General features: G+C 51.9%; 56 protein-coding genes and 3 tRNA genes (2 of these 59 cut by a window edge). 26 read left to right on the top strand and 33 right to left on the bottom strand.

Features of this window, described 5'->3' with window-relative positions:
- On the bottom strand, positions 1–299 hold the 5' end (the start) of the coding sequence (gene gpmB, locus AC791_RS17945) for a 2,3-diphosphoglycerate-dependent phosphoglycerate mutase GpmB (RefSeq protein WP_049841837.1). 349 nt of this gene lie to the left of the window's left edge; 299 of the gene's 648 nt are visible here — the first part of the coding sequence; it begins with the start codon at positions 297–299; its stop codon lies beyond the left edge, outside the window.
- A gap of 51 nt (positions 300–350) precedes the next feature.
- Here gpmB and yjjX point away from each other — a divergent pair, with 51 nt between their 5' ends.
- Positions 351–866: an inosine/xanthosine triphosphatase gene (gene yjjX, locus AC791_RS17940; protein WP_049842041.1), complete on the top strand. Its 516-nt coding sequence runs from the start codon at positions 351–353 to the stop codon at positions 864–866.
- A gap of 3 nt (positions 867–869) precedes the next feature.
- Here the strand turns inward: yjjX and trpR are convergent, their stop codons facing one another.
- Positions 870–1,199, bottom strand: a complete 330-nt coding sequence (trpR, locus tag AC791_RS17935; protein WP_049841836.1) for a trp operon repressor — start codon at positions 1,197–1,199, stop codon at positions 870–872.
- A 98-nt stretch (positions 1,200–1,297) separates the two neighbouring features.
- Positions 1,298–3,274: a murein transglycosylase gene (sltY, locus tag AC791_RS17930; RefSeq protein WP_416202312.1), complete on the bottom strand. Its 1,977-nt coding sequence runs from the start codon at positions 3,272–3,274 to the stop codon at positions 1,298–1,300.
- Between the two features lie 158 nt (positions 3,275–3,432).
- On the opposite strand from sltY, the gene ettA reads away from it, so the two are divergent.
- A complete protein-coding gene (gene ettA, locus AC791_RS17925; RefSeq protein ID WP_049841835.1) occupies positions 3,433–5,100 on the top strand; it encodes an energy-dependent translational throttle protein EttA in 1,668 nt (555 codons plus the stop codon).
- A gap of 97 nt (positions 5,101–5,197) precedes the next feature.
- Here ettA and nadR read toward each other — a convergent pair whose 3' ends face one another.
- The 3 genes from nadR to serB all read right to left on the bottom strand — a co-directional run bounded on the left by nadR (position 5,198) and on the right by serB (position 8,939).
- Positions 5,198–6,427 (bottom strand): multifunctional transcriptional regulator/nicotinamide-nucleotide adenylyltransferase/ribosylnicotinamide kinase NadR, encoded by a 1,230-nt coding sequence (nadR, locus tag AC791_RS17920; protein WP_049841834.1) that lies wholly within the window; start codon positions 6,425–6,427, stop codon positions 5,198–5,200.
- A 151-nt stretch (positions 6,428–6,578) separates the two neighbouring features.
- Positions 6,579–7,961: a DNA repair protein RadA gene (radA, locus tag AC791_RS17915; protein ID WP_049841833.1), complete on the bottom strand. Its 1,383-nt coding sequence runs from the start codon at positions 7,959–7,961 to the stop codon at positions 6,579–6,581.
- A 9-nt stretch (positions 7,962–7,970) separates the two neighbouring features.
- Positions 7,971–8,939, bottom strand: a complete 969-nt coding sequence (gene serB / locus AC791_RS17910; RefSeq protein ID WP_049841832.1) for a phosphoserine phosphatase — start codon at positions 8,937–8,939, stop codon at positions 7,971–7,973.
- Between the two features lie 136 nt (positions 8,940–9,075).
- On the opposite strand from serB, the gene lplA reads away from it, so the two are divergent.
- Complete coding sequence (gene lplA / locus AC791_RS17905) at positions 9,076–10,092, top strand: lipoate--protein ligase LplA (RefSeq protein WP_049841831.1); 1,017 nt, start codon at positions 9,076–9,078, stop codon at positions 10,090–10,092.
- A gap of 2 nt (positions 10,093–10,094) precedes the next feature.
- Here lplA and yjjJ read toward each other — a convergent pair whose 3' ends face one another.
- From yjjJ to deoC, 5 genes are all read right to left on the bottom strand, one after another.
- A complete protein-coding gene (gene yjjJ, locus AC791_RS17900) occupies positions 10,095–11,426 on the bottom strand; it encodes a type II toxin-antitoxin system HipA family toxin YjjJ (RefSeq protein ID WP_049841830.1) in 1,332 nt (443 codons plus the stop codon).
- A 143-nt stretch (positions 11,427–11,569) separates the two neighbouring features.
- Positions 11,570–12,289: a purine-nucleoside phosphorylase gene (deoD, locus tag AC791_RS17895; protein WP_049841829.1), complete on the bottom strand. Its 720-nt coding sequence runs from the start codon at positions 12,287–12,289 to the stop codon at positions 11,570–11,572.
- Between the two features lie 62 nt (positions 12,290–12,351).
- The gene (deoB, locus tag AC791_RS17890) at positions 12,352–13,575 is read right to left on the bottom strand and encodes a phosphopentomutase (RefSeq protein ID WP_049841828.1); all 1,224 of its coding nucleotides are present in this window, start codon (positions 13,573–13,575) and stop codon (positions 12,352–12,354) included.
- 120 nt (positions 13,576–13,695) lie between these two features.
- Positions 13,696–15,018 (bottom strand): thymidine phosphorylase, encoded by a 1,323-nt coding sequence (gene deoA, locus AC791_RS17885; RefSeq protein ID WP_049841827.1) that lies wholly within the window; start codon positions 15,016–15,018, stop codon positions 13,696–13,698.
- Positions 15,019–15,081: 63 nt separating this feature from the next.
- Complete coding sequence (gene deoC / locus AC791_RS17880) at positions 15,082–15,861, bottom strand: deoxyribose-phosphate aldolase (protein ID WP_049841826.1); 780 nt, start codon at positions 15,859–15,861, stop codon at positions 15,082–15,084.
- Between the two features lie 252 nt (positions 15,862–16,113).
- Here deoC and AC791_RS17875 point away from each other — a divergent pair, with 252 nt between their 5' ends.
- Positions 16,114–17,664, top strand: coding sequence for a YjjI family glycine radical enzyme (locus AC791_RS17875; protein ID WP_049841825.1), 1,551 nt, complete (start codon positions 16,114–16,116; stop codon positions 17,662–17,664).
- Positions 17,636–18,499: a YjjW family glycine radical enzyme activase gene (locus AC791_RS17870; protein WP_049841824.1), complete on the top strand. Its 864-nt coding sequence runs from the start codon at positions 17,636–17,638 to the stop codon at positions 18,497–18,499. Before AC791_RS17875 ends, AC791_RS17870 begins: the two co-directional genes overlap by 29 nt.
- Before the next feature lie 41 nt (positions 18,500–18,540).
- On the opposite strand, the gene AC791_RS17865 is transcribed toward AC791_RS17870, so the two are convergent.
- The 8 genes from AC791_RS17865 to AC791_RS17835 form a co-directional block, all read right to left on the bottom strand.
- The gene (locus AC791_RS17865) at positions 18,541–19,323 is read right to left on the bottom strand and encodes a TatD family hydrolase (RefSeq protein ID WP_049841823.1); all 783 of its coding nucleotides are present in this window, start codon (positions 19,321–19,323) and stop codon (positions 18,541–18,543) included.
- A complete protein-coding gene (locus tag AC791_RS17860) occupies positions 19,320–20,393 on the bottom strand; it encodes a patatin-like phospholipase family protein (protein ID WP_049841822.1) in 1,074 nt (357 codons plus the stop codon). Before AC791_RS17860 ends, AC791_RS17865 begins: the two co-directional genes overlap by 4 nt.
- Positions 20,394–20,514: 121 nt before the next feature.
- Complete coding sequence (locus AC791_RS20060) at positions 20,515–20,676, bottom strand: DUF1328 domain-containing protein (RefSeq protein ID WP_007373037.1); 162 nt, start codon at positions 20,674–20,676, stop codon at positions 20,515–20,517.
- A 124-nt stretch (positions 20,677–20,800) separates the two neighbouring features.
- Positions 20,801–21,418, bottom strand: coding sequence for a molecular chaperone OsmY (gene osmY / locus AC791_RS17855; RefSeq protein WP_049841821.1), 618 nt, complete (start codon positions 21,416–21,418; stop codon positions 20,801–20,803).
- A 405-nt stretch (positions 21,419–21,823) separates the two neighbouring features.
- Positions 21,824–23,413 (bottom strand): peptide chain release factor 3, encoded by a 1,590-nt coding sequence (prfC, locus tag AC791_RS17850; RefSeq protein WP_049841820.1) that lies wholly within the window; start codon positions 23,411–23,413, stop codon positions 21,824–21,826.
- Positions 23,414–23,506: 93 nt separating this feature from the next.
- The gene (yjjG, locus tag AC791_RS17845) at positions 23,507–24,184 is read right to left on the bottom strand and encodes a pyrimidine 5'-nucleotidase (protein WP_049842039.1); all 678 of its coding nucleotides are present in this window, start codon (positions 24,182–24,184) and stop codon (positions 23,507–23,509) included.
- 14 nt (positions 24,185–24,198) lie between these two features.
- Positions 24,199–24,645, bottom strand: a complete 447-nt coding sequence (gene rimI / locus AC791_RS17840; RefSeq protein WP_049841819.1) for a ribosomal protein S18-alanine N-acetyltransferase — start codon at positions 24,643–24,645, stop codon at positions 24,199–24,201.
- Positions 24,590–25,027: a DNA polymerase III subunit psi gene (locus AC791_RS17835; RefSeq protein WP_049841818.1), complete on the bottom strand. Its 438-nt coding sequence runs from the start codon at positions 25,025–25,027 to the stop codon at positions 24,590–24,592. The genes rimI and AC791_RS17835 overlap by 56 nt, the downstream gene beginning before the upstream one ends.
- Before the next feature lie 102 nt (positions 25,028–25,129).
- On the opposite strand from AC791_RS17835, the gene rsmC reads away from it, so the two are divergent.
- From rsmC to AC791_RS17815, 4 genes are all read left to right on the top strand, one after another.
- Entirely contained in the window at positions 25,130–26,158 is a 1,029-nt protein-coding gene (gene rsmC, locus AC791_RS17830; protein WP_049841817.1) for a 16S rRNA (guanine(1207)-N(2))-methyltransferase RsmC, read from the top strand.
- 153 nt (positions 26,159–26,311) lie between these two features.
- Positions 26,312–26,397 (top strand) — tRNA-Leu (locus AC791_RS17825).
- 28 nt (positions 26,398–26,425) lie between these two features.
- Positions 26,426–26,511 (top strand) — tRNA-Leu (locus AC791_RS17820).
- 38 nt (positions 26,512–26,549) lie between these two features.
- Positions 26,550–26,635: transfer RNA gene (locus tag AC791_RS17815), tRNA-Leu, on the top strand.
- Between the two features lie 36 nt (positions 26,636–26,671).
- Here the strand turns inward: AC791_RS17815 and AC791_RS17810 are convergent.
- Entirely contained in the window at positions 26,672–26,950 is a 279-nt protein-coding gene (locus tag AC791_RS17810) for a DUF1435 domain-containing protein (protein ID WP_077264667.1), read from the bottom strand.
- A gap of 211 nt (positions 26,951–27,161) precedes the next feature.
- On the opposite strand from AC791_RS17810, the gene AC791_RS17805 reads away from it, so the two are divergent.
- Together AC791_RS17805 and fhuF are read left to right on the top strand one after the other, a co-directional pair.
- Positions 27,162–28,226, top strand: a complete 1,065-nt coding sequence (locus tag AC791_RS17805) for a GGDEF domain-containing protein (protein WP_049841815.1) — start codon at positions 27,162–27,164, stop codon at positions 28,224–28,226.
- A gap of 94 nt (positions 28,227–28,320) precedes the next feature.
- Positions 28,321–29,112 (top strand): siderophore-iron reductase FhuF, encoded by a 792-nt coding sequence (fhuF, locus tag AC791_RS17800; protein WP_049842038.1) that lies wholly within the window; start codon positions 28,321–28,323, stop codon positions 29,110–29,112.
- Positions 29,113–29,158: 46 nt separating this feature from the next.
- Here fhuF and AC791_RS17795 read toward each other — a convergent pair whose 3' ends face one another.
- On the bottom strand, positions 29,159–30,496 hold the full coding sequence (locus AC791_RS17795) for a PTS sugar transporter subunit IIC (protein WP_049841814.1): 1,338 nt from the start codon (positions 30,494–30,496) through the stop codon (positions 29,159–29,161).
- 336 nt (positions 30,497–30,832) lie between these two features.
- Between AC791_RS17795 and AC791_RS17790 the strand changes: the two genes are divergently transcribed.
- Entirely contained in the window at positions 30,833–31,291 is a 459-nt protein-coding gene (locus AC791_RS17790; protein ID WP_049841813.1) for a YbaK/EbsC family protein, read from the top strand.
- 46 nt (positions 31,292–31,337) lie between these two features.
- Here the strand turns inward: AC791_RS17790 and bglJ are convergent, their stop codons facing one another.
- Positions 31,338–31,976, bottom strand: a complete 639-nt coding sequence (bglJ, locus tag AC791_RS17785; RefSeq protein WP_049841812.1) for a DNA-binding transcriptional activator BglJ — start codon at positions 31,974–31,976, stop codon at positions 31,338–31,340.
- 11 nt (positions 31,977–31,987) lie between these two features.
- Positions 31,988–32,710: a helix-turn-helix transcriptional regulator gene (locus tag AC791_RS17780; RefSeq protein WP_049841811.1), complete on the bottom strand. Its 723-nt coding sequence runs from the start codon at positions 32,708–32,710 to the stop codon at positions 31,988–31,990.
- Positions 32,711–33,210: 500 nt separating this feature from the next.
- Here AC791_RS17780 and AC791_RS17775 point away from each other — a divergent pair, with 500 nt between their 5' ends.
- From AC791_RS17775 to opgB, 8 genes are all read left to right on the top strand, one after another.
- Positions 33,211–33,987 carry a threonine/serine ThrE exporter family protein gene (locus tag AC791_RS17775; protein ID WP_049841810.1) on the top strand — a complete coding sequence of 259 codons (777 nt, stop codon included), beginning with the start codon at positions 33,211–33,213 and terminating at the stop codon, positions 33,985–33,987.
- Complete coding sequence (locus tag AC791_RS17770; protein ID WP_049841809.1) at positions 33,978–34,451, top strand: threonine/serine exporter; 474 nt, start codon at positions 33,978–33,980, stop codon at positions 34,449–34,451. Before AC791_RS17775 ends, AC791_RS17770 begins: the two co-directional genes overlap by 10 nt.
- A 62-nt stretch (positions 34,452–34,513) precedes the next feature.
- A complete protein-coding gene (locus AC791_RS17765; protein ID WP_049842037.1) occupies positions 34,514–34,969 on the top strand; it encodes a MarR family winged helix-turn-helix transcriptional regulator in 456 nt (151 codons plus the stop codon).
- Between the two features lie 74 nt (positions 34,970–35,043).
- On the top strand, positions 35,044–35,472 hold the full coding sequence (locus AC791_RS17760; protein ID WP_049841808.1) for an organic hydroperoxide resistance protein: 429 nt from the start codon (positions 35,044–35,046) through the stop codon (positions 35,470–35,472).
- A gap of 138 nt (positions 35,473–35,610) precedes the next feature.
- The gene (gene dnaT / locus AC791_RS17755; protein ID WP_049841807.1) at positions 35,611–36,150 is read left to right on the top strand and encodes a primosomal protein DnaT; all 540 of its coding nucleotides are present in this window, start codon (positions 35,611–35,613) and stop codon (positions 36,148–36,150) included.
- Between the two features lie 2 nt (positions 36,151–36,152).
- Positions 36,153–36,890, top strand: a complete 738-nt coding sequence (dnaC, locus tag AC791_RS17750; RefSeq protein WP_049841806.1) for a DNA replication protein DnaC — start codon at positions 36,153–36,155, stop codon at positions 36,888–36,890.
- Between the two features lie 66 nt (positions 36,891–36,956).
- Complete coding sequence (locus AC791_RS17745) at positions 36,957–37,430, top strand: DUF2501 domain-containing protein (RefSeq protein ID WP_049842036.1); 474 nt, start codon at positions 36,957–36,959, stop codon at positions 37,428–37,430.
- Between the two features lie 210 nt (positions 37,431–37,640).
- On the top strand, positions 37,641–39,932 hold the full coding sequence (opgB, locus tag AC791_RS17740) for a phosphatidylglycerol--membrane-oligosaccharide glycerophosphotransferase (RefSeq protein ID WP_049841805.1): 2,292 nt from the start codon (positions 37,641–37,643) through the stop codon (positions 39,930–39,932).
- Positions 39,933–40,002: 70 nt separating this feature from the next.
- On the opposite strand, the gene tsr is transcribed toward opgB, so the two are convergent.
- Positions 40,003–41,667 carry a methyl-accepting chemotaxis protein gene (gene tsr, locus AC791_RS17735; protein ID WP_049842035.1) on the bottom strand — a complete coding sequence of 555 codons (1,665 nt, stop codon included), beginning with the start codon at positions 41,665–41,667 and terminating at the stop codon, positions 40,003–40,005.
- Positions 41,668–42,029: 362 nt separating this feature from the next.
- Between tsr and AC791_RS17730 the strand changes: the two genes are divergently transcribed.
- The 3 genes from AC791_RS17730 to yjiA are packed head-to-tail and all read left to right on the top strand — an operon-like array spanning position 42,030 to position 45,403.
- Positions 42,030–44,180, top strand: a complete 2,151-nt coding sequence (locus AC791_RS17730) for a carbon starvation CstA family protein (protein ID WP_049841804.1) — start codon at positions 42,030–42,032, stop codon at positions 44,178–44,180.
- Between the two features lie 58 nt (positions 44,181–44,238).
- Complete coding sequence (locus tag AC791_RS17725) at positions 44,239–44,433, top strand: YbdD/YjiX family protein (RefSeq protein ID WP_049841803.1); 195 nt, start codon at positions 44,239–44,241, stop codon at positions 44,431–44,433.
- A gap of 13 nt (positions 44,434–44,446) precedes the next feature.
- Positions 44,447–45,403, top strand: coding sequence for a GTPase (yjiA, locus tag AC791_RS17720; protein WP_049841802.1), 957 nt, complete (start codon positions 44,447–44,449; stop codon positions 45,401–45,403).
- Positions 45,404–45,455: 52 nt separating this feature from the next.
- Here the strand turns inward: yjiA and AC791_RS20055 are convergent, their stop codons facing one another.
- Positions 45,456–45,620: a DUF1127 domain-containing protein gene (locus AC791_RS20055; protein WP_072094405.1), complete on the bottom strand. Its 165-nt coding sequence runs from the start codon at positions 45,618–45,620 to the stop codon at positions 45,456–45,458.
- 177 nt (positions 45,621–45,797) lie between these two features.
- On the opposite strand from AC791_RS20055, the gene AC791_RS17715 reads away from it, so the two are divergent.
- Entirely contained in the window at positions 45,798–47,210 is a 1,413-nt protein-coding gene (locus AC791_RS17715; protein ID WP_049841801.1) for a PLP-dependent aminotransferase family protein, read from the top strand.
- A 48-nt stretch (positions 47,211–47,258) separates the two neighbouring features.
- Here AC791_RS17715 and AC791_RS17710 read toward each other — a convergent pair whose 3' ends face one another.
- From AC791_RS17710 to AC791_RS17700, 3 genes are all read right to left on the bottom strand, one after another.
- Positions 47,259–47,714, bottom strand: a complete 456-nt coding sequence (locus AC791_RS17710) for an RICIN domain-containing protein (RefSeq protein ID WP_049841800.1) — start codon at positions 47,712–47,714, stop codon at positions 47,259–47,261.
- 251 nt (positions 47,715–47,965) lie between these two features.
- Entirely contained in the window at positions 47,966–49,339 is a 1,374-nt protein-coding gene (locus AC791_RS17705; protein ID WP_049841799.1) for an NAD-dependent succinate-semialdehyde dehydrogenase, read from the bottom strand.
- Positions 49,340–49,510: 171 nt separating this feature from the next.
- Positions 49,511–50,497 (bottom strand): Rpn family recombination-promoting nuclease/putative transposase, encoded by a 987-nt coding sequence (locus AC791_RS17700; protein ID WP_049841798.1) that lies wholly within the window; start codon positions 50,495–50,497, stop codon positions 49,511–49,513.
- A 213-nt stretch (positions 50,498–50,710) separates the two neighbouring features.
- On the opposite strand from AC791_RS17700, the gene AC791_RS17695 reads away from it, so the two are divergent.
- Together AC791_RS17695 and AC791_RS17690 are read left to right on the top strand one after the other, a co-directional pair.
- Positions 50,711–51,991, top strand: coding sequence for a DUF445 domain-containing protein (locus AC791_RS17695; RefSeq protein WP_049842034.1), 1,281 nt, complete (start codon positions 50,711–50,713; stop codon positions 51,989–51,991).
- A 108-nt stretch (positions 51,992–52,099) separates the two neighbouring features.
- Positions 52,100–52,969: an SdiA-regulated domain-containing protein gene (locus AC791_RS17690; RefSeq protein ID WP_228136919.1), complete on the top strand. Its 870-nt coding sequence runs from the start codon at positions 52,100–52,102 to the stop codon at positions 52,967–52,969.
- Here the strand turns inward: AC791_RS17690 and AC791_RS17685 are convergent.
- The 5 genes from AC791_RS17685 to AC791_RS17665 form a co-directional block, all read right to left on the bottom strand.
- Entirely contained in the window at positions 52,966–54,030 is a 1,065-nt protein-coding gene (locus tag AC791_RS17685) for a DUF2955 domain-containing protein (protein ID WP_049841797.1), read from the bottom strand. The two genes, AC791_RS17690 and AC791_RS17685, sit on opposite strands and share 4 nt — an antisense overlap.
- Positions 54,020–55,087: an HlyD family secretion protein gene (locus AC791_RS17680; protein WP_049841796.1), complete on the bottom strand. Its 1,068-nt coding sequence runs from the start codon at positions 55,085–55,087 to the stop codon at positions 54,020–54,022. The genes AC791_RS17685 and AC791_RS17680 overlap by 11 nt, the downstream gene beginning before the upstream one ends.
- 2 nt (positions 55,088–55,089) lie before the next feature.
- A complete protein-coding gene (locus tag AC791_RS17675; RefSeq protein WP_049841795.1) occupies positions 55,090–55,560 on the bottom strand; it encodes a MarR family winged helix-turn-helix transcriptional regulator in 471 nt (156 codons plus the stop codon).
- Between the two features lie 260 nt (positions 55,561–55,820).
- Positions 55,821–57,041, bottom strand: a complete 1,221-nt coding sequence (locus AC791_RS17670; protein WP_049841794.1) for a TerD family protein — start codon at positions 57,039–57,041, stop codon at positions 55,821–55,823.
- Between the two features lie 88 nt (positions 57,042–57,129).
- A protein-coding gene (locus tag AC791_RS17665) for a RecQ family ATP-dependent DNA helicase (RefSeq protein WP_049841793.1) crosses the window boundary here: on the bottom strand, positions 57,130–57,671 show its 3' end. It continues 4,645 nt past the right edge of the window; only the last 542 of its 5,187 coding nucleotides appear in the window; its start codon lies beyond the right edge, outside the window — the gene reads right to left on this strand; it ends in the stop codon at positions 57,130–57,132.

Below are 57,671 nucleotides of genomic sequence, written 5' to 3'. Positions count from 1 at the left end.
TCATCGCCGGTCAGAGAATCAATATGCCGCTCTTCCAGTACGCCCATATCCAGCTCGCGCAACCGGGAGTCCAGCATAACATCACACCCACAGGCTTCAGCGATGATGCCTGCGGTCTGACGCGTGCGGCCCAGATCGCTGGCAATAATATGGGTGATCCCCAGCGCTTTCGCGCGTTCCCCGACCTGCCATGCCTGCTGCTCGCCTTTTTCGGTAAGCGGACTGTCAGACTGGCCCTGAATACGTCGCTCGGCGTTCCACTGCGTCTCACCGTGGCGAACAAGGTATACCTGTAACATATTATTTATCCGTTATACTGCGATGAAATTTGTTAAGAGTTAAAGATGATTATGCACAATGTTGTCGTTGCTACCACTAATCCAGCCAAAATTCAGGCGATTCTCCAGGCATTTAACGAGATCTTCGGTGAAAATACCTGTCAGCTTACGTCGAGGGCCGTTGACAGCGGCGTCCCGGAGCAACCGGTTGGAAGCGACGAAACCCGCAGCGGGGCACGAAACCGCGTCGCTCATGCCCGACAATTACACCCTACCGCCGATTTCTGGGTCGCGATTGAAGCCGGGATCGACGAAGACAGTACCTTTAGCTGGGTGGTTATCGAAAGCCCCGATCGGCGCGGTGAGGCGCGTTCCGCTACTCTGCCACTGCCTGCGGCAATACTGGAAAGGGTCAGAGCGGGTGAGGCGTTAGGACCGGTCATGTCACAGTTTACCGGCATCGACGACATTGGGCGCAAAGCAGGAGCGATTGGGATTTTTACCGCCGGAAAACTAACCCGCAGCAGCGTGTATCATCAGGCGGTGATCCTGGCATTAAGCCCGTTCCACAATTCTGTATACCAATAACGGTTATTTGGCACTTTTAAGCAGCACCGTCTCCAGCCACTGGCGTAATTCCACCGGCGCAGATTTAAGGCTGTTTGACCCGCGCGTGATCGTGGCGATCCCCGCGCCCAGTTCATTTTTTAGCTCGCGCTGACTCATTTCGCCGCGCAACAGCTCTTCAATAATGCGTACGCGGGTCCCCAGCGCTTCCCGCTCGTCGGGCGTAAGCATTAATTGCAAAAGTGGAATGTGCAAATCTTCTGCGCAGGCCTGCTGAAGCAACGCGACAAAACGAAGCCACTCCTGATTGCGCTGCTCGGCCAGGGCCGAAGAATAAGGTGATTGCTGAGTCATAATGCGCCGCCTTTTTAGGGCAGCGGATACGCTGAACGCAGGTATCCGCTGTCTGGTGTACTCTTACACGAGTACAAGCATATCATAACTCCTCGCAATCAGTAACGCCGTTCCCACTCGGCATCACTCAGGATGACAGGCTTCTGCCCCATAAAGTAGCGGTAGTAGGCATCATAGGCGAGAACGTTCTTCACGTAGCCGCGCGTTTCAGAAAAAGGAATGCTTTCGACAAACGCGATGGGATCGATACGCCCGGCACTGTTTCTAAGCCAGGTACGCGCGCGTCCCGGTCCGGCGTTGTAGGCTGCCGAAGCCAGGATACGGTTGTTATCAAACTGCTGATAAACATACTGAAGATAATAAGTACCAATCATAATATTGGTTTCAGGATCCAGCAGTTGCCCCTGGCTGGTATAGCCTGGGATAGAGAACATCTTCACCGTATGCGTTGCCGTTGCCGGCATAATTTGCATCAGGCCGGAAGCTCCCACCGGTGAGCGTACTTTCGGGTTCCAGGCGCTTTCCTGACGGGCGATTGCCATGGCATAGCTTTGCGGGATGTCCTTGTCGCGAATGTTACGGGCGAAAACATCATTCCACGCCAGCGGGAAGCGTTCCTCCAGTTGATCCCACATTTTTCCGGCAATGGTCGCCTGTACGCTGAGATCCCACCACTGTCTGTCGAAGGCATAGCGTGCCAGCTGCGCCTGCTCCGTTTTCGTCCGGCTGCTGATCAGATTCGCCCACTCGCTGCGCGCGGTATTATCAAGCCCCCAGTACATCAACTCACGGACCCTGGCCATTTCCGCGCCCTGAACCAGAACAGGATCGGCATTGCCCGGCGCTTTATCGATTTTAAGCTGATATTCTTCACCCAGGCGGCGAGCGGCCACCATCGGATAAAAACCGCGTTCTTTCATCAGCGCGTGCAGGATCTCGTTGGCTTCCCCATCACGTCCACGCTCCAGCAGCAGGTCGGCCTGCCAGTAACGCCATTCATCTTTCTCTTTTGCGTCCATTGGCAAGCGGGCAAGCCAGGTATTAAGGCCTTTACGATCGCCACTTCCAAGCGCCATTCGCACCCGGCGTTCCAGCAGAGAAACGGACTGCGAACGCATAATGGCATCATCGCGCCAGCGCGCCTGCTCTTCGGTAATATCATTGCCCATCAGCCGCCAGGCAACAATGTCGCGCAGCTCCTGGGTTTGATCTTCATTCAGATCCTGTGCCTGGACCAGCGAGGGGATCATCAGGCGGGCATTTTCGGCATCCTGGCGCGCGACGCTGGCAAAGGCTATCGCCGCCATCTGGCGCGTGAAATCGGTTGCACCGGTCATCCGGGCGAAGGTCAGGACGCTATCCGGTGCATTCGACAGAGATATAATAGCGGTAGAAATGGTCTGATAATCCGGTGGCATTTGCCCTGCCAGTACGTTCACCAGCCCGGTATTTCCGGCTTTCATTGCCAGACGGATACGCTCCAGGTACGCCAGTGGATCCTGAGTTCCCGAGGCTCGCCAGGCGCCGAACAGCTTATCACAGGCGTTCGGCTGACTTTTCCCGGTTAACCACAGGTCCTTTGCCCCGTTCCACGCTTCTTGCGCCTGCCCAGTATTCCACTTTGCGAAGTAGTAGTTACATTGTGCTTCGGTGATGCCGGGTTTGTCCGGGCTAAACGCCAGCAGCCCGCGCCAGTCTTCACGGCGTGCCAGTTCATTGACGAAACGCGATTTTAGCGCGCGGGCAGGCGGGAGGGTTGGGTTAGCCTGGACGAAATTGCTGACGGCGATGGCCGTCTGATTTTGCAGATCGTCAGTGATTTGACGGTACTCAAGGTAAGGATAAAGCGGATAGCTCTGCAATGTGGGCATCAGCTGATCAACCATCTCCATCTGATGATTATCCCACGCCTGTTTCACCTGCGCATAACGGTTACGCTGCTCTTCCAGAGAGTCAGCACAGGCATGATAGCTAACGCTCATCAGGCAGGCGCTGACCGCCAGAAGACGCCACGCCGCATAGTTAGCTTTCTTCACAAGCTCTTCCTCTTTTTTAATAAATGATTCAGGCAGCATCGTGCCGCGTACAGTTATGCTAATCAGACATTGCGCATCGCGCCACGTTCCGGACATATTTTTACTTTCGTCGCGCTGTCCGGTCCGCTGGGATTCGGTCGGGAAAACGGCTACACTTCGCCTCTGAACTCATTATCATAAAAGAGGCGAAGTCCAACGTGGCTCAATTCGTTTATACCATGCATCGTGTCGGCAAAGTGGTTCCGCCGAAACGTCATATTTTGAAAAACATCTCTCTGAGTTTCTTCCCTGGCGCAAAAATTGGTGTACTGGGCCTGAACGGCGCCGGTAAATCGACGCTGCTGCGCATCATGGCGGGTATTGATACCGACATTGAAGGTGAAGCCCGCCCGCAGCCTGGCCTGAAAATTGGCTATCTGCCGCAGGAGCCGAAGCTAAACCCGGAACACACGGTTCGCGAATCGATTGAAGAAGCGGTCGCCGAGGTGGTTAACGCCCTGAAAGGCCTGGATGAAGTGTACGCAAAGTATGCTGAACCCGATGCTGACTTCGATAAACTCGCCGCGCAGCAGGGCAAGTTTGAAGAGATTATTCAGGCGCATGACGGCCATAATCTGAATGTGCAGCTGGAGCGCGCGGCTGATGCCCTGCGTCTGCCAGACTGGGATGCAAAAGTCGAGAAGCTGTCCGGTGGTGAACGCCGCCGCGTCGCGCTGTGCCGCCTGCTGCTCGAAAAACCAGACATGCTGCTGCTTGATGAGCCGACTAACCACCTGGATGCCGAATCCGTTGCGTGGCTGGAACGCTTCCTGCACGACTTCGAGGGAACGGTAGTGGCCATTACCCACGACCGTTACTTCCTGGATAACGTTGCCGGCTGGATCCTGGAGCTGGACCGCGGTGAAGGTATTCCGTGGGAAGGTAACTACTCCTCGTGGCTGGAGCAGAAAGATCAGCGTCTGGCGCAGGAAGCTTCTCAGGAAGCGGCTCGCCGTAAATCGATTGAGAAAGAGCTGGAGTGGGTACGTCAGGGCGCGAAGGGCCGTCAGTCGAAGGGTAAAGCCCGTCTGGCACGCTTTGAGGAACTGAATAATACCGATTATCAGAAACGTAACGAAACCAACGAACTGTTTATCCCACCGGGACCACGTCTGGGCGATAAAGTCGTTGAGGTCAGCAACCTGCGTAAATCCTACGGCGATCGCCTGCTGATTGACGATTTAAGCTTCTCAGTACCGAAAGGTGCGATTGTCGGGATTATCGGACCGAACGGCGCGGGTAAATCGACCCTGTTCCGCATGATGTCCGGTCAGGAACAGCCTGACAGCGGCGAGATCGTGCTCGGTGAAACCGTGAAGCTGGCGTCGGTAGATCAGTTCCGCGACGCGATGGATAACAGCAAAACCGTGTGGGAAGAAGTGTCCGGCGGGCTGGATATCATGAAAATCGGCAACACTGAAATGCCAAGCCGCGCCTACGTGGGCCGCTTTAACTTTAAAGGTGTCGATCAGGGCAAACGCGTGGGCGAGCTGTCCGGCGGTGAACGTGGCCGTCTGCACCTGGCGAAACTGCTCCAGGTTGGCGGCAATATGCTGCTGCTTGACGAACCGACTAACGACCTGGATATCGAAACCCTGCGTGCGCTGGAAAACGCCCTGCTGGAGTTCCCGGGCTGTGCAATGGTTATCTCGCACGACCGCTGGTTCCTCGACCGTATCGCCACCCACATTCTGGATTATCAGGATGAAGGTAAAGTGGAATTCTTCGAAGGTAACTTTACCGAATACGAAGAGTATAAGAAACGCACGCTGGGCGCAGACGCGCTGGAGCCGAAGCGTATCAAGTACAAGCGTATTGCTAAGTAATCTGTACAGGCCCGGAGGTATAACGCTTACCGGGCTTACAGAGGGACGCAGGTATTCACTGGCCGGAACAGATAAAGCGCCGGCCGGTGAATACGTTCTACTTCTGCTCGCCCATCAACTCTTTGACCAGCTCCACGCAGCGTAAAAAACGCGAGTCGTAGTCTGACTCTTCCACGTGGACAAAATCAATATTGTTGGCTTCCAGCATCTCTACCAGCAAATGCTGAAACTCTTTACGATCCACCGAACTGCCCAGGCTGCGCAACCCATCGGCCACCCACGGCGTGTTATTTTCCAGCAGGATCACCAGGTCAAAGCGATACTCATCGATAAGCGCCTGAACAAACGGATGTTCACGCCCTTCATACTTTTTACAGAACGCCTGAGTGGTCACAAAATCGGTATCAACAAACGCAACTTTGTTGGCATATTTTACTGCGAAATCAATATACTGTGCCTGACCAAGCGCGATTTTGTCATAATCAGAGTACTGGAGCGCCATCTCATCCCCACCGAGGTGAGAAAAAACGTAGTCCCGCCCATACTCCCAGGCGCTGGTGGTATTAAAAATATTCGCCAGCTTATTCACCAGCGTCGATTTGCCGCTGGATTCACCACCCAGTACTGCAATGGTGCGCACGAAGAACGGTTTCACTTCTGTCGGGATATATTCCCAGTAGCGGAAGGGATTCGCGCGGATCTGTCCGCCGCTAATATTCATAAAGGTACGTTGAGGATCGATAAGTACCGCCTCAATGCCAAGATGCTGCGGATACTGCGCGGCATCGGCCTCCTCAGAGGTATAAATCCAGTTGGGCTGAATGCCCTTCTCTTCCATAAATGCGCTGATGCCGTGACTCCAGACGTCCCAGCCGTGCGGATATGGCTCCATGCCTTCTTCGTTGAAAGCATGAATGCGAATGTTTTTTTGATATTTAAAGGTCTGCAGCAGCCAGCGCAGGCGATCCGGAACGGTAGGCTGCTGCGACATCGCGCTGGCCTCAAACAGCTGACGGTCGCGCGTTTCATCATAACCCATGATGATATGCAGTTCGTCGACCTGACTACAGGCGCGCTGGATCAGATAAATATGCCCGGTATGCAGCGGGTAAAATTTACCGAACACCACGCCAACGCTTTTTCGCTTACGCGGAAACTCAAGTCCCAGAAAGCGATGTAATGCTTCCAGCTTTCTGGCGCTGGGGCTTTTAATCTTGGCATTCAGAAGCTGGCTCAAATAGCCTTTGGTCATGCCGCTGGCATCGGCCACCTGCTGGAGGGTACAGCCTTTTTGTTTAATCGCAGTTTTCAGGTAATCAAATGACACAACAGCCTCCTGCTAAATTCGGGTAATGGCATCCTGCGAGAGTAAAAATGCGCCTGGAGTGAATACCTTCCGGCGCTATTATCACCCGCAGCCTGACGGCGCTTCGCGTATCAGGCTGATGAGACAGCCGCCGGAAAGACGATAATATGTATTATAAGTCGTCAAATACGCTAAGCGCGTCAGAAAGTTTTTTAACGCCAAAAACCTGCATCCCTTCTGGCGGTTTTTTAGGCACGTTGGCCGCCGGAACAATCGCCCGACGGAAACCGTGCTTCGCCGCCTCGGAGATACGTTCTTGTCCGCTCGGTACCGGGCGGATCTCGCCTGCCAGACCGACTTCGCCGAAAACCACCAGATCGTGCGGCAGCGGCCGGTCGCGCAGGCTGGAAACCATCGCCAGCAACAGCGCCAGATCGGCACTGGTTTCCGTCACTTTGACTCCGCCGACGACGTTCACAAAAACGTCCTGATCGGACATTTGTAATCCGCCGTGACGATGCAACACCGCCAGCAGGATCGCCAGACGGTTTTGCTCCAGCCCTACCGCGACGCGCCGTGGATTCCCCATCATCGAGTGATCGACCAGCGCCTGAATTTCAACCAGCAGCGGGCGCGTGCCTTCCCAGACCACCATTACTGAACTGCCGGACGTCACTTCATCGCCACGGCTCAGGAAGATGGCGGACGGATTGCTGACTTCACGCAGCCCCTGCTCGGTCATGGCAAACACACCCAGCTCATTAACCGCGCCAAAGCGGTTTTTATGACTGCGCAGCGTACGGAAACGAGAATCGGCATCGCCATCAAGCAGCACTGAACAGTCGATACAGTGCTCCAGCACTTTAGGCCCGGCCAGCGAGCCATCTTTGGTCACATGGCCTACCATGACAATGGCCACGCCGCGCGTTTTCGCGAAGCGGGTTAAATAGGCGGCGGTTTCACGTACCTGCGCCACGCTGCCGGGCGATGACTGAATATCGGCCATGTGCATCACCTGAATGGAGTCGATGACCATCAGCTTCGGCTGCTCTTCATCGGCAATAGTACAGATCTGCTCAATACTGGTTTCCGATAACATATTAAGGCCCGCGGTCGGTAGCCCCAGGCGATGCGCACGCATCGCCACCTGCTGGAGCGACTCCTCGCCGGTAACGTACAGCGTTTTCATCTGCTCTGCCAGACGGCACAGCGTTTGTAACAGCAGAGTGGACTTACCGGCACCCGGGTTCCCACCAATCAGGATCGCACTGCCCGGCACCACGCCGCCGCCGAGCACCCGATCAAATTCTTTAAAACCGGTGGAAAAGCGCGGCAGCGCCTCAAGGCTGATATCAGACAGCTTTTGAATTCTCGAGACGCCCGCACTTCCCGCATAACCACTGAGTTTTTCATTTCGCGCAACGGTGGGCGATGCCGCAATACGCACTTCGGTAATGGTATTCCAGGCATGACAGGCGCTGCACTGCCCCTGCCAGCGCGGGTAATCCGCACCACATTCATTACAGACAAATGCGCGTTTTGGAGCTTTCGCCACGTTGACCTCTTACTTTTGATTGAGGCTGCCGGACAGGATGCAAAATACACCCATCAGATCAGCATGACGGATAGTAACTTCCGTCTTCTCATTAACTTTCGGTTTCGCATGATAGGCAATGCCTAATCCGGCGGTTTTGATCATCGGTAAATCATTTGCGCCATCACCGATTGCCACGGTTTGCGCAGACGGAATGCCGTACTCTTCAGCCAGGCGCACCAGCGTTTTAGCTTTATATTGCGCATCCACGATGTCGCCCACCACGTTACCGGTGAACTTGCCGTCCATCATTTCCAGTTCGTTGGCAACCACTGCCGACAGACGCAGCTTATCACGCAGGTATTCTGCAAAAAATGTGAAACCGCCTGACGCGATAGCCACTTTCCAGCCCAGCGATTCAAGTTTCAGGACCAGCTGGGTTAATCCTGGCATCAGGGGTAAACCGTCGCGAACCTGATGCAGAATATTGGCATCGGCTCCTTTTAGCGTGGCTACGCGGCTGCGCAGGCTGGCGGTAAAATCCAGCTCGCCACGCATCGCCCGCTCGGTCACTTCGGCGACCATTTCGCCGGTACCTGCCAGTTTGGCTATCTCATCAATGCACTCGATTTGGATCGCCGTGGAGTCCATATCCATGACCAGCAGGCCCGGCGTGCGCAGGTGAGGGATTTTACCCAGCGGAGCGACATCCAGACCGGCGTCATGCGCCAGGCGCGTCGCACGGGTCGTCAGCGAACCGGCCAGGCGAATGACCTGATACTCTTCCACACACCACGCCGTGACGATGACCATGGCGGCACCCAGTTTACGCTGATACTGCGTTAAGCGCTGTTTATCAAGATTACGGCCATACAGCAGCCAGCCGCTACGGCCTGCGTGGTAATCCAGCGGCATCACCTCATCGCCACTCAGTGAGAGAGGCAAACCAGGCCATAAAGACACATCCTCGGGCAGATCGCACCAGGTAATGTTTGGCATTACAACTCCTGTATATCCGGGCTAAAACGACGCATGAGGCTACCCTGACAATAGCGCTTCTGGCAATATAGAAAAGACAATTTTTCCGCAATCCGGTGCTTATTTGCCGCAATGCGACAGAGAAAAGGATCTTTTGATGCCGACATTACGCCTGCTTATTTCTGACTCATACGATCCCTGGTTTAACCTGGCGGTTGAAGAAACGATTTTCCGCCAGATGCCTGCCACGCAGCGGGTGCTGTTTTTGTGGCGAAATGCCGATACGGTAGTTATTGGACGGGCGCAAAATCCGTGGAAAGAGTGTAACACTCGCCGGATGGAGGAAGACAACGTGCGTCTGGCCCGGCGCAGCAGCGGTGGCGGCGCGGTCTTCCACGACCTCGGCAATACCTGTTTTACATTTATGGCTGGTAAACCGGAATATGATAAAACGGTGTCTACCTCGATTGTGCTTAATGCGTTAAACGCGCTTGGCGTTTCGGCAGAGGCATCCGGGCGTAACGATCTGGTGGTCAAAACCCCCGATGGCGATCGTAAAGTTTCAGGCTCAGCCTATCGTGAAACCAACGATCGCGGTTTTCATCACGGTACGCTGCTGCTGAATGCCGACCTCAGTCGACTGGCTAATTATCTGAATCCGGATAAGAAGAAGCTGGCGGCGAAAGGCATTACCTCGGTGCGCGGCCGCGTTGCGAATCTGACAGAGCTGCTGGCCGGGATCACGCATCAACAGGTCTGCGATGCCGTCACTGACGCCTTTTTTACCTACTATGGCGAGCGTGTTAACGCTGAAATTATTTCGCCGGAAAACATGCCGGATCTGCCAAATTTTGCCGAAACTTTCGCCCGGCAGAGCAGCTGGGAATGGAACTTTGGTCAGGCGCCGGCATTCTCGCACCTGCTCGACGAGCGCTTTAGCTGGGGCGGCGTGGAGCTGCATTTTGATGTCGAAAAAGGGCATATCACCCGTGCACAGGTGTATACCGACAGCCTGAATCCGGCACCGCTGGAAGCGCTGGCGACTCGCCTGCAAAATTGCCAGTACCGCGCCGACAGGATTGAGCAGGAATGCGCTGCGCTGCGCGACGACTTTCCGGATCAGGAGAAGGAACTACAGCAGCTTTCAGCGTGGCTGGTGCAGGCGATAAAGTGACGTTATGCTCCTGCCCGCGTAACCTTATCGCTGAATAATTTAATCTTGCCGCACATGTCTGATGCAATAGTACGAAAATTTGCGCTGATCCGTTTGTCAGCGACGAGCATTTTCCAAAACGTTAGCGCAAGCGGAAGCGCAAATAGCCAGGCGTTTTTACTGACGTAGATGTCAAATTTTGGTTCAAACGCCTCATCACGCATAATGCCGGCGCTGTTAGGGGCAAATGCCATTGGCAGCATATCGTAAACCGGGCTCATTACAAACGGTGACTTTGAAAGATAAAAAGATAAATTCCCGGCATGCATATCACTGTTGGCAATTAACCGGCCAAACGCCCAAATTTTTTCACACTCGATGAGGGTCTCATGCGTGACAAGTCCCTCCTTTAGCAAGCGACGCATTACGTCCGGCCACGCCCCTGGCGAAGATAAATACTCGCTTTGCAAAGCCTCAAGTGAAACAATAGATTTTCGTCCGTTAGCACCTGTGCAGTCAAAACGTATGGCTTCAAGGTAAGTCTGCCCGTCAGGAGAAAAAAAGGCCCTTGATTCGCTGGCAGCAATCCCCGCTTCACGCAGTAATGATAAGGCTACAGATTCGGCGACCAGTAAATCGCTCCAGCGACGGGTCATTATTGTCTGCGGCAGGACGGTGAATTTGACGATAACATGTGCATCGCCCTGCTGTGTCTGCGCATAGCAGGTAAATTTTGGCTGTTCCCCTCCAGCGGAGGAGCCGACAATTTCTCCTGCCAGCGCCTGATGACTTAGCTGAACATAACGCGCTATTTTCTCGCTTTCACCAATAGCCTGAGGTGTCTTTTCCTCAATCCATCGACGGTAGTTATTCTCTCCAACTAACCAACCGCCCGTGTAGTCCCCATCGAAAACCGTTAGCGCATACAGGATTTCATCCTCCTGCCACAGACGGATATCTTCCGGCAGGCCGAGACATGCCGCGAGTTTACGTCCCCAGGCGCGCCCCAAAAATCCTTGTGGACGAAGATCGGTCAGAAACCAGGGCAGACCGTCAAACCATTGGCTCTCACCCGTACAGGATATGACCACACAGCTGCCCTGCGGCCAACAGGGATAGACCGTAGCAAATTTATGTGCCTTTCCTGTCTCGTCTACGCGCCACAGTGGAATATTATTACTACCGCGGATGGGACGCTTTAAGGCATAGCGTGTAGAACGCGCCTTACCAAATTGAATAACCCGCTCGTCTTTGACAATAAGGCGCGAAAAGCTTGCCTGGCTTATAGACAGGTGTTGACGCAGTTCAGTAGCTGAACGCGGTCCCTGTAGCAAAAGATCGGTTATCTGCGTCATAAATGAATTGATGAGTGAATAGATACTTGAATAGATTTAATATCACATCTTCTTGAGTTGCAATGTAAAAGAAGAATTACTGGATGAGTAAATGAATAGATTTCTGAAACGAAGAGGGCCATGAAGGCCCCCTTTTAAAGACGTTACGCTTTGTCGCCCAGCAGAACAGATTCCAGCGCGATTTTGATCATATCGTTAAAGGTCGTCTGACGTTCAGCAGCCGTGGTTTGCTCATGGGTGCGAATATGGTCAGAGACGGTGCAGATGGTCAGCGCTTTGGCACCAAATTCTGCGGCAACGCCGTAGATACCTGCGGCTTCCATTTCTACGCCCAGAATACCGTATTTTTCCATGACGTCGAACATGCTCGGGTCCGGAGTGTAAAACAGGTCGGCGGAGAAAATGTTGCCTACGCGAGCGTCAACACCCAGCGCTTTTGCTGCGTCAACGGCATCACGTACCATACCGAAATCAGCAATGGCAGCGAAGTCATGGTCTTTAAAGCGCAGACGGTTCACTTTAGAGTCGGTACAGGCGCCCATACCGATCACCACGTCACGCAGTTTCACATCAGCACGCACTGCACCGCAGGAGCCTACGCGAATGATTTTTTTGACGCCGAAATCAGTGATCAGCTCTTTGGTATAGATTGAGCAGGACGGAATACCCATCCCATGACCCATAACAGAGATTTTACGGCCTTTATAGGTTCCGGTGAAACCTAACATCCCGCGCACGTTGTTAACTTCACGCACGTCTTCAAGGAATGTTTCAGCGATATGCTTTGCGCGCAGCGGGTCGCCCGGCATCAATACGACGTCAGCGAAATCACCCATTTCTGCATTAATGTGGGGAGTAGCCATTATTTTATCCTTATCGAGATTATCAGTGCCGGATGGCGGCGTAGCGCCATCCGGCAGTTACATCACAGCATGCTTTTGCCGTAGTCCATATCAGACGTACCGAAATATTTCGCCAGCGTCTGACCGATATCCGCGAAGGTTTCACGGTGGCCCAGCGAGCCAGGTTTGACTTTCGGTCCGTATATCAGCACTGGGATGTGCTCACGGGTATGATCGGTTCCGGTCCAGCTTGGATCACAGCCGTGGTCGGCGGTCAGGATCAGAATATCGTCTTCACCCACCAGCTCCATCAGTTCCGGCAAACGACGGTCGAACAGTTCCAGACCGGCCGCATAGCCCGCGATATCGCGACGGTGGCCCCAGGAAGAGTCAAAATCAACGAAGTTGGTGAAAACGATAGTTTCGTCGCCCGCTTCTTTCATCTCTTTGACGGTGGCGTCAAACAGCGCATCCAGACCCGTGGCTTTCACTTTCTTCGTGATCCCGCAGTTGGCATAGATGTCGGCAATTTTCCCGACAGACACCACCTGACCGTTTTTCTCGTCGACCAGTTTTTGCAGGACAGTCGGCGCAGGTGGCTCGACCGCCAGATCGTGACGGTTGCCGGTACGCTGGAAATTACCGGCTTTGTCGCCGACAAATGGACGGGCGATAACACGACCAATGTTGTACCCGCCTTCGGTCAGCTCTTCGCGCGCAATTTCACACAGCTCATACAGCTTATCCAGCCCGTAGGTTTCTTCATGACAGGCAATCTGGAACACGGAATCTGCGGAGGTATAGAAAATCGGCTTACCGGTTTTCATATGTTCTTCGCCAAGCTTATCGAGGATCACGGTGCCGGAAGAGTGGCAGTTCCCCAGGTAACCCGGAAGACCTGCGCGTTCAACCAGCTTGTCCAGCAGTTCTTGTGGAAAGCTGTTGTCATGGTCACTGAAATAGCCCCAGTCAAACAGAACCGGCACGCCGGCGATTTCCCAGTGGCCTGACGGGGTATCTTTACCGGAAGAAAGCTCGTGCGCCCATGCGTACGCGCCAATGACTTCCGCATTACCGTCCATTCCGGCAGCAATTTTACCGGTGGAACCTTCGTGTGCTTTGACCAGCCCAAGGCGGGTCAAGTTGGGTAAATTCAGAGGGCCTTTACGACCATGGTCAGCTTCACCGTTGGCACAGGCTTCTGCGATATGGCCCATGGTGTCAGCGCCGACGTCACCAAAGTGATCTGCATCTTCAGTCGCGCCAATGCCGAATGAATCCAGCACCATAATAAATGCACGTTTCATAGTCTTCTCCGTACGTAGTGCTCATAAAAAAGCGATCAGATCAGTATACCCTAATTCATTCTCATTTTGGCAGATACGACGATATCGACGTATCTGCCCAGGAAAGAGCAGGATCTGCCGTTACTCAGTAATACGACGATAAACCGTTGGCGTGGTCTGCGGAGCGGTATCATCCAGTTTGATAGCCGCTTTCACAGCTTTCGCCGCGTCCTGCCAGCTGGCTTCATCTTTTGCGTGGATAACGGCCAGCGGACGTTGTCCGTCAACGCTGTCGCCGAGACGCGCCATATCGGTAAAGCCGACGCTGTAATCGATAGTATCGGATGCCTGACGACGTCCACCGCCCATTGACACTACCGCCATACCGAGCGCACGCGTATCCATCGCGCTGACAAAACCTTCGGTATCGGCATAGACTGCTTTACTGAGCATCGCGTTCGGCAGGTATCTGGCATAGTTTTCCACGAAATCAGTCGGCCCTTTCTGGGCTGCCACCATACGACCAAAAATTTCCGCTGCCTTACCGTTATCCAGCACCGCCTGCAATTTTGCACGCGCATCAGCATCGTCTTTCGCCAGCCGACCGGAGATCAGCATCTCAACGCACAGCGCCATCGTCACATCAAACAGACGCGGATTGCGGTACTCGCCGGTCAGGAACTGTACGGCTTCGCGGACTTCTACCGCGTTCCCGGCGCTGGACGCCAGCACCTGATTCATGTCGGTCAGCAGGGCGGTTGTCCGCACGCCTGCGCCATTTGCCACGCCAACAATAGCCTCAGCCAGCGCTTCTGACAGTTCGTAAGTCGGCATAAACGCGCCGCTACCAACTTTGACGTCCATTACCAGTGCATCGAGACCTTCCGCCAGCTTTTTAGCGAGAATGGAACCGGTGATAAGCGGGATAGAATCCACCGTCGCGGTGATGTCGCGGGTGGCATAAAAGCGTTTATCCGCCGGTGCAAGCGAGCTGGTCTGGCCGATAATCGCCACACCGACGTCTTTAATAATTTCGCGGAAGCGATTGTCATCAGGGAAGATATCAAACCCCGGGATCGCTTCCAGTTTGTCGAGCGTACCGCCCGTATGACCCAGACCGCGCCCGGAGATCATCGGGATATAGCCGCCACAGGCTGCAACCATCGGGCCAAGCATCAGCGAGGTAACGTCACCCACGCCGCCGGTGGAGTGTTTATCGACAATCGGGCCGTTGAGATCCAGGCTTTTCCAGTCCAGAACGGTTCCTGAATCGCGCATGGCCATGGTCAGCGAAACGCGTTCCGGCATGGTCATATCGTGGAAGAAAATGGTCATCGCCAGGGCGGCAATCTGCCCTTCAGAAACGGTATTATCACGAATGCCGTTGATAAAGAAACGAATTTCGTCGTCGCTCAGTGTGTGACCATCACGTTTTTTACGAATAATTTCTTGTGCGAGAAACACGGGAACCCCCCAGAGAAAAGAGTGAATGGCCGGATCGTCAGGCGGACGATCCGGCAAAACAATTTAGTAGCTGCTTGCGCTCTTACCGTCGCCGTGTCCCAGCGCTTTCAGCAGGCTGGCTAACAGGCTGGATGCGCCGAAACGGTAATGACGGGAATCGGCCCAGTCCGCGCCGAACAGTTCATCTGCGATAGCGAGGAATTGCTGCGCATCTTCTGCACTACGCACGCCGCCCGCCGGTTTAAATCCGACGGTTTTGGCCACGTTCATATCGCGGATCACTTCCAGCATGATGCGTGCACTTTCCGGCGTCGCGTTCACCGGCACTTTACCGGTAGAGGTTTTGATAAAATCCGCACCGGCGTTGATAGCGATTTCAGACGCCTTACGGATCAACGCCTCTTCTTTCAGCTCGCCCGTTTCGATAATGACTTTAAGCAGCACATTGGCCGCTGCGCAGGCTTCTTTACAGGCTTTAACCAGATCGAAACCGATCTGCTCATTACCGGCGATCAGCGCACGATACGGGAATACCACGTCAACTTCATCGGCACCGTAAGCAATCGCAGCGCGGGTTTCAGCCACCGCAACGTCGAGATCGTCATTACCGTGCGGGAAGTTGGTGACCGTCGCAATGCGGATATCCGGGGTACCCTGCGCATTCAGCGTTTTGCGGGCAATGGGAATAAAACGCGGATAGATGCAGATGGCTGCGGTATTGCCGACCGGGGTTTTTGCCTGATGACACAGGGCGATCACTTTTTCATTGGTGTCGTCGTCATTCAGCGTGGTCAGATCCATCAGTTTCAGGGCACGCAGGCTGTTTGCTTTTAAATCAGTCATAACACTCTCCAGGCTCATGGCCAGTTAATTTTTAACCTTGCGAGTCTGTTAGTATTCTAACATTCACTCGCCATAACATATCGACTTACATCACAGTTAATGAAAACTTCATACAAATTTGCATTACTGTAACGAGATCGCCATCACCTATTGTCCACATCTTTATGACGGCGACGGTATCAGGATCAAAAGTCCTCCAACGTTCTTTTCTTACAATGTAGAGCATCATTCCGGCCTGATAAGGATGCGACGATGCCCGATTTATGTGAGAACGCGCTACAACAACGTTGCCAGCAAATTGTGACCAGCCCGACGCTTAGCCCCGAACAGAAGCGCCATTTTCTCGCGCTGGAGGCAGAAAACGCCCTGCCTGCGCCACGGCTACCTGCAGATGCCGAAACGGCGCTGGCAGAGGGCGCGATCTGCGATATGTTTGAGGGCCACGCCCCGTTTAAGCCGCGCTACGTTTTGCCGGATTACGCTAAGTTTCTTGCCCACGGCTCCGAATGGCTGGAGCTTGAGGGCGCGCAGGATCTGGATGATGCACTTTCACTGCTGACCATTCTCTATCATCATGTGCCCTCTGTGACGTCCATGCCCGTGTATCTGGGACACCTTGACACGCTGCTACAACCTTTTGTTAGAATTCTAACACAAGAAGAGGTCGATATTCGAATCAAACGTTTCTGGCGTTATCTCGACCGAACGCTGCCCGATGCTTTTATCCATGTGAACATCGGTCCGCAGGATAATGCTATCACCCGGGCTATTCTTCGCGCTGATGCAGAGCTGAAGCAGGTTTCCCCTAACCTCACTTTTATTTACGATCCGCAAATCACGCCGGACGACTTATTATTGCAGGTAGCAAAAAACATAGCCGGGTGCAGCAAGCCGCACATTGCTAACGGACCAGTAAATGATAAAATTTTCACAAAAGGTCAGTATGGCGTGGTGAGTTGTTACAACTCGCTGCCGCTGGCCGGCGGCGGTAGTACGCTGGTAAGGCTGAACCTGAAAAGGGTTGCAGAGCGCAGTACGTCTGTAGAGGACTTCTTTTCACGCACCCTGCCGCACTACTGTAAACAGCAAATCGCGATCATTAATGCGCGATGTGAATTTCTTTACCGGCAGTCACATTTTTTTGAAAGCAGCTTTCTGGTTAAAGAAGGATTAATCGATCCTCAGCGCTTCGTGCCGATGTTTGGTATGTACGGACTGGCAGAAGCCGTTAATGTGCTGTGTGAGCGCGACGGACTGGATATGCGCTACGGTAAAGATGCCGGAGCCAATGCGCTGGGCTATCGTATCAGTGCCCGACTTGCTGATTTTGTGGAAAATACGCCGGTAAAATATGGCTGGAAAAACCGGGCAATGCTTCATGCCCAGTCGGGGATCAGTTCTGATGCTGGCACCATGCCAGGTGCACGTTTACCTTACGGCGATGAACCCGATCCTATCACTCATCTGCAAACCGTTGCGCCGCATCACGCCTATTATCAGGCCGGTATTAGCGACATTCTGACCCTTGATGCAACCATCAAAAACAATCCTCAGGCGCTGGTTCAACTATGTCTTGGGGCGTTTAAAGCCGGAATGCGTGAGTTCAGCGCCAATATCAGCGGCAACGATCTGGTGCGCGTCACCGGCTATATGGTCCGGCTATCGGATCTGGAAAAGTATCGCGCAGAGGGATCGCGGATTAATACCACCTGGCTGGGTGAAGAAGCCGCGCGCAATACGCGTATTTTGCAACGTCAACCGCGTGTAATAAGCCATGAACAGCAGATGCGCTTTAGTCAGTAAGCTTATTCCCTTTTCCTGCGTAGACGGGCCGGGCAGTCGCCTGGCTCTGTTTTTACAGGGCTGTAATCTGCGCTGTAAAAACTGCCATAACCCGTGGACTATGGGATGTTGTAACTATTGTGGCGACTGTGTGTCGCAGTGCCCGCATCAGGCGCTATCTCTTACCCGCCAACGCGTACTCTGGGATGACTCCGCGTGTCAGCAGTGCGATGCCTGCTTACATATGTGCCCGCAGCAGGCAACACCAATGGCGCAGACGATGCACATTGATGAGGTGCTGGACCGGCTACGTAAGGCGCTGTTTTTTATAGAGGGGATCACCGTCAGCGGCGGAGAAGCCACTATCCAGCTGCCCTTTTTACGGACGTTATTTGGCGCAATCAAAACCGATCCTCAGCTACAGCACTTAAGCTGTCTGGTCGACAGCAACGGGCTGCTCAGCGAAACAGGCTGGCAGAAATTGTTGCCGGTATGCGATGGCGCAATGATCGATCTGAAAGCCTGGAGCAGCGAATGCCACAGGGCGCTTACCGGAAGGGATAACGCGCAGATTAAGCGCAGTATCCGGCTGCTGGCGGAAGAGGGAAAATTGACGGAGCTACGATTACTGGTTATTCCCGGTCAGGTGGATTACCAGCAACAGATAGACCCGCTGGCTGAGTTTATATGCCAGCTGGGAGACGTTCCGGTACGGCTTAACGCTTTCCATGCTCACGGTGTATACGGTGAAGCGAAAACCTGGCCGGGTGCAACACGAGATGATGTAGAACAACTTGCTTTAGCACTGTGCGAGCGCGGCGTAACCCGGCTTATTTTTCCGGCACTGTATTTGTGAGGGCGACCGCGCCTTTTTTGGCTCGTACGCTCGCAGGCCTGTTACGGCGTAAACGTAAACAGCGCCATGGTGTTACGCCAGATGGCATTGGCAATAACATCCGCAGGTTCTGGTCGCAATTCGCATAATGTGGCAAATACCCGGGCGACCTGCTCTGGTCGGTTCGGCTGCCCCTGAAAGCCGTTAAGCGGCATATCCGGCGCGTCGGTTTCCAGCAGCAGTGCGTCCAGCGGCAGCTGCGCCACGACATTGCGGGTTTTACTGGCGCGTGGATAAGTAATAGTGCCGCCGACGCCGATTTTGTATCCCAGCTGAATAAAACGCTCTGCCTGTACCCAACTTCCGGCAAAACCGTGGATCACACCGGTACGCGGCAAGTTTTGTCGTTTAAGGTGTGGCACCAGCTTATCGTGCGTGCGCCGTGAATGCAGGATCACCGGCAGATCGTAACGCTTTGCCAGCATCAACTGCGCGGTAAGCAGGCTTTCCTGGCGTTCGAACTGCGGATCGTCGCGCCACAGATCCAACCCGATCTCGCCGATCGCCACCAGCTTCTGCGGGCGTGCAGAAAGATAATTCTCCAGTTGCTCAAGGCTGGCATCAGTATGCTTTTCTATCACGATGGGATGCAGACCGAGCGCCATATACAGGGCATCGTGCTGCTGCGCCAGCGCGCTGACGCGGGCGAAGTTATTAGCTTCGGTAGCGGGGAGAATGATTTTTTCGACGCCTGCCTGCGCCGCCTGATGCAGGCTGGGACGCTCATTATCGGTAAAGGGCGGAAAATCGAAATGGCAATGTGTATCGATAAAGCGTGTCGTCATGCCAGCTCCTCATGATCGAAGCTGCCATCGTTAGCCTGCGGCACATCAACAAGCGGGCTCTGCAACGTATCATTGGCAACCGGTGCAGGCGGAACCACCACGGTTGCCGGCACCGGGATACGCGGCGCGTGGCGCAACAACGGCGGAATTTCGGCCAGCAGCTTGCCGATTGTCGCGAGAAAATAACGTCCACAGAGCCGACCCGTTTTATAATCTTCGCGCAGGGCTGGCAACGCGCTACCCAGCGCCATACTTTTCAGCGGCTTAGGCGGATAGATTTCAATGATGCGTAAATTATCCGGCGGTTGTTCAATAAACTGCTGGGTGGCGCGGTAGCTGGCTTCATGGTGCTGGACAACATTCATCAGCGGCATCAGGCTGCTTTCACCCAGCCAGCGTTCCATGCGCTTAAACCATTGGGGCGTATAGTACATTTGCGACGGCACAGTGCGGATCACGACAATGGTTGTCGCGCCACGCCGGGCGGCTTCCTGAACCGGGATCGCATCACTCACTCCGCCATCAAGATAATTAATCCCATCCAGCAGTACACCGCTACGGTAAAAGCCCGGAATAGCACTGGAGGCACGGATCAGATCCAGCCAGTTTTTATCATCAGGGGCGAAATAGCCGGGCGTATAGTCATCCTGGCGGCAGGCGCACATATAGAACGCTTTGCCCCGCTCAAACTGTCCGGCAGCGTAATCCATTGCCAGCGGCATGTTACTGGCGGTTGATTCCACCAGCCAGTCGAGATCGATAAGATTACCACCCCGTACAAAACGCAACGGATTGAAAAAATCCCGGGTAGTGGTATAGCGCATAATGACTTTACGGGCATAGCCAGGCTGGTTACACAGGTAGGCAGAAAGATTTTGTGCGCCGGCTGAGGTGCCGAAAAAGAGATCGAACGGATTAAATTGCACGCGCATAAATTCATCCAGCACCCCGGCGGTGAAAATGCCTCGTTGCCCGCCACCCTCACAGACCAGTGCCAGTCGTTCGGCGCGGAAGGGCTCAATTGATAACGGCGCGATATTGCCCAGCGTCACGGGAATGCGTTGTCCCACCCTGCTTTCCTTGTCGTTATTCTTAGCTATACGACTAACGTAGCGCAATTTACCGGGGACTGAAACTGCAAAAGCCAGTCCGAAGACTGGCCTTTACATTTTTACCACGCCCAACGCGTCGCTATGGACGTCGACGACCCATGAACAGGCTGACGAGGAACAGAATAATACCGACGATAAAGACGATTTTTGCTGCACCCGCTGCCGTACCTGCCAGACCACCAAAACCCAGAGCGGCGGCAATTAACGCGATAACCAGAAATATAATGCCCCAACGAAACATACGTTTCTCCTTTACCATAGTCATTGTCGACCGCTAAACATGAGCGCTCACGCTGCTCACTGCAATGTCGTACTTTTTAATTTACACGGCCCCCGGTGATGTACCGGGATTCGTATTCTGCAATTTATTTTACTTTAAGGTCGTTCTTAACGCTTTTCACACCGTCAACCGCTTTGGCGACGCTTTCAGCACGATCAATTTGTGCCTGGGAATCTACAGTCCCGGAAAGTTGAACAACACCGTCGGTGGTTTCAACTTTCACTTTACGTGCCGGGACAATGTCATCGGCCAGCAGTTTGGCTTTGATCTCACTGGTGGTTGCCGTATCGCCTGCGTAACCTTTCACGCCTTCTGACTTAGCGTCACGGACGTGAAGTTTGTCGCTGACAGACGCTACGCCTTCAACTTGTTTGGTCACTTTCACCGCTTCTTCAGCCTGTGCCTGACTTTCAACAAAACCGCTCAACGTAACCACTTTCTTCTCGGTTTTTACAGAGATATCAGTGCTCTTAATCGTTTCGTGATCAACCAGCGCCGCTTTAACTTTAGCTGTAATCGCGCTGTCGTCCATGAAATTGCCGACTTTATTCATAGAGCTATCGATTTTTTGCCCTGCGCTGTCAGAGGCTGCTTCTGCTTTGTTCGCCGTCGCGCTTTCTGCCAGAGCAGAGCCGCTTACCAGTGCAGTACCTAACATCACAGCCAGCAGAGATTTAGAAATCTTCAGTCTTTTCATATTCATCGAACTCATCCTGTAGGTTTGTCCATTACTGGACGTTTGCGACCACAACGCCGCTTTGCTGTAATGGTGAAAACTCACCTAATAGCCGTCAGCACATCGTCTCAAACTGAGCTGCGCTCAGTGGTAAGAAGTGGCCGGTGACCGCCGTTCCTCAGTTATTAATATCGTGATTAACAAATTAACTGGCGAATAAGGCTACTATTTACGCATTGAACAGAGCATTCAGCCAGTCAGTTTGTCATCACTTTGTTAAATATAGATCACAATAGTAATTCCGCTTGCGCAGATGATTAAAAAAAGAACAATCGAAGCGAAAAAGCGCTGAATTAAGATATTTCCGCAAGGGATTAATAAGGCAGGAAAAGTAACGGACGCGGCAGGTGCCGCGCCCGGGAGAGGAGATGATTAGTGTTCGCGGGTTTTACGGAACTGCACGTCAGGATAACGTTCCTGAGTAATGTTCAGGTTAACCATGGTTGGCGCGATATACGTCAGGTTATCGCCGCCATCAAGCGCAAGATGAAGTTCGTTCTTACGTTTAAACTCTTCGAATTTCTTCACGTCAGCGCTTTCAACCCAGCGGGCCGTTGCAACGTTAACGGATTCATAGATAGCTTCAACGTTGTATTCGCTTTTCAGGCGCGCAACCACCACGTCGAACTGCAGAACCCCTACCGCGCCGACAATCAGATCGTTATTGGCTATCGGGCGGAATACCTGCACCGCTCCCTCTTCTGAAAGCTGTACCAGACCTTTAAGCAGCTGTTTCTGCTTGAGCGGATCTCTCAGACGAATACGGCGGAACAGTTCCGGTGCGAAGTTCGGGATGCCGGTGAACTTCATCATTTCACCCTGAGTAAAGGTGTCGCCGATCTGGATGGTACCGTGGTTATGCAGGCCAATGATGTCGCCCGGATATCCCTCTTCAACGGGCGAGCGGCCCCCCGCCATAAACGTCAGGGCATCAGAAATCACCACGTCTTTTCCAATACGCACCTGGCGCAGCTTCATCCCTTTTTCATACTGGCCGGACACTACACGCATAAACGCCACGCGGTCACGGTGTTTCGGGTCCATGTTGGCCTGGATTTTAAAGACGAAACCGGTAAATTTCTCTTCTTCCGCCGTAACTTCACGGGTATCGGTTTTACGCGGCATCGGTGCAGGTGCCCATTCCACCAGACCGTCAAGCATATGGTCAACGCCGAAGTTACCAAGCGCGGTGCCAAAGAACACCGGCGTAATTTCTCCGGCCAGGAACAGTTCTTGATCGAATTCGTTCGACGCACCCTGTACCAGCTCCAGTTCATCACGCAACTGCTGCGCTAAATCGTCACCGACCGCAGCATCCAGATCCGGATTATTCAGGCCTTTAACAATACGGACTTCCTGAATGGTATGGCCTTTACCGGTCTGGTAAAGATAAGTTTCATCTTTATAAAGGTGGTAAACGCCTTTGAACAACTTGCCACAGCCGATTGGCCATGTGATTGGCGCGCAGCCAATCTTCAGCTCACTCTCAACTTCATCGAGCAGCTCCATCGGATCGCGAATGTCACGGTCGAGCTTATTCATAAAGGTCAAAATTGGCGTATCGCGCAGACGGGTGACCTCCATCAGCTTACGGGTCCGGTCTTCTACGCCTTTTGCGGCATCAATGACCATCAGGCAGCAGTCTACCGCCGTCAGCGTACGGTAAGTATCTTCCGAGAAGTCTTCGTGCCCCGGAGTATCCAGCAGGTTGACGAGGCTGTCGTGATACGGAAATTGCATAACGGAGGTGGTAATTGAGATCCCACGCTGCTTTTCCATTTCCATCCAGTCTGATTTCGCATGCTGGCTGGAGCCACGGCCTTTAACCGTACCGGCGGTCTGGATCGCCTGTCCGAACAACAATACTTTTTCAGTGATCGTCGTTTTACCGGCATCCGGGTGAGAGATAATGGCAAAAGTACGGCGCTTCGCCACCTCTTGCAAATAAGGAGACAACGTCATAGTTAACATCTTCTGTGTAAGTGCGCGGCAGCAGGCCACGCAGCGTAAATTACGAAATTGCGGCTATTGTACTCAAGAGCAACGGTCAGACAATCAATGTTTACACAGGAGCTGCTCCAGTTCAGATAATGACGTCACGGTCCAGGTCGGATGAAGGTCTTCAGGCAGCACGTGATGATGCGCATTCAGCCAGCAGGTTGACAGTCCGGCGTTAATGCCACCGCGAATATCCGACTCGGCGGTATCGCCGACCATCAGCACCCGCGAGCGATCGGGATTGCCCGCCTGCGCCAGCGCATAGTCAAAGATCCGCGCATCGGGTTTCGCCACTCCAACCTGTTCAGAGATGATCAGCAGATCAAAGTAATCCCGCAACCCGGTGCGTTCGAGGCGAATTTGCTGGAGCGCGGTAAAGCCGTTGGTAATAATACCGAGCTTTGCTTTACCACGCACGGCGTTAAGCAGCGATACTGCCCCCGGCAATGGGGCGCAAATTTCAGCCATGGCATTCATAAACGCGGCGTTAAGATCGCCCGGCGGAATGCTAAGACGTTCTGACCAGCTCTGAAAACGGCGATGCTGTAGCTGAAGTGAGGTGATCGCTCCGTTCTGGTAATCCACCCAGAGCGGTTTATTGACCGACTGATAGTCCTGAAAATCGTCCGCGGTGAATGTCACGCTGTAGTCAAGAAACATCCGCTGTAGGCCACCAAATGAGTCAAAGGTAAACAGCGTTTCATCAGCGTCAAAAAATATCCAGTCCCACTTCATCATTTCACCTTCTGTTACATGCTTATTGGCAGCGCCATTATTATTGCGTCTTCCCGCCCGTCGGCGGTGGGGTAGTAGTTACGACGTATGGTCGCCTCGTTAAAGCCTAACTGTTCATACAGCGCAATGGCGGCCAGGTTAGAGGCTCGCACCTCCAGCCATAATGTCACGACACCGCGCTTTTCCAGCTCATCAATCAAATGTTCGAGCAGCTCACGGCCGAGTCCCCGGCGCTGAAATGCAGGATCAACGGCAATGTTGAACAGGGTGGCTTCATCCAGCACGATTTGCGTGATGGCAAACGCCGCCATTTTTCCCTCAGCCATGAGCTGATAGTTAAGGTAACGTTCGCCCTGATTGCTGGCAAAGGTGTTCTCGCTCCACGGGAAAGCATGGGCGCGTTTTTCAATTTCCCAGGCCTGGGAGAGATCGGTCGTGCTGAGGAAAGAAATCGTGTTCATAAGTGCAAATTTGTTGCCATAGCGCGGCGCGGGCCGCCGGGTTTGAACGCAAATCGGCCCACGCCGGGGTCGCCATTTGTGCACCGATGAGCGTAATCGGCTCATCGATACCCAGTCGCCAGCTGTTACAGTGACTGCCTTCCGGCAACATCGCAACACGATCCGGCGTCAGTTGCAGGACCTGATCGGGAGTAAGCATTAATGCGCGTAAAATATCACTAATGAAAGGATGAGTAAGCGCGGGTAAATTATTACCGGCCATCACCAGACGCACGTGCGCTGGCAGAGTAATCGCAATTTCACCCCGGAGCGCTCCAGGACGGCGTAGCGACCACCGGGTGATCCCCAGCTGCTGTAATTGCCACTCTCGTCGGGTTGTCATAGTGGAACGCTCCTGTCTGTCAGGGGCGCAAATATAGCAAATTCGTCGAAACCGCGCCAATAAACCTCTATAATCGCAGCCAGGATCAATAGAGGAACCTTTATGTCTGCTTTTACCCCGGCAAGTGAAGTCTTGCTGCGCCACAGTGATGATTTCGAACAGAGCCGTATAATTTTTGCCGGTGATTTGCAGGACGACCTGCCCGCTCGCCTGGAGACGGCTGCCAGCCGCGCCCATACGCAACAATTTCATCACTGGCAGGTGCTGGAACGCCAGATGGGTGAAAACGTGCGCTTTAGCCTTGTTGCTGAAGCTGCGGATGTCGCCGACTGCGATACGCTGGTTTATTACTGGCCAAAAAATAAGCCGGAAGCCCAGTTTCAGCTGCTGAACCTGCTTTCACTGCTCCCCATTGGCACTGACATTTTTGTGGTAGGCGAAAACCGCAGCGGTGTGCGCAGCGCCGAACAGATGCTCGCCGACCTGGCCCCGCTGAACAAAATTGACAGCGCACGTCGCTGTGGCCTGTACCACGGTCGTCTGGAAAAGCAGCCGACTTTTGATGCTGAACAATACTGGAATGAGTACGATCTCGACGGTCTCACGATTAAAACGCTGCCCGGCGTCTTTAGCCGCGACGGGCTGGATACCGGCAGTCAACTGCTGCTCTCTACGCTCAAGCCGCATACGAAAGGCAAAGTGCTGGATGTTGGCTGCGGTGCCGGCGTGCTGGCCACCGTTCTTGCCAGTCATTCGCCAAAAGTTCGTCTGACACTGTGCGATGTGAGTGCGCCAGCCGTTGACGCAAGCCGGGCAACGCTTGCGGCTAACGCACTGGAAGGTGAAGTCTTTGCCAGCAACGTCTTTTCAGAGGTGACGGGACGTTTTGATATGATTATTTCTAACCCGCCGTTCCATGACGGGATGCAGACCAGCTTTGAAGCGGCGCAAACGCTGATCCGCGGCGCGGTACGCCACCTGAACAGCGGTGGGGAATTACGCATTGTCGCTAACGCCTTTCTGCCCTACCCGCAGGCGCTGGATGAAACCTTTGGCTTCCACGAAGTGCTCGCCCAGACCGGACGTTTCAAAGTCTACCGCGCCATCATGACGCGTCAGGCGAAGAAGTAATCCCTGTCAGGCCGGATAGCGTCTTATCCGGCCAATTATTAAGGCCATTTTTGCAGCATTCAGCCCACGCGCAGTAATTAACTATTGACGAAAGGTTGAAAACATCTAGAATGCGCCTCCGTGGTAACGATACTTTTTGAGTATCGATGGTATGCGAAGGTGGCGGAATTGGTAGACGCGCTAGCTTCAGGTGTTAGTGTCCTTTGGATGTGGGGGTTCGAGTCCCCCCCCTCGCACCATAATCCACGTTGATATTGCTCGCACTGGGCGAAGGTGGCGGAATTGGTAGACGCGCTAGCTTCAGGTGTTAGTGTCCTTAGGATGTGGGGGTTCGAGTCCCCCCCCTCGCACCAACGAGGCGATATCAAATTCAAAAAAGTAAGATGACTGTGCGAAGGTGGCGGAATTGGTAGACGCGCTAGCTTCAGGTGTTAGTGTCCTTAGGATGTGGGGGTTCGAGTCCCCCCCCTCGCACCAGATATCTTATCTCTCTTCCGGTACATCACGTCAGATTCAGCCAGCCAGCTTTAAATTCATTATCACCAGCATCATCCCGCCGATTAATGCAATGCCTGATGGCAACAGCACGAAATGACGCAGTCGTTTATGCCAAATCATACCGGACGTCAGCAATAACCCCAGAACGATTAATCCACGCCATGCATCAATCGACAGATCGGCAAAGGCCAGACCTGCCATGATAAATCCCGGGATCAATACTGCCCAGCCACTTCCCAGCGTTCGCTGCAACATGCTTTCGCCTCTCACAGTGATAATGATAACCAATATCATATGGCATATTTTCTCATTTGTCAGCGGTAATTAAAAAAAGCAGCAGTACATTTACTTTTGCAGTAATGACAGACATTCCTTAAGGTGATAAATTGTGCGCCCTAAAAACGAGACCGATGGACACCTTATATTTGCGCCTGTTTTCAAGCGCGTTATTTTTCATTTTGGCGATACACACTTTTAACCCCAAGTAAAATAACGAATTACTGATATGACAGCACACACATGGCGTTCCCTGAAGGACAAGAAATATCAGCTTTCCTTGCGGCTGTTTTTGTTCCTCAATTTAGTCTCGACGATTTTTATCATCATCAGCCCGCTGTATAACGCTCGCATGCTGACGCTGCCCATCGTTGTTATTTCCCTGGTAAGCTCAGGGCTACTGGTGTGGCATTACCGATTTCCGCATAAGAAAATAAATATAAACGTCATCTCGGCTGTATCGGGTTGTCTGTGGGCATGGCATGTTGCCGTTAAATATTCACAAATCGATCCTACTGATTTTAGCTATCTGATCATTTCCTTATTAAGCGTGTTATTTATCGGCACTATCTCTTTCCCCAATAACATTAGTGCTTTTACGCTGCACTCCCTGCCGATATTTCTAATCTGCCTGTGGCTTAATGACGGAGAATTGTGGCCGCGCATGGTGTATTGCTTCGCCCTGCCAATGGTGGGTATTACTATTCAGCACGTGATTCAAAAGCGTAATGACCACTTCGCGCAAAGCCTGATGTATAAATTGCTGGAGGAGCGGGAAACGCTGAACGATCTCAGTATGCTCGATCCCCTTACCGGACTATATAACCGGCGTGGCCTGAAAAACCGCCTTGATACGCTTCTGTCAATCGATTCGGGGCAACATTATGTTCTGCTGATCGACATCGACCATTTCAAAGCTTATAACGATCATTATGGCCATATGATGGGCGATCAGGCGCTGATCCGCGTTTCAGCGGCAATACGTGATGCCGTGCGTTCGCGCGATATCGTGACGCGTTTTGGCGGGGAAGAATTTATGGTGCTGGTGACCAACAGTGACGCAGGCCGGGCGCGTGAAACCGCCGAACGCATCCGCCAGCAGGTCTACGATCTCAAGATCCCGCATATGTTCAATGAAAGTGTAGCGACCAATGTTACCGTCAGTATTGGTATTGCGAATCTGCAGGGTGATGCTGTCGACAGCGCGCTGGAAAGTGCTGATAAAGCGCTTTACGAAGCTAAGCATTTGGGAAGGAACAATATTCTGAGCAGCGATGAAATTCGCTTTGCCTGAGCACCCTTTTTAGCGCGGAAAAGAGTTGCGATTGTCTTTATCTATAGTTAGGATTGGCAATCATTATCATTTAGATTTGTATCTATCTTTGCGTATGGCATATCGTTCTGCACCGATTATCGAAGATGTGATCTGGCTGACGCCTTTTAGCGAAAAGCGAGCGACGCTGGCAGAAGCTATGCGCAATGTCATCGCTGAAAATCGGGCGCACATGCTCGATTTTATCCGCTTTGATGAGCTTCCTCCCACGCAAGCGATGACGCTTGCCACCTGGTCACGCCCGGCTGAACTGCGCACGTTGCTTGCGCTTTATGGCGATCATATCTATCGTAATCAGCCCATGCAGCCGCGCGAAGATAAGCCTTTACTCTCTCTGTGGGCGCAATGGTATATCGGTCTTTTGATCCCGCCGCTGATGCTGGCCCTGTTAAGCGGAGAACGTGCGCCTGACCTTTCGCCTGAACATTTTCACGTTGAATTCCATGAAACCGGCCGTGCGGCCTGCTTCTGGATAGATGTTATTGAAGATGAGCAGTGTTCAGCGCTGTCTCCGGTTAAACGCATTGAAAAGCTGGTAACCCAGACACTTATACCGGTAGTCAGGGCGCTGGAAGCGACGGGCGAGATTAACGGCAAGCTTATCTGGAGTAATACCGGCTATCTGATTAACTGGTATCTGGGAGAGATTAAGCCGCTGCTCGGCGATGCGCTGACGGAAACGCTCCGCCAGCACTTTTTCTTCGGTAAGCAATTTACTGATGGCAGTGATAATCCACTGTGGCGCACCGTTGTTCCACGCGATGGATTGCTGGTACGTCGTACCTGCTGCCAGCGCTATCGCCTGCCGGATGTTCAGCAGTGCGGCGACTGTACATTAACGAAATAGGGTAAATTAAGCGCCCGATGACGTTCTGCCACCGGGCTACATTCCATTACGCAGTTTGTTCTGCTTCCACTCGTGCCGCTTCCTGATCTTCCTGCTCCAGCAATTGTTTCTCGTAAACTTTAAAGAACGGGAAGTAAATTACCGCCGAGATAACCGCTAACGCAATCACCAGAACCGCGCCGCGGAAGTCCCAGCCCAGCGCCCACGCGGCACCTATTGGCGCAGGAGCCGTCCACGGTACAACAGAGATGACCCGTCCAACCAGATCCATTTTCACCACGCCCCATGCAATCGTTGCGTTCACCATCGGTGCCAGCAGGAAGGGAATGAAGAACACCGGGTTCATCACGATAGGGGTACCGAAAATGACCGGTTCGTTGATGTTAAATACGCTGGGGACAATACTCAGGCGGCCAATCGAACGTAAATGCGCCGAACGGCTACGCAGATAGCAAATGACCAGGCCCATGGTGGCCCCGGAGCCGCCAACTACCACAAAGAATGTCCAGAACGCTTCCATGAAAATATGCGGAAGTGGCGCACCCTGTGCGAGCGCACTTTGGTTCATCCCAAGGTTCGTTAACCAGAACATTTGCAGCATACCAGAAACGATGGCCGCGCCGTGGATGCCGGCAAACCATAGCAGGTGCCCGATTAATACCGCCAGCAAGACGGCCGGTAGCGAGTCTGCCGCTGAAACCAGGGGTTTAAACAGAGACATAATAGCCTGCGGGATCAGCATATCGAATTCACTCTGTATCCAAAGGCTTAGTGGATACAGGGTAACAATAACGACCAGGACAGGGATCAAAAGATCAAAAGAGTTTTTGATCATCGGCGGTACGGCATCCGGCAGACGGATCCCGATATTATGCGCTTTTAGAAAACGCATGAGTTCAACGCAATAGATAGCGACCAGAATAGCGGTAAAAATGCCCGTGCCACCAAGACTGTCAACCGGCAGCGTACCGTTAGTTTTCGGCGACGCCACCAGCAAGAATGCCATGATGGAGAGCATTGCGCCCATAAACGGATCAAGCTGGAATTTCTTCTCGTAGTGTTTACCCAGATTGTAGGCAATAGCCGCGCAGATATAAATCGACATAATACCCATGGTCATATCAAACGGCGTTAAAATACGACTTTCATACTGCTTAGCCAGATCCAGCCAGGCACGTGCGAATCCCCAGGTCGTGTCCGGAGAAAAAGGCGGATACACAAAAACCAGTAAAAACGATCCGACAATCATAAATGGCATGGCGGAAATAAAACCATCCTTGATGGCCATAACATGACGCTGAGCAGAAACGCGCCCGGCGATAGGGCTGACATAGTTTTCAACGAAGCGGAATATCAGATTAAATGCGGCATGGTTAGCAGACATAGCAGCCCTCCTGACAGGCTATAGACGTAAGCACAGCGGCCCTATTTATAGCTATACATGTTTTCGCCTTGTGAGCCAGCGTCCTGCAGGTTAACGCTTGAGGGTCAGTGTTCACAGGGTGATATGTCATGCACGGCTCTTATTATTTCGATACAGTGGAAGTTACAGCCGTAGTATTAAACTGCATTGAGATTATCTGCAACCGGTTACTGTAACCGGTTGCAGTGAATGTGAAGGGGATCGAGAAATCTCAATATTCATTGCATTTTACGTTGGGCATTTACATTGACCGGACGCATATGACAGATTAAACCGGATAATAGTCTGGAGATCCTCATGAGTCTGCAATCTGTGCGACAATTCTTTGCCGATCGCGCCCCCGATGTTGAAATAATTGAACTCAGTCAAAGTACTGCTACCGTGGCCCTTGCAGCAGCAGCGCATCACGTAGAACCCGGGCAAATAGCGAAGACGCTCTCATTTGAGATTAAAAATGAGGTGATTCTCATCGTGGCAAAAGGCGATGCGCGGCTGGATAATAAAAAATTAAAAGCGGCATTTGGCGCGAAAGTGCGCATGTTAAGCAGTGATGAGGTAATAGTGCTCACCGGGCATCCTGTGGGAGGCGTCTGCCCTTTCGGGCTGGAAAACCCGTTAGCTGTCTACTGTGATATTTCACTACAGCAATATCAGGAGGTTTTACCTGCGGCAGGCGCTACGCATAGCGCCGTAAGGATCTCACCGCAGCGGATGGCTGAGCTCATCGGGGCGACCTGGATAGACGTCTGCCTGTAGAAAAAGCTGGCGAAGGGCTGCACATCCTTTGCCAGATCTGACGTCTTTAATGCGCGACAATTGCGCTTTCTCTTACCGCATATTCTTCACCCACAACCGGGATATTGATGAGAATATCTGCCGCGTGTAACAGCCCCATATCCGAACTAACGCCCAGTTTGGTCATGGCATTAAACTTATGCGCCCGGATCGTTTTGATATTACGCTCCAGCTGTGCAGCAATCTCGGGCATAGAATACCCATAGGCCATAAACTGGAGAATAGCGCGTTCTGTAGGACTGAGCATACGCGAATTACTGACGTACCAGTGATTATGCGCATTGACATTGATACGACGTGTTTCACGTAAAAGCGTTACAAGCTGAGTCTGTAAAATATCCAGAGGCGCTGTTTTACTAATAATACCGTGCAGACCTGAGGGCGCCAGATGGCTGACCAGGCGAGCTTCGCGCTCATCATTTGCGAGCATAATTCGCTGTGTTTTTGGATACTGCTGGCTCAGTTCGCTTAACAGTACCAATCCTTCACGCCGCTGTTCTCTGCTGCCTGAAAGTGAATAAATGACAGAGAAAAAAATACGCGTATCAAGCGCCTCTTTTAACTCAACGTAGTTTCTAAAAAAATGTACTGTATAATTATCGCCAGCGGCCGTTTCAAAAAAATGACGCAGTCCAACTTCTGTCATTCTGCAAGGTTCTACGATAGCGATATGTCGCTTTGCGGGGCTCTTTTCCATTCGATTGAATCTCCATAGGCTGAAAGTAGATTCAGCTCTTTCATTCCCTGTGCGCTATTTATCCAGGCGTACATCTCCGCATTGCTGCGTAACGCTAAACGGCGCATTGCACTATTTTTTTGCGCACTAATCGTTTTATTGCTTTTTTTCAATAAGGCCGCGATTTGATTAATTCCCCAGCCTTTGCCAAGAAGACGCAATACCTTACGTTCAGATAAGGTTAACACGACCAAAGACTCTTCTTCACTAAGGGAATCTTCATTATCGACAGTTAACAACATCTGGCTAATGCGTTCTGTTGATAATCCTCCGGCACGAATGGCTTTTACAACCTGATCAACAGGCTCTGCATCAGAGAGTAATGTACTTTCTGGACGCATCAAAAACTCTACGGCTAAGGGATAAACAGGGCGAGAGACAAGAAATATCCAGTGAATATCACGGTATTGTGAAATTAAAGCATAATACTGTTCGCAAATGGTACGAGCATGATGAAATTCGCTGGAGAGGTCTACCAGCACCAGTGTAGCACGGCGAAGTTGAAAAAGCGTTAACTGTTCAGGAGATCGACATGAGGTAAGTTCATACTCAGGGAAATGCAGTTCCATTATACCGCTAAGCCCGGTTTGCATTACTGGTATTTTGCTGATAATAACACCATATTTGCAATAACCCGATACCATACAAATAACCTCCACATCCTGTCGAAGAATCACTTTATTTTATGATTATAGAACATCATTCATGTGAATAAGTAAAATAAATATATTCACGTGCATTTTAGTGAATCTTGCCTTTCCCTGTAAATGTCCATTATTGTACATCTAAAATCATACAACAATCCCTAATATCACATCATACTCTTGAAAGGACAATGTGAACATTATAAATATCTCATAATGACAAAAAAAATTTAATCAATTCCAGAGTAGAAAAACAGAATTTTCTTTTAAGAAAAACTAAAAATATTCATTGCGTAAATATTACTGTATTTTTAAAAATGAGATGACAACTTTACCATTACCTGCGAACTCAATCAGTGTTTTTTTACGCTTCAACCAGAAGATGAGGGATACACAATAGTAGATTTTTTGCACATTCTTTGATCTTAGTCACCGCTATTGCAGGGGGGAGTCATGGTAAAACAGCTCTTTACACTGCATTTTCTATTTCAGGGCTACCCATGCAAGCCGATCGGTCATTGCAAAGAACCATTACGCGATTGTGTATTCAATGTGGGCTTTTTTTATTGCAGCATGGTGCAGAGAGTGCGCTCGTTGAAGAGCTATCAACGCGTCTGGGTCGTGCTCTGGGGATGGACAGTGTTGAAAGCGCCATCTCCTCTAATGCCATTGTACTCACCACCATTAAAGATGGGCTGTGCCTGACTTCGACGCGTAAGAACAGCGATCGCGGTATCAATATGCACGTCGTGACTGAGGTTCAGCATATTGTCATTATGGCGGAGCATAAGCTGCTGGATCACCGGGAGGTCGAAAAGCGATTTAATCATATTAAGCCGCTACGTTATCCCCGCTGGTTGCTGGTCATCATGGTCGGCCTCTCCTGCGGCTGTTTTTGTAAACTGAATGATGGCGGCTGGGATGGCGCATTTATTACCTTTAGTGCAAGCGCAGTGGCGATGTACGTGCGTCAAGTATTAACTCACCGTTCACTGCATCCGCAAATTAATTTCTGCCTGACCGCTTTTGTCGCCACGACAATTTCGGGTCTGCTGTTAAGACTTCCTTTATTTAGCGAAACGTCAAATGTCGCTATGGCTGCCAGCGTCCTGCTGCTGGTTCCGGGTTTTCCATTAATTAACGCGGTAGCCGATATGTTTAAAGGACATATAAACACCGGGCTAGCCCGCTGGGCAATCGCCAGTCTTCTGACGCTGGCAACCTGTATTGGTGTGGTGATGGCGCTTACTTTATGGGGACTACGCGGATGGGCATAATTGATTTTCTGCTGGCGCTGATACAGGACATGATCCTCTCGGCCATCCCTGCGGTCGGATTTGCGATGGTATTTAACGTTCCTCATCGCGCATTGCCGTGGTGCGCGCTACTGGGGGCCATCGGGCACGGCTCCCGAATGGCTATGTTTACCGCGGGATTCAATATCGAATGGTCCACGTTTATGGCATCCATACTGGTGGGCACTATCGGTATTTATTGGTCGCGCTGGTATCTGGCCCATCCTAAAATCTTTACCGTCGCAGCGGTAATTCCGATGTTCCCCGGTATTGCGGCCTATACTGCGATGGTTTCTGCCGTCAAAATTAGCCATTTTGGCTACTCAGAAACGTTGATGATCATGCTGCTGACGCATTTTCTGAAAGCATCCTCTATTGTCGGCGCACTTTCCATTGGGTTGTCACTCCCCGGTCTGTGGCTCTATCGAAAACGTCCTCGCGTGTAATGGCGGCCCACAGGCATTTATAATCGCTTGCAATTAAATTGTGTGCTATCTATATTGAGCATATGAAAAAACAGTTAGCTTCGCCTTTGGACGCGCCACTGCATCTGGATAACCAGCTTTGCTTCGCGCTTTACTCTACTAATCTGGCGCTGCATAAGCTCTATCGACAGTTGCTGGCACCGCTTAATCTGACCTATCCACAATATCTGGTCATGCTGGTACTATGGGAAAGAGATGACGTCAGCGTATCGGAGATTGGTGAAAAGCTATTCCTGGATTCCGCCACGCTCACGCCGCTGCTGAAGCGACTGGAGGCCGCAGGTCTGCTGCTACGCCAGCGTTCCCATCAGGATGAGCGTCAGGTACGGGTGACGTTAAGTGAGAGCGGACAGGCCCTGCAGCAGCAGGCACTGACCATTCCGGATTCAGTGGGCTGCGCGCTGGCCTGCGAGGCTGATTCGCTGGCAACCCTTAAGCAGCAGCTTGACGATCTTCGTAAACAATTACAGCGCCTCTGATTTCTGTTATTAGCCTAATCATGGGCTATTTAAATCGCACGCTATTTTATAGTAAACAATATAAGGAACCTGCTATGTCTTTAGAAAAAGTCGTTTATACCGCCAAAGCCAAAGCCACCGGGGGTCGTGATGGCCGTGCCACCTCATCCGACGGTTTTCTGGACGTTAAGCTGGGCGTTCCCAAAGAGATGGGTGGTGCAGGTGCTGAAGCGACCAACCCTGAGCAGCTGTTTGCCGCAGGCTATTCCGCCTGTTTCCTCGGTGCCATGAAGTTTGTGGCGGGTCGCGATAAAATCGCCATGCCTAAAGATGCTTTCGTTGAAGGTGAAGTGGGAATTGGTCCGCTACCAACCGGTTTTGGGATTGAAGCCACACTGACTATCCACCTGCCAGGTATGGATCAGGCCGAAGCGAAAAAGCTGGTTGATGCCGCGCATATCGTCTGCCCTTACTCTAATGCAACTCGTGGTAACATTGACGTGACGCTGAATATCGTCGCCTGAGGCCGTTATCTCATCGCCAACATAAGCGTACTTCGGTACGCTTTTTTTATCCTTTTCCCGCCTGCCAGCCATTCCATGCACTGTGTTACTATGTGTCATTATTACCCTCATCGCCCTTTTTTAGTATTGAGATAGCGTATGTCTTCCAGAATCTTGACGCCTGATGTCATCGGTATCGATGCCTTTTTGCAGAATTACGCCAGCGTTCTGGCCCAGTCAGAAGGCCAGGCCGTCGCGGTATTTGCTAACAATGCACCGGCATTTTATGCGCTCTCCCCTGCTCGTCTGGCGCAGTTACTGGCGCTGGAAGCGAAGCTGGCTCGTCCCGGCAGTGATGTCACCCTTGATGAACGCTTCTACGAGGAGCCACCTGCCGCCCCCATCGCCGTGCCGATGGGTAAATTTGCCATGTATCCCGGCTGGCAGCCGGACGGCGATTTTCAACGTCTGGCCGCATTGTGGGGTATTGCCCTGTCGCAGCCGGTCACGGCAGAAGAGTTGGCCTCATTTACCGCCTACTGGCAGGCCGAAGGCAAAGTTTTTCATCACGTCCAGTGGCAGCAAAAACTGGCGCGCAGCGTGCAAATAAGCCGGGCCAGTAGTGGTGGAACAGTAAAACGTGATATCAATAGCCTGAGTGAACCAGACGATCATATCCCCCCCGGTTTCAGAGGTTGAACATGAAAAACGTCGGCGAATTACTGAAGCGTTTACAGAAAGTGATGCCCACACACGTGAAACCCGCTTTTAAAACGGGTGAAGAACTGCTGGCATGGCAAAAAGAGCAGGGCGACATTCGCTCTGCCGCTATTGAACGTGAAAATCGGGCGATGAAGATGCAACGCACTTTTAATCGCTCCGGCATTCGGCCGCTGCACCAAAACTGCTCATTTGAAAACTATCGTGTAGAGAGCGAAGGACAAATGAATGCGTTATCGAAAGCGCGGCAATATGTCGAAGAATTTGATGGCAACATCGCCAGTTTTATTTTTTCTGGCAAGCCTGGTACCGGCAAAAATCACCTGGCGGCGGCGATTTGTAATGAACTGCTGCTGCGTGGCAAATCAGTACTGATCATTACAGTGGCTGATATTATGTCGGCGATGAAAGATTCGTTTGGCAACCGCGAAACCAGTGAAGAACAGTTACTTAACGATCTCAGTCGCGTTGATCTGCTGGTTATTGATGAGATTGGTATGCAGAACGAATCCCGCTATGAAAAAGTGATCATTAATCAGATTGTCGATCGTCGTTCTTCCTCTAAACGACCCACCGGAATGCTGACCAATAGCAATATGGATGAAATGAATAAACTGCTCGGTGAGCGGGTCATGGACCGTATGCGGCTGGGCAATAGCCTGTGGGTCATTTTCAACTGGGAAAGCTACCGCAGTCGTATTACCGGCAAAGAGTATTAAGATAATTCTTCCCCACAGGCGAGATATACTCAGAGAAATACAGTCTTGTTCAACGTGAGTATGACGATGAAAATGGTAAAAATCTTGCTTAGCGGCGTACTTCTGAATGCCGCCCTCCTCTCTTCCGGCACGTACGCCGCCAGCTGGCAGGACTCACTTTCCAGCGCGGCCAGCCAGTTAGGCAGCCAGGACGGGAGCCAACTTTCAGCACTCGGCGGCTTACTTAACGGCGGCACGCAGGCATTAAGTGCCGACACCATGAATAATGCGGCAGGTATCCTGCAATACTGTGCTAAACAGAAACTGGCGTCGGTGACCAGCACCGAAAATATTAAGAATCAGGTTCTGGACAAGCTGGGCCTGAGCCAACAAGAGCAAAAAGAAGATACCAATTACCTGGAAGGAATTCAGGGGCTGCTCAACACCAAAAACGGTGAGCAGCTTAACCTGAGCAATCTTGGCGAAACGCCGCTGGCACAGAAAGTAAAAACCAAAGCCTGCGATCTGGTCTTAAAGCAGGGCGTGAACTTCCTCTCCTGATCTCCCACTCACGACCGCGCCATTGCGCCGCGGTCGCCTCTGTAACTTCATAATGCGATAGCGATCGTAAAACAGCGCTTTCAGGTGAATTCCGAACCACAACACATTTTTATGACGCCATAATTGCAGCAATGCGGCAACACCATTACATTGTAAGCGCTAAAAAACGATGCTCAGCCAGCAGAGCCTGGCGCTGTCGAGGATATCTCGTTGTCAGAACTCATCTCTCTTGCCCTTTTTCTGGCCTCCGTGGTGATTTATGCCTGGAAAGCAGGCCGTAATATCTGGTGGTTTGCCGTCACGCTGGCCGTACTGGGCATATTTGTCGTACTTAATATTACGCTTTACGCCAGCGACTATTTTACCGGTGACGGTATTAATGATGCCGTACTTTATACCCTGACCAACAGCCTCACCGGTGCGGGTGTCAGCAAATATATCTTACCCGGCGCGGGCCTCATTCTGGCGCTGGTCGGCGTATTTTTGGCCCTCGGCTGGGTGCTACGCCGCCGTCGTCATCACCCTCATCATATGGGTTACAGCCTGCTTGCGCTGGTACTGGCGCTGGCCTCTGTTGATGCCAGTCCGGCATTTCATCAGATTACTGAGCTGGTGAAATCGCAGTCTCGCGATGGCGATCCTGATTTTGCCGACTGGTATAAAGAACCGTCGAAAACGATCGCACATCCGAAACTTAATCTGGTCTATATCTACGGTGAAAGTCTGGAACGCACGTATTTCGACGAAAACGCTTTTCCGGATCTGGCGCCGGAACTGGGGGCGCTAAAAAAAGAAAGTATTGATTTTAGCCATACAGCGCAGCTGCCCGGTACTGATTATACCATTGCCGGAATGGTCGCATCGCAATGCGGCATTCCCCTGTTTGCCCCGTTTGAAGGTAATGCATCGGCTTCGGTTTCCAGTTTCTTTCCGCAGAATATCTGCTTGGGCGATATTCTGAAAAATTCCGGTTATGAGAACTATTTCGTGCAGGGTGCAAACCTGCGCTTTGCCGGCAAAGATGTTTTTCTGAAATCCCACGGTTTCGATCATCTGTATGGGACGGAAGAGCTGAAAAGTACCGTCGCCGATCCGGGCTATCGTAACGACTGGGGTTTTTACGACGATACCGTGCTGGACGAAACCTGGAAAAAATTCGAGGCGCTTTCCCGCAGCGGCAAACGCTTTTCGTTGTTTGCTCTGACGGTCGATACGCATCATCCTGACGGCTTTATTTCGCGCACCTGTCAGCGTAAAAGCTACAGCTATGAGGGCAAACCTAACCAGTCATTTAGCGCCGTAAGCTGTAGTCAGGAGCACATCGCTGCGTTTATCGACAAAATAAAAGCATCGCCGTGGTTTAAAGATACGGTCATTGTGGTGTCGTCAGATCATCTGGCAATGAATAATACTGCCTGGAAATACCTGAATAAGCAGGACCGAAATAATCTGTTTTTTATTCTGCGCGGCGATAAACCACAGCAGGATCTTTCCGGTGTAAAGCGTAATACCATGGATAACGGCGCCACGGTGCTGGATATCATGGGTGGCGATAATTTCATTGGTCTCGGACGCAGTAGTGTTTCCGGGCAATCGCTTTCAGAAGTTTTTCTGAATATGAAAGAGAAAATCACCGGCTGGAAACCGGATATTGTGCGGCTGTGGAAATTTCCAAAAGAGATAAACGAGTTCACCGTCGATAGCCAGAAAAATACCCTTGCTTTCTCCGGGACACATTTCCGCCTGCCGCTGCTGCTGCGTGTTTCTGATAAGCGCGTGGAGCCGCTGCCAGAAAGCGAATACTCGGCGCCCCTGCGCTTTCAATTGGCCGATTTTGCCCCGCGCGATAACTTCGTCTGGGTCGACCACTGCTATAAAATGGCGCAGCTATGGTCACCACAGTATGCGCTCTCTACTGACTGGTGCGTTTCTCAGGGACAGTTAGGCGGCGAGCAATCCGTGCAGCACGTTGATAAAGCGTTATGGCAAGGCAAGACCGCGTTTAAAAATACGGTAATTGATACGGATCGCTACACGCGTAATGTCGACCTGCTTAAAATTGTGGATAACGACATCCGCTATAAAGCCGACAGTTTTATTTTTAACGTTGCGGGCGCACCGGAAGAAGTGCAGCAGTTTAGCGGTATTTCACGCCCTGAATCCTGGGGGCGCTGGTCCAATGCCCAACTGGGCAAAGAGATAAAGATTGAGTACAAACAGCCGCTGCCGGAGACGTTCGATCTTATCATCACTGCTAAAGCCTGGGGACCCAATGCCGATCGCCCAATTCCGGTTCGGGTAGGCAATAAAGAGCAGACGTTGACCTTAAGTCACGAGGTTTCCACCACAACGCTGCATTTCGATAATCCGACTGGCAGTAACACGCTGATGATTGTTCCGCCTGAGCCACAGTCGACTAACGAAGGCAATATTCTCGGCCATGCACCGCGTCAGTTGGGTATTGGGATGATAGAGATTAAAGTGGTCAAATCGGAAGGATAATCTTTTTTGCTGCCCGGCTGGATCGCCCAGCCGGGCAGCAAGGTTTATCAGTAATGCCGTACGCTATCTATCAAAAGGTTTCCCAGTTTTCGCCGCTGTCGGTCGCCACAGCTTTACGCGTGGTCACTGGCGCGGGGGCGATAGCCACTTTGGTGACGCTGACATCTCGCTGCTGCGCCTGCAAAATACGGAACACGGCAACGGCCTGCGTCAGACGGCTTGCCTGTTCTTCCAGCGCGGCTGCCGCGGCGGCAGATTCCTCCACCAGCGAGGCGTTCTGCTGCGTTACGCGGTCCATTTCGGCAACCGCCAGGCCTACCTGATCAATACCGCGGCTCTGCTCGTCAGAGGCCGAGGCAATTTCACCCATGATATCCGTTACGCGGGTAACAGCATTGACGATCTCATCCATCGTTTCGCCCGCGCTTTCAACCAGCGTTGACCCGAGATCCACCCGGTTTACCGAGTCTTCAATCAGGCTTTTGATTTCACGCGCGGCCTGGGCACTGCGCTGCGCCAGGTTACGGACTTCACCGGCCACGACCGCAAACCCACGTCCCTGCTCGCCTGCACGTGCCGCTTCAACCGCGGCGTTCAGGGCGAGAATGTTGGTCTGGAAAGCAATACCATCAATGACGCTGATAATATCGGCAATTTTCTGCGAACTGCCTGCGATATCGCGCATTGTCTGGACAACGTTATCCACCACTTTACCGCCTTTCTGCGCGGTTTCTGACGCGCTCAGTGCCAGCTGGCTGGCCTGACGAGCGTTCTCAGCATTCTGCTTCACGGTAGCGGTCAGTTCTTCCATGCTGGCCGCCGTCTCTTCCAGAGAGGCCGCCTGCTGCTCGGTACGGGAAGAGAGATCGTTATTACCCATCGCAATTTCACTGGCACCGCTGTAAATTGCATCTGCGCCATCGCGTACGTCACCTACGGTACGTACCAGCTCTCCCTGCATATGACGCAGACTGTTAGCCAGCTGCCCCATTTCGTTAGAGCCTTCAACATCAATAGGCTTGACCAGATCGCCGCTGGCAATATGGCGAATGCTTTCGATAATCCGATGCAGCGGCGTCAACAGCGCACGCGTAATGCCCATCCAGACCACCATAATCACCAGCAGTACCACCAGCAGCGTGCCGCCCAGTACCCACAGGGTTTGATTATAAGAAACGTGGTTTTCTTCTACGGCCTGCTTGTAGAGCGCATCGTTTTGCAGCAAGTATTCGCGATACTGTTTCTCAAACACGTCCTGATAGCTCTGGGTCGGCTGATCGAAGAACTCGTTGATTTTCCCGGCGCCTAAAAGACGGATCAGATCCGCCAGCGCATCGTGATAAATCACATAGTTGCGTTTGATTTCCATTGCCGCCACGTCGTTCTGACGCGGATCGCGCGGCTGCGCTTCATAATCAGCCCAGGCCTGCTCAGCCTGTTTTAGCGTGCGGCTGGCAATTTGTGACAATTCAGCCACGGTAGTACCGCTACCGATATTGTTCTGATCCATCATGTAACGGATACCCGCGCGGTTTAGCGTATTACGCGTCTGTAACAGCGCGACCCAGCTCTCGTTGAGCGTGGATTGCTGCTGGCGGATGGTTTGCAGAACGGTGAAGTTATCCTTGTCGTGTTTCAGGGCGTTGAAGAACAGGCCACCCGAAGTGAGTTGTAAAAGACCAAATAATCCCAGCACCAGCATTAAGCCGGTGACAATCTTGATACGATTTAACATGTTTTCTCTTCCATTGAACTGATATCGGGTTTTCGGCCCGGGAAGCAAAAACTTTACGGAAAATCGTGCTGTTCCTGCCGCAACCTGGTCGGTATGCCCGCCGGATGCCGACGTTTTCACTTCGCCGATATCGGTGTTTTTTGGTGTGATCTCAATCACATATTTGCTTTTACCCTTTCAGGTCTGTTCACCACTTACTCCCGTCTTTGACCGCTTAATTTTGCATACGACCACTTATCCAGATTGCCCATTTTTCACGCGCCCGCCTTTGGCATGATCGGCGCCGACATATCACTTTCATTACAGGTCTTACCCTACTCACGCAGCTACGTCTGCTTACTTTTTAACGGCCAGGTTTAACCATGGATACTAAAAAACTATTCAAGCACATCCCTTGGGTGGTCCTCGGGATCATCGGTGCATTCTGTTTGTCAGTTGTGGCCCTGCGACGGGGCGAGCACGTCAGCGCCCTGTGGATTGTGGTCGCCTCCGTCTCGGTCTATCTGGTGGCATATCGCTATTACAGCCTTTATATCGCCCAGAAGGTGATGAAACTTGACCCAACGCGCGCAACGCCTGCAGTCATTAATAACGACGGTCTGAACTATGTTCCGACCAACCGGAACGTGTTATTCGGCCACCATTTTGCGGCTATCGCAGGCGCAGGTCCGCTGGTCGGGCCGGTACTGGCGGCGCAGATGGGCTACTTACCCGGTACGCTGTGGCTGTTAGCCGGGGTGGTCCTTGCCGGTGCAGTACAGGACTTTATGGTGCTGTTTATCTCTTCTCGCCGTAATGGCGCCTCTCTCGGTGAGATGATTAAAGAGGAGATGGGGCCGGTCCCTGGCACCATTGCACTGTTTGGCTGTTTCTTAATCATGATTATTATCCTCGCCGTGCTGGCGCTGATCGTGGTAAAAGCGCTGGCCGAAAGCCCGTGGGGTGTCTTCACCGTCTGCTCAACCGTGCCGATTGCACTGTTTATGGGCATTTATATGCGCTTCTTGCGCCCTGGACGCGTAGGCGAAGTGTCAGTGATTGGCATTGTCCTGCTGGTTGCCTCTATTTATTTTGGCGGCGTGATTGCGCAAGATCCGTACTGGGGTCCGGCGCTAACTTTCAAAGATACTACTATCACCTTTACCCTGATTGGTTACGCGTTTGTTTCTGCGCTACTGCCGGTATGGTTGATTCTGGCTCCGCGTGACTACCTTGCCACCTTCCTGAAAATCGGCGTGATTGTGGGTCTGGCCATCGGGATTGTGATCCTCAACCCGGAACTGAAGATGCCAGCAATGACCCAGTACGTAGACGGCACGGGGCCGCTGTGGAAAGGCGCGCTGTTCCCGTTCTTGTTTATCACGATTGCCTGCGGTGCGGTTTCTGGCTTCCACGCTCTGATCGCCTCCGGTACGACGCCAAAACTACTGGCATGCGAAACCGACGCACGTTTCATCGGCTATGGCGCCATGCTGATGGAGTCTTTTGTCGCGATCATGGCGCTGGTGGCAGCCTCTATCATTGAACCTGGCCTCTACTTCGCGATGAATACGCCGCCTGCGGGCCTCGGCATTACCATGCCGAACCTGCATGAGCTGGGCACTGAAAATGCGCCGATGATCCTGGCACAGTTAAAAGACGTTACGACACAGGCCGCCGCGACAGTCAGTAGCTGGGGCTTTGTGATTTCGCCTGAGCAGATCCTGCAAACCGCGAAAGACATCGGCGAGCCTTCAGTACTGAACCGTGCAGGCGGCGCACCGACGCTGGCAGTCGGTATTGCTCACGTGTTCCATAAAATCATTCCTGCCATGGACATGGGTTTCTGGTATCACTTTGGCATCTTGTTCGAAGCGCTGTTTATCCTGACCGCTCTGGATGCGGGTACCCGCTCCGGCCGCTTCATGTTGCAGGATCTGCTGGGTAACTTTGTACCGTTCCTGAAAAAAACCGACTCGCTGGTGGCAGGCGTTATCGGTACAGCGGGCTGCGTTGGTCTGTGGGGATATTTACTGTATCAGGGCGTGGTTGATCCTCTGGGCGGCGTTAAGAGCCTGTGGCCGCTGTTCGGTATCTCTAACCAGATGCTGGCGGCTGTGGCACTGGTTCTCAGTACCGTGGTACTGGTTAAAATGCAGCGTACCAAATACATCTGGGTCACCGTGGTCCCGGCGGTATGGCTGCTGATTTGTACCACCTGGGCGCTGGGTCTGAAGTTGTTTAGTACTAATCCGCAGATGGAAGGCTTCTTCTATATGGCGAACCAGTACAAAGAGCGTATTGCCGCAGGCGGAGAGCTGACCGCCCAGGAAGTGGCTAACATGAACCACATCGTGGTGAATAACTATACCAACGCGGGGTTAAGTATTCTGTTCCTGGTCGTGGTTTACAGCATCATTTTCTACGGACTGCGGACCTGGATGAACGCCCGTAATACGCAGGAACGTACAGATAAAGAAACACCGTATGTTCCGGTGCCGGAAGGCGGCGTGAAAACCTCTTCCCACCATTAATCTGTCTGCCGGAGGAAGGATAACTTTCCTCCGGCTTTATTTATATCTGGATGACGCGATGTTTGGTAACTTAGGACAGGCAAAAAAATACCTCGGCCAGGCTGCAAAGATGCTGATTGGTATTCCGGATTACGACAATTATGTTGATCATATGAAAAGCAATCATCCGGATAAACCTTACATGACTTACAACGAATTCTTCCGCGAGCGCCAGGAAGCGCGCTACGGTAGCGGCGGAAGCAGTTGTTGTTAAGAAAGGAACCACTATGACTCCAATAGCTGTCACACTTCTTACCGGTTTTCTTGGCGCAGGGAAAACCACTCTCCTGCGTCATATTCTCAACGAACACCACGGCTTTAAAATTGCCGTTATCGAAAATGAATTTGGCGAAGTCTCTATTGATGACCGGCTCATCGGCGATCGCGCCACGCAAATCACCACCCTGACCAACGGCTGCATTTGCTGCAGCCGCTCTAACGAACTGGAAGATGCCCTGCTGGATCTGCTCGATGGCCTTGACCGGGGTGACATTGCATTTGATCGCCTGATCATTGAGTGTACCGGGATGGCCGACCCCGGCCCTATTATTCAGACCTTTTTCTCCCATGAGATCCTCTGTCAGCGCTACCTGCTGGATGGCGTCATTACGCTGGTTGATGCTGTCCATGCTAACGAGCAAATGAACCAGTTCACCCTTGCCCAGTCACAGGTAGGGTATGCTGACCGGATCCTGTTGACGAAAACCGACGCCGCAGAAGACAGCGAAAAGCTGCGTGAGCGCTTAATGCGCATTAACGCGCGCGCGCCGATCTATACCGCGACTCACGGTAACATCGACCTTTCACTGCTGTTTAATACCAACGGTTTTATGCTGGAAGAAAAGGTGATTGCCGCTAAACCGCGCTTTCATTTTATTGCCGACAAGCAGAACGACATCTCGTCCATCGTGGTCGAACTGGATTTTCCGGTAGACATCAGCAGCATCTCCCGCGTGATGGAGACATTACTGCTGGAGTATGCTGAAAAACTGCTGCGCTATAAGGGTATGCTGTGGATCGCCGATGCGCCAAATCGTCTGCTTTTCCAGGGCGTTCAGCGGCTTTACAGCGCCGACTGGGATCGTCCGTGGGGCGATGAAACCCCGCATAGCACGCTGGTTTTTATTGGTATTCAGCTACCGGAAGATGAAATCCGGGCGGCCTTTGCTGAATTGCGGGTGTAAGAATAACCTGCACATGCCGGGCAGGCCGGATAACATCCACCGGCCTCTCCTTTCAGCACACATCATCCCGTTCAAGCCCAACGTCGCGCAGTTGTGCGTCGCTCATCCGCTGTAACACTTTTCTGGTCTGTACCTGCCGGCGCCACTGTTTAAACGCTTGCCAGATCAGGGTCAGACCAATAAAAGGCTGTTTACTCCGATTTTCATGAAATTCCATCGTCTGTCTCCTCACCGTGTTAGTGAGGCTATTTTCAGCTAAATTCATCACAGCAATACAGATTCAAAAAACACTTTTATTTAACATACAGATTGAGTAAAACAGGATCTGCACGGCATTCATTGTCGCTATCTGTACTGGTTTTATAATCTGTACGGTGTAAAAAAAGGATACAGCATGACGCGTTATCAACATCTGGCCAATATCCTGGCGGAACGGATCGAGCAGGGGCTCTACCGGCACGGCGAAAAACTGCCGTCGGTGCGCAGCCTGAGCCAGGAGCATGGCGTCAGTATCAGCACCGTGCAGCAGGCGTATCAGACGCTGGAAAACCTGCAATTGATTACTCCTCAGCCACGATCCGGTTATTTTATTACCCCGCGCAAGGCGCAGCCGCCGTTGCCGGCAATGACGTCGCCAGTACAGCGGCCGGTGGATATCACTCAGTGGGATCAGGTCAATACCCAGCTGGCCGACCATCACGATAAATCGCTCATTGCCTTTGGCAGTGGCGCACCAGACGTCAGCCAGCCGAGCCTGAAACCGCTATGGCGTGAGCTAAGTCGTATCGTGCAGCATAATCCATGCGATGTTCTGGGATATGATGAGTTATCAGGGCGCCAGGATCTGCGCGAGCAGATTGCACGCGTGATGCTGGACAGTGAAACCGTCACTACGCCAGACGATATCGTGATCGCCAATGGCTGCCACAGTGCACTGGCTATCGCCCTGCTGGCAGTCTGTAAAGCTGGCGATATCGTGGCGGTGGAATCGCCATGTTATTACGGCATCATGCAACTATTACGCAGTTTTGATATAAAAGCGCTTGAAATCCCGACCGACCCGCAGACGGGCATTAGCATTGAGGCGCTGGAAATGGCGCTGGAGCAGTGGCCGATAAAAGGCGTTATTCTGGTACCCAACTGCAATAATCCGCTGGGATTTATTATGCCCGATGCACGCAAACGGGCAGTACTGTCTCTTGCCCAGCGCCATGATATTGTGATTTTTGAAGATGATATTTATGGCGAGCTGGCGCGTGATTATCCTCGCCCCCGGACCATTAAATCCTGGGATATCGACGGACGGGTGCTATTGTGCAGCTCGTTTACGAAAAGTATCGCCCCGGGCCTGCGGGTGGGCTGGATCGTGCCGGGGCGCTATCGCGATCGGGTGTTGCATATGAAATATGCCACCAGTAGCACCAGCGTACCTGCCATGCAAATGGCGGTGGCGGCGTTTATCCGTGACGGACACTATCATCGCCATGTAAGGCGGATGCGGCAGATCTATCAGCATAATATGGAAACCTGGACCTGCTGGGTACGCCAGTATTTTCCCTGTGATATCTGCATCACCCGCCCACAGGGCAGCTTTATGTTGTGGATCGAATTACCTGAGATTGTCGATATGGTATGCGTCGCGAAGCAACTCTGCCGTCTGAAAATACAGGTGGCACCAGGTTCACTATTTTCAGCCTCGGGAAAGTATCGTAACTGTCTGCGAATTAATTGTGCGCTGCCGCTGACGGATAAAAACCGCGAGGCATTACGACAAATGGGTGAAGCGGTAAGTATTGCGATGAAATAAGTAATAAAGACAGGCTTCAATATATTATTGAAGCCTGCTAATTAATCATCAGGCGTGAGACGGTTCGTCTTCTGCCATTACCTGAGTTTTCACATTATTGACACTCATCATGTCCACTGGTACAAATTTCCACTGTTGTGCTTCAGAACCATTATACGGATGAAGAATAATTGGATTACCTTCTGCGGTTCCACGGTTAAGGCTATCAATAACATTATCTTTATTTTGTTTACTGCGAATAAATCCGCGGGTCATCGCCATATCCCATTTTTGTGAGAGTTTGTTAGGATCGCGCTGCTGTAATACAATACGACCACCGCTAATATCCATAACCATGGCATCGCTGGAAACCAGCGTAATTTCGCCGGTCCTTTCATTCACCGACCACAGAATTTTACTCAGTTCAGCATCTATTTTTCTCAATGCCAGGGGGGCATTAGTTTGCTGATCGGAGATTCCTAAAACCATTGTCGGGCAAGCAGCATATTTAAAAAAACCAATCATGATAATTTCCTTATATCGCATTGTGTATTAAACAGTATAAAAGCCAATAAAAGACATTGCTTATCAATGTCAATCCAGATATCTGTATGGCGCGAATCAAGAATGGGATAAATATTAATTAAAAAATGTGATCTAAATCTAATTTCACAGCGGGTAGTATCTGGCAGGGTTAAAATAAGAAGTTTATATAATGATTAAAATACGCAAATAATAAAGCCCCTTCAAGTATATTGTAGGGGCTTTAATCCTGTTTACTGATGACTCACTACCACCAGCTTCTGATTCACGAACTCTTTAATCCCTAAATCAGACAGCTCTCGTCCAAAACCCGAGCGTTTAACACCGCCAAACGGCAGTTCTGCGGCCGTATCAGTCAGAGAGTTGATATAAACCATTCCGGTTTCAATGCGCGATGCCAGGCGCTTAGCACGCTCAATATTCTGGCTAAAAATCGCGCCACCAAGGCCATAGTGCGAATCATTTGCCAGTTTTACAATTTCATCGTCATCTTTTACCACGTACACCTGTGCAACCGGGCCGAAGAACTCTTCAAAATACGCCGGATTATCGCGGGTAATATGGGTCAGGATCGTTGGCGCAAAAAAGTTACCTTTATGCTCAACCGGTTTGCCGCCGAAATGCACTTTTGCCCCGTGTTTGACGGCTTCATTAACCTGTTTTGTCAGCGTTTCCACCGCGTCTTTTGAGGATAACGGACCCAGCGTAGTACTTTCATCCAGCGGATCGCCCAGCTTTACCTGACCAAATGCGTCAGTAAACTTGCTGAGGAAAGCCTCAGCGACCTTTTCATGGATAATGAAGCGCTTGGCAGCCGTACAGACCTGTCCCGCATTTTGCAAACGCGCCTGCACCCCAACCTTAACCGCTTTTTCAAGATCGCAGTCGTCCAGCACGACAAAAACGTCATTGCCCCCCAGTTCAAGGGTCGCTTTTTTAAGTTTTTTTGCCGCCTGAGAGGCAACAATTCCGCCCGCTTTTTCAGAGCCGGTAAGGGCAACACCCTGTACACGATCATCATCAATAATGGCCGATACCTGATCGGAGGAAATAAACAGGTTGGTATATGCCCCGTCCGGTGCACCAGCTTCGCGAACCAAATGTTCAAAAGTCTCAGCGCAGTGCGGTACGATACTCGCATGTTTCACGATAACCGGATTACCTGCGGCCAGGTTCGGCGCCAGAACGCGCATAAGTTGATAGTAGGGGAAGTTCCACGGCTCTACTGCCATTAGCACACCGATAGGATGGTGCTCAACCCAGGCATCGCCCAGCGATGAATCATAGTTGACCGGCGCAAGAAAATCTTTCGCGTTATCGGCGTAATAGCGTGCGATCTGGGCGCACAGCTTCACTTCCGCGCGGCTTTGTTCAATGAGTTTACCCATCTCAACGCTGACAATTTTTGCCAGTTCTTCATTTTGGTTATCCATGAGATCGGCGAGTTTATGCAAAATCGGCAGGCGCTGTTCAATGTCGCCTTTGGCCCACTCAGAATGATAGAGTGCATCTGCAGTGCTAAGTGCAGCCTGTACATCGGCATCACTGTGCGCCGGATATTCTTTAACAAGCTGATTGGTAAAAGGATTTACTGTTTGATAGGCCATGTTACGTCTCTCCTCATACTCGGAACGTTTGCAGCAAAACGTACTGCGAAGAGTATTAAGGGTAGTCAAAACATGAGGTCATGCAGAAAAAATGCAGATAAACAGAGCTTTCTGAAAGCGACATAACAGAGGATGCCGCTTGCTGATTACTATTCGCTTTGGTTACAGCGACTAATGACTTACGGCCATGATTTCATCAACGGAGAGTCCGGTCATTTTGACCACCGTTTCACGATCCAGACCGTTCTCCAGCATGGCGCGGGCGATACGCAACGCTTCTGCGTGTTTCCCCTGCTGCAAACCTTCCTGCAATCCCTGTTCCAGACCCTGTTCCAGACCCTGTTCTAAACCCTGTTCTAAACCTTCTTGTCGACCCAAGAAATGGCCTTTCTGACGGCCCTCTTCATGCAGTCTTTCGGCAATAGTCATCAGTTCCTCCTTGTGTTGTGGCAAACGTTCGGCAAGCTGGCTAAGAAACTCGCGAAAGCGAGGCGCATCACCATACTGCACAATATAGTTGAACAGCGCTTTTAACTGAGTACCGGTAGTGTATCCCATGCCCAAAAGGGTGACCAGTGGGTCCACCAACGCCAGCAGATCGCGCTGGCGAATATGTTTTAACATGAACTCCAGCAGCGCCACGCGCCGATGCTGCATAATATCGTCGTCCGCCGTGGTCGTAATATCAACCAGTGGAAAGGCCCTGGTATAAAGCTGACGGGCCAGCGCCGGATCGGCAAATTCATCCAGCCAACATAATGAAAGCGGACAGGGACTTATTTCGCCATGGTAAAACAGCATGGGGACCACCAGCGGCAAATGCTTATGACCCGCATCAAGGTGATTCTGCATTGCGGCAATCGCATAGCGCATCATCCGAAATGGCATATGTGCCACTGACGAACTTTGATGCTCAATCACAACATAGAGATAGCCTTCCCCCGATGTCGTTTTCATTGACCACAGCATATCGGCGTAATACGCCCGAAGATCCTCTTCAATAAAACTTGTGGATTCTGGTTTAAGCGTGCGTAAATCACAACGCTGACGCAGCGCTGGTGGCAGATAGATTTCAAGAAAATCGCATACCGAATCTTTATGCCGCATAAAATGTTTGAACACCGCATCGTGCGGAGTCGAAGTCGTATATTTAGTCATGGCGTTCCGTCACCGGGTAAACGAGATGGCGCGAATCTACACGTTCATCATCATTAAGCGCACTCTCTGGTTATTCACTTTGCGCAGAGAGACGAAACAACATCACACCAGGCAACATGAGTTGCATAGGGTCTGGAATGCGCCTCGCAGAATGATGACTCACCTGTATTTCACTCTGTTGCGAAGCGGTCATCTGGTTATATGATTAATGCCATGGATAAGATAACTGAACTTAAACGCGCCAAACGCCTGGCGCTGGCGCTACTGTTGATTGCAGCGGCGACCTTTATCATCACTCTACTGTTACCACCGAACTTTTGGGTTAGCGGGGTGAAGGCGATCGCGGAAGCGGCAATGGTTGGCGCGCTGGCGGACTGGTTTGCCGTCTCGGCGCTGTTTCATCATTTACCGATCCCTTTTATTTCGCGGCACACGGCAATCATCCCGCGTAATAAGGAGCGTATCGGCGATAACCTCGGCCAGTTCGTGCAGGAAAAATTTCTTGATACCCAGTCGCTGGTGACGTTAATTCGCCGTCATGAACCGGCTGGCATGATCGGCCACTGGTTTAGCCAGCCGGACAATGCCCGGCGAGTGGGACAACATCTCATTCAGGTCATGAGCGGATTTCTGGAATTGACGGATGATCAGCGCATTCAGCGATTGCTTAAGCGCGCGGTCCATAAAGCCATAGATAAGGTCGATCTCACCGAAACCAGCGCCATGATGCTGGAGAGTATGACCAAAAATAACCGTCATCAGCGGCTGCTGGACGCCATCATTGACCAGTTAATTGCCCTGTTGCAACGCGATAGCTCCCGGGCGTTTATTGCCCGACAAATTGTTCACTGGCTTAAAAACGAGCATCCCCGTAAGGCAAAATTACTGCCCACTGAATGGTTGGGTGAGCACAGCGCAGAACTGGTCTCTGATGCTATCAATTCGATGCTGGATGATATTCACCAGGATCGTACTCATCAGATCCGTCGGGCATTCGATCGCGCAACGCTAAAACTGATCGACAACCTTAAAACCGATCCCGATATGCAAACAAAAGCCGAAAACATCAAACGATATATCAAGAATGATGACGCTTTTAACCGCTATTTAGGTGAACTGTGGGGAGACCTGCGCAGCTGGCTGAAGGAGGATATGCACAGCGAGGATTCACGCGTGCAGAAACGCATCACGGAAGCTGGCCAGTGGTTTGGTGAAACGCTGATTGCGGATGACGCGCTGCGTGCTTCGCTAAACAACCACCTGGAGCAGGCCGTCATCCGCGTGGCCCCCGAATTCGCCGCTTTCCTGACCAGACATATTAGCGACACGGTTAAAGGCTGGGATGCGCGGGACATGTCGCAACAAATTGAGCTTAATATTGGCAAAGATTTGCAGTTTATTCGGGTTAACGGAACGCTGGTGGGCGGGTTTATCGGCCTGGTGTTGTATCTGCTATCACAACTCCCTGCGTTATTAGCACTGCCGACGTTTTAACCGTCGTCTGCCTGTGGCAGTCCACAGGCAATTTGAGGCATGAGCATTATTTGCATTGCCGCGTATACTGACCGGCCAGCATTTTCGTTAAACGCTTATGGAGACATCATGACAGGGATGGCAATCTTCAAACACCATCAGAAAAAGATCCTCACTCTGCTTTTAGTCGTGTTTATTGCACTGTGTAGTGCGGGTAACCACTTTTATCAGCATCATCGCGCAGACAAAACGTCGTCATTTCGCGGCTACCAGGTTGCCATTGAGGGTAAAAAAATGAGCGGCGTGAGTAACAATATCTCTTCCCTTACCTGGTCGGCGAAAAGCGACACCCTGTTCAGCACCATTAACCGTCCTGCCGCCATCGTCGAGTTAAGCAAGCAGGGCGACGTCCTGCGCACTATTCCGCTGGATTTCGTCGAGGACATTGAAACCATCGAGTATGTGAGTGACAACACATTCGTTATTACCGATGAAAAAGACTATTCCATTTATGTCATAACGCTTGATGCTGACTCGCATGTGACAGTGCTGAAAAAACTGCAAATCGCCCTGCAAAAAACCCCGACCAATACGGGCTTTGAGGGGCTGGCCTATTCGCCGAAGGATCGCGTATTTTATTTCTTTAAAGAGAAAAAACCTGTCGCTATTTACCGTGTTGCCGGCCTGCTGGAAAGCAATGACCTGCAAATATCCGATGATAAACCCCTCACGCGCCGACTGGACGTTAAAGATATTTCCGGCGCAGACTTCAACGCCGGGAATAATTCACTTTACGTCTTGTCACACGAATCCAAAAATCTGCAGGAAGTGACTTTATCCGGCGATATTCTGGGCGAAATGTCGTTAAAAGAGGGCGAGCACGGTCTGGCAAGTAGCATCAAACAGGCGGAGGGAATTGCCCGCGATGGTGCAGGCAATTTGTTTATTGTCAGCGAGCCCAATCTGTTTTACCACTTTACGGAAAACACGCCACGCTAATTGGCAATTACATAGCGGGTGGCGGTAAAGCGATTCAGGATGATATGCACCAGAAAAACCATGATGAGCGTCGCCACCAGTGCGACGGTAACGGACGCAATACGATACATATCGCTGAAAACCAGGTCCTGCTCCGGGTGCAGGTTTTGCCCGAACATAATACCGATCGTGGTAATGCTTGAAAAACCAACGCCTGCACCCACTTTTTCCATCACGTGCAGGCGCGCGCTAAACCCCAGGCCAAGGGCAATAAGCGGCATCATCAATAGCATATGGCTACTGTGATCGTAGAGAATGAGCTGCACAATCAAAATATATAAGCAGGCCAGAACCACGCCCACCACGCGCCACATTGAACTGATTACCGCACCGCGATAGCTCATCGGAAACAGGATCAGCACGCCGGCCATCAGCGCCGACAACGAGTCACTCAGATCGCTTATCTGAAAAATAACAAAGATCATTGTGGCCACCGTGCCGGAGAGTAGCGATTCATGGCGCACCCGCGCTGCATTTTTCTCAATAAGCGGCGGTCGGCCGCGCGGTTCAATATCCGGCAGCAGATAGTGCATCAGCGCACTCAGACAGACGGCCATTATGCTGGCCTCAACGTTGGAGAACATCAACGTATGCCAGTCGTTAGTGGGGTAACTCATAAAATTAAGCATGACGCTTTGGCACACGACGCCCATCGAACCGAATAAAAATAGCGGCCCCTTACTCATGAAGCGAAAACGCATCACGTAAAGCGCAAAAACCACCAGCGTCATGATCAGCGGCCAGCGCGAAAGAAAGCCAATAATCAGTATCATCTCAAAGCAGTTCAGCACGGCGCTGAAAATGAACTGGGTCGCCACATGGCGGTTAAACACCGGCACCAGCGACAGCAGCATAATCGGATAGACCACAAAAAAGACGCCGTACTGCACGTTATAAAACGTGGAAATGCTGAGCGCGAGAGTCCCCGCAACCACGATGCGTAAGGTCTGGCGAAAATCGTTTGCGGTAAACGTAATCGTGTCGTGCGGCGTAAAGACGCGGGCCAGGGTATTAATAGACATAGTGTAACAGGCTCACCAGATGGATTTGCAGCCCGGAAAAGAAATGGGCAAAGGGGCCTTCACTGTTATAGAGCTGAACAGTTGCGCGTGCGCCGGTAGGCAGCGGCAGCGCCAGCGGTTCATCAAGCGCAACGTGTATCCGCATACGCTGCGCATCACGTACCCATCGGTTAGACTGTTCCGGCTGTGAAAGCTGGCCGTTGACAGCTTCCTGTCCGGCGAGGATCCCCGCATCGCTGCTGACGACGTGAGCGGCAAACACTTTCCCCGGCATGGCATCAAATACCACTGCCGCATCGGTACCGGGACGGGTATGGCGCAGGCTCTTTTCACGGAAGTCTGCCACAATATCGGTGTGAGCGCTCACTAACGCCAGCAGAGGCGTTCCTGCTGAGGCATAAAGCCCGGGACTGAGTTGAAGATTACTTACCGTACCGTCAGCTTCAGCACGAATTTGGGTCCAGTTAAGATTAAGCTGCGCCTCATCCAGCGCATTGCGATATTTTTGTAGCGTGACGTTGCGGGCATCATCACGTTCGCCACGTTCAATCGTTAACTGATGAATGGTGGCATTCAGCGCCGTCACGGATTGTTCACTGGTCTGCCAGCTGGTGCGCGCTTTATCCAGTTCCTGCTGCGAGACATTCTGGCTGGCGCTTAGCCGTTGATAGCGCCGGAAAGTAACGGCTTCATTATGCGCCGTCAGCTGCGCCGTTTTCACATTCGCGCGGGCGGCAGCGATTTGCGCATCAAGCTGCTGGTTAGTCAGCTGTGCCTGGTGCAGGGCGATTTGCGCCGCTTCTACCCGGTTCTGGAACGGCGTGGTATCCAGTTCATAAAGTAAATCCCCTTTCTTTACCGGGCTATTATTGTGGACATGCACCGCCGCTACGTAGCCGGACACCCGGGCGGAAACAGGCGTTACAACGCGCATTACCGTCGAGTCCGGCGTCAGGGGTATCCAGATATCCGCTACCACAAAGTAGACGAACATCAGCAGGAAAGAGGCAATACTGACCCTTACCCAGCGGGCAAATTTTTGTTCAGGAGTCATCATAGTTAGCGTTTTGTCTTATTATCTTCTTCGCGGAGAAACCGCAAATTGCAGGCGATTTGGTTAAGTGTCGCGTTGAACAACGCCTTGTTCGTCGCGGAGATATTGTGCGTAATACGATCCTGAAACTGTTGAATAACCTGATTCAGTTGCTCCAGGATCGTTTCTCCGGCAGGCGTCAGCGCCAGCAGGCGGATCCGCTTGTCGTAAGGCGATATGGTACGCAGCAGGTATCCCTGTTTTTCCAGTAGCGTGAGAGTTCGCATCAGCGGCGGCAGTTCGATACCCTGCACTTCGGCCAGTTCGGTGACTGAGACGTTATTACCCAGCTGATGCAGTTGCATCAGTACCGTCCAGCTCGATTGCGTCAGGCCAGTATCCAGCACGGCCTGGTCAATGACAGAACGCCACTGGCGTACCACCATTGCCATACGCATTCCCAGCGGACGGCGGGCAAATAGCTCATCTTCAGTCATTACGTCTCCCTCTCATTACGCATAATACGTTAATACTTATCAGGGTAAGTATCAAGAAACAGCGCAGTTAAGCGCATAGATTGCGAAAAGGGATAGCCTGAGGAAGCGCGGCGAAGAGCCTGCCCGGTGGCGTTACGCCTACCGGGCGTGTAAGGAGATTATTGTCACATGTGCAGGTCCAGATATGCCGGATAGTACAGGCGAAGTCCGTACGCGATAAAGGCCTGTCAGCAACCTAGCGCAACCGCAGGCGCTATAGACTAGACGTAGCGTTTACCTTTTTTAGTCGCCGGTTTACCGCCTTTAAACACCCACGGACCGTCAACGGTTAGCACCACTTTATCGCCTTTGCGGGTGAGCCACGGGGTGTCTTCACTGCCCTCTTCCGACGTCACCCCTGCCGGACTGAGAACGATGCTGTCCTCATCAATTTCGATAAGGCCGATGACGTAGGTATAAATACCCTCGTCATCGTCACCGGTATCAAAATCATAAGCGCATTCCACCACCTGCTCGCCGTATTCCATGCGCATAGTCGGTTTCAGCGATGCCACGGAGACGGCGCCATTACTTACCGCCGAGTAGACGCTGCACACAATAGCTACTTTCCCGCCCATCAGACGGGAGATCGCCGGATTAATTTCCACGGTTTCCGTTCCCGGTGCGCACGCGCTGGCCGTAACCACATCGCCACCGTGAAGCAGCCACGGATAAGCTTCAAACGCGCCGGGATTATCAGGGGCGCAAACCAGTGACATCTGTCCATCCGGGCGCAAAATACCGATCCGCAGGTCAAGATCGTCATTATCTTCGTCGTCGCCGTTATCAACCCAGGTGGCGCTGACACGAATGCTTTTCGGCGCAGCTGCGCCTTTGATCAGTGAGACTTTATGCTGCACTTCGGGTTTAGTCAGGATAATTTTTTTAAGGCTCACTGCCGGTGTTACAGGTGCAGGCGCTTCGACCTCGATTCCGTAAAGATTGCATAATCCCGCAAGCCCCGAATTAAAGCCCTGCCATACCGAGCGAGCCTTATTGTCGCCGTTACGCACGTACAATTCGAGCACGATAATACCGGTTTCCTGACTGAACGCACCGGGCGCCAGGGCCAGGCTCTGCTCCCCTGCCACAATGTGCGCCTGTAGATCCTTCACTCTGGCAAAACCGCCTGCACCACCGTCCTGAGTCAGGGTCACGGCGATTTTGACAATCCCGGCGGGAAGGCGCGAGAGATCGAAATCAATACAGTGGCTCAGCGTGTTGCCGCTGATAGCCGGGTTCATAAACGTTGCAGCCCCCGACGCGTGCTGCGGCGCATTAAAAAACACCATGTCGTCGTCAGTGGTCACCTTGCCAGATGCAGTGACCAGAAAAGCGGTCAGATTGACATCAAGTCCTGCGTCCAGGGTATGGCTGACACGCACCTGCCCGCGCGGCTGAGATAAGCTCGTATTCTGGCCAGGTTGTAATGATTGATTCATCTCTCCCTCCTTTCCTTCGGTGTGAATAATATAGATCCGGTTTATCACAGCCGCTTAGCGGAGGGAATCGACAATATGCTGCCGCATACTATTGCGCGTCCTCGGTCTCCACCATCAGGATCGGGATGTACCAGCTGTCGACTTTACATTTACTCTGAAACTTCTCACCTTCCTGATGCTTATTACGCTGCAATACCGCTAACACCTCGGCATGGCGGATCGCGGGCACGATCTCTTCCCAACGTTGTCTGCCATTTCGGGAAAACTGCGCCAGCGTTTTTTCGCCCAGCATAACAGTAATACTCTGTTTTTCAGCGACCAGTTCGACCTGCTCACCCGGCTTCAGGCTGGTTAAAAGCGAATGGATCTCATGCGAATCCTGATACGCACCGGCAAAGCCAATATTCAGCTGGGCCAGACCGGTAATCAGAAAGCGGCGCAATTTTTCAGGGCGGATAGCCTGACTCCGCTGGTACGACAGCGGCCCGCCCTCCAGCAGCGGAATATGTGGATTTTGTTGGTTATCAACCTGCATCAATACCAGCCGGGAGATGGCGCGCGTCATCCCTACATAAAACAGCCTGCGCTCTTCCTGCTGGTTTTGTACGTCGTCGCCAAATGCGCTGGCCC

The organism is Klebsiella sp. RIT-PI-d (assembly GCF_001187865.1).
Taxonomy (GTDB): Bacteria; Pseudomonadota; Gammaproteobacteria; order Enterobacterales; family Enterobacteriaceae; genus Superficieibacter.
The sequence above is the reverse complement of the archived record's forward strand: the minus strand, read 5'-3'. Positions and strand labels throughout refer to the sequence as shown.

Excerpts from the sequence above, each read along its gene's own strand:
- AC791_RS17685 (WP_049841797.1), bottom strand. The coding sequence starts at position 54,030 with ATGTCTATTAATACCCTGGCCCGCGTCTTTACGCCGCACGACACGATT.
- AC791_RS17775 (WP_049841810.1), top strand. The coding sequence starts at position 33,211 with ATGCAAGCCGATCGGTCATTGCAAAGAACCATTACGCGATTGTGTATT.
- trpR (WP_049841836.1), bottom strand. The coding sequence starts at position 1,199 with ATGACTCAGCAATCACCTTATTCTTCGGCCCTGGCCGAGCAGCGCAAT.
- AC791_RS17695 (WP_049842034.1), top strand. The coding sequence starts at position 50,711 with ATGGATAAGATAACTGAACTTAAACGCGCCAAACGCCTGGCGCTGGCG.
- yjiA (WP_049841802.1), top strand. The coding sequence starts at position 44,447 with ATGACTCCAATAGCTGTCACACTTCTTACCGGTTTTCTTGGCGCAGGG.
- AC791_RS17790 (WP_049841813.1), top strand. The coding sequence starts at position 30,833 with ATGAGTCTGCAATCTGTGCGACAATTCTTTGCCGATCGCGCCCCCGAT.
- AC791_RS17770 (WP_049841809.1), top strand. The coding sequence starts at position 33,978 with ATGGGCATAATTGATTTTCTGCTGGCGCTGATACAGGACATGATCCTC.
- AC791_RS20055 (WP_072094405.1), bottom strand. The coding sequence starts at position 45,620 with ATGGAATTTCATGAAAATCGGAGTAAACAGCCTTTTATTGGTCTGACC.
- tsr (WP_049842035.1), bottom strand. The coding sequence starts at position 41,667 with ATGTTAAATCGTATCAAGATTGTCACCGGCTTAATGCTGGTGCTGGGA.
- AC791_RS17765 (WP_049842037.1), top strand. The coding sequence starts at position 34,514 with ATGAAAAAACAGTTAGCTTCGCCTTTGGACGCGCCACTGCATCTGGAT.
- AC791_RS17835 (WP_049841818.1), bottom strand. The coding sequence starts at position 25,027 with ATGACAACCCGACGAGAGTGGCAATTACAGCAGCTGGGGATCACCCGG.
- bglJ (WP_049841812.1), bottom strand. The coding sequence starts at position 31,976 with ATGACAGAAGTTGGACTGCGTCATTTTTTTGAAACGGCCGCTGGCGAT.
- AC791_RS17730 (WP_049841804.1), top strand. The coding sequence starts at position 42,030 with ATGGATACTAAAAAACTATTCAAGCACATCCCTTGGGTGGTCCTCGGG.
- AC791_RS17760 (WP_049841808.1), top strand. The coding sequence starts at position 35,044 with ATGTCTTTAGAAAAAGTCGTTTATACCGCCAAAGCCAAAGCCACCGGG.
- lplA (WP_049841831.1), top strand. The coding sequence starts at position 9,076 with ATGCCGACATTACGCCTGCTTATTTCTGACTCATACGATCCCTGGTTT.
- AC791_RS17795 (WP_049841814.1), bottom strand. The coding sequence starts at position 30,496 with ATGTCTGCTAACCATGCCGCATTTAATCTGATATTCCGCTTCGTTGAA.
- prfC (WP_049841820.1), bottom strand. The coding sequence starts at position 23,413 with ATGACGTTGTCTCCTTATTTGCAAGAGGTGGCGAAGCGCCGTACTTTT.
- yjjJ (WP_049841830.1), bottom strand. The coding sequence starts at position 11,426 with ATGACGCAGATAACCGATCTTTTGCTACAGGGACCGCGTTCAGCTACT.
- sltY (WP_416202312.1), bottom strand. The coding sequence starts at position 3,274 with ATGCTGCCTGAATCATTTATTAAAAAAGAGGAAGAGCTTGTGAAGAAA.
- AC791_RS17715 (WP_049841801.1), top strand. The coding sequence starts at position 45,798 with ATGACGCGTTATCAACATCTGGCCAATATCCTGGCGGAACGGATCGAG.
- serB (WP_049841832.1), bottom strand. The coding sequence starts at position 8,939 with ATGCCAAACATTACCTGGTGCGATCTGCCCGAGGATGTGTCTTTATGG.
- dnaT (WP_049841807.1), top strand. The coding sequence starts at position 35,611 with ATGTCTTCCAGAATCTTGACGCCTGATGTCATCGGTATCGATGCCTTT.
- AC791_RS17745 (WP_049842036.1), top strand. The coding sequence starts at position 36,957 with ATGAAAATGGTAAAAATCTTGCTTAGCGGCGTACTTCTGAATGCCGCC.
- AC791_RS20060 (WP_007373037.1), bottom strand. The coding sequence starts at position 20,676 with ATGTTTCGTTGGGGCATTATATTTCTGGTTATCGCGTTAATTGCCGCC.
- deoB (WP_049841828.1), bottom strand. The coding sequence starts at position 13,575 with ATGAAACGTGCATTTATTATGGTGCTGGATTCATTCGGCATTGGCGCG.
- yjjX (WP_049842041.1), top strand. The coding sequence starts at position 351 with ATGCACAATGTTGTCGTTGCTACCACTAATCCAGCCAAAATTCAGGCG.
- AC791_RS17780 (WP_049841811.1), bottom strand. The coding sequence starts at position 32,710 with ATGGTATCGGGTTATTGCAAATATGGTGTTATTATCAGCAAAATACCA.
- deoD (WP_049841829.1), bottom strand. The coding sequence starts at position 12,289 with ATGGCTACTCCCCACATTAATGCAGAAATGGGTGATTTCGCTGACGTC.
- rsmC (WP_049841817.1), top strand. The coding sequence starts at position 25,130 with ATGTCTGCTTTTACCCCGGCAAGTGAAGTCTTGCTGCGCCACAGTGAT.
- deoC (WP_049841826.1), bottom strand. The coding sequence starts at position 15,861 with ATGACTGATTTAAAAGCAAACAGCCTGCGTGCCCTGAAACTGATGGAT.
- osmY (WP_049841821.1), bottom strand. The coding sequence starts at position 21,418 with ATGAATATGAAAAGACTGAAGATTTCTAAATCTCTGCTGGCTGTGATG.
- AC791_RS17725 (WP_049841803.1), top strand. The coding sequence starts at position 44,239 with ATGTTTGGTAACTTAGGACAGGCAAAAAAATACCTCGGCCAGGCTGCA.
- AC791_RS17810 (WP_077264667.1), bottom strand. The coding sequence starts at position 26,950 with ATGATATTGGTTATCATTATCACTGTGAGAGGCGAAAGCATGTTGCAG.
- rimI (WP_049841819.1), bottom strand. The coding sequence starts at position 24,645 with ATGAACACGATTTCTTTCCTCAGCACGACCGATCTCTCCCAGGCCTGG.
- AC791_RS17805 (WP_049841815.1), top strand. The coding sequence starts at position 27,162 with ATGACAGCACACACATGGCGTTCCCTGAAGGACAAGAAATATCAGCTT.
- dnaC (WP_049841806.1), top strand. The coding sequence starts at position 36,153 with ATGAAAAACGTCGGCGAATTACTGAAGCGTTTACAGAAAGTGATGCCC.
- AC791_RS17670 (WP_049841794.1), bottom strand. The coding sequence starts at position 57,041 with ATGAATCAATCATTACAACCTGGCCAGAATACGAGCTTATCTCAGCCG.
- AC791_RS17705 (WP_049841799.1), bottom strand. The coding sequence starts at position 49,339 with ATGGCCTATCAAACAGTAAATCCTTTTACCAATCAGCTTGTTAAAGAA.
- AC791_RS17865 (WP_049841823.1), bottom strand. The coding sequence starts at position 19,323 with ATGACGACACGCTTTATCGATACACATTGCCATTTCGATTTTCCGCCC.
- AC791_RS17710 (WP_049841800.1), bottom strand. The coding sequence starts at position 47,714 with ATGATTGGTTTTTTTAAATATGCTGCTTGCCCGACAATGGTTTTAGGA.
- fhuF (WP_049842038.1), top strand. The coding sequence starts at position 28,321 with ATGGCATATCGTTCTGCACCGATTATCGAAGATGTGATCTGGCTGACG.
- AC791_RS17875 (WP_049841825.1), top strand. The coding sequence starts at position 16,114 with ATGCCCGATTTATGTGAGAACGCGCTACAACAACGTTGCCAGCAAATT.
- AC791_RS17690 (WP_228136919.1), top strand. The coding sequence starts at position 52,100 with ATGACAGGGATGGCAATCTTCAAACACCATCAGAAAAAGATCCTCACT.
- AC791_RS17700 (WP_049841798.1), bottom strand. The coding sequence starts at position 50,497 with ATGACTAAATATACGACTTCGACTCCGCACGATGCGGTGTTCAAACAT.
- AC791_RS17675 (WP_049841795.1), bottom strand. The coding sequence starts at position 55,560 with ATGACTGAAGATGAGCTATTTGCCCGCCGTCCGCTGGGAATGCGTATG.
- AC791_RS17870 (WP_049841824.1), top strand. The coding sequence starts at position 17,636 with ATGAACAGCAGATGCGCTTTAGTCAGTAAGCTTATTCCCTTTTCCTGC.
- yjjG (WP_049842039.1), bottom strand. The coding sequence starts at position 24,184 with ATGAAGTGGGACTGGATATTTTTTGACGCTGATGAAACGCTGTTTACC.
- AC791_RS17680 (WP_049841796.1), bottom strand. The coding sequence starts at position 55,087 with ATGATGACTCCTGAACAAAAATTTGCCCGCTGGGTAAGGGTCAGTATT.